Below are 55759 nucleotides of genomic sequence, written 5' to 3'. Positions count from 1 at the left end.
ATGCGCTCGCGGATGCGGGCATAGACCGCCTGGAAGTCGCGGTCCCAGGGGGCGATGTCCTGGGCCATTGCCGCCTTGACCTCCGGGCGCGTCTGCACGGGGCCGGGAATGAGGAGAAGCATGGCGGGCCGTTCACGCTGCAAGGCCCGCCTTCTGCCCGCCCGCCGGTGCCCGCGCAAGCCGCCCATGGCCGCAGGGCAACAGCCCGGCCCGTCGCCCGCCGGCCTGGCGCGAGGCAGCCGATGACAGGCTCCGGGCGGACAGGGCCATCTCTTGTCCGCCGGTCTCAGCCTCGCCCGCCGGCCGACGCGCGACCGCGCAGCCAGGCGGCGAGTTCGGCCCGGCGGTCGCCTTCCTCCGCGCGTTCGAGGAACACCGCGAGGTGCCCCGGCCGGCGATCAGGCACCACGCGATACGCATGCGACCACAGCCCGTGGCCGCGGTGCAGCACCACATAGAGCCAGGACCGCTCGGTCCGCCCGGCGCGGGCCGGCCAGTCGGCGAGGGCGACGAACTCGGCCTCGTCGCCGGGTCCGAGCAGCAGGGCGAGATCCGGGGCTGGCGCCACGTCACGCATCGGGTTCTCCGTTCGCTGGAGCCGAAGCGGCGCGAGGCGGCGCATCCCGTTTGGTTGCCGGAGCGGCCGCATCCCCCCTCGCGGGGGCCGCCACCTTGCCCGGGAAGGCAGGTTGGCGCCGGGCGCCGGCCCGACTCTTGATGCGCGCGCACCAAGGCCAGAAGCCCCGCGCGCCGTCAAGCCATGCCGGCGGGAGAGAGGCCCGATCTTTCGCCCGCTGGGATGGCGCGCGGTGCTGGTGGGCCGGCTGCGCGCGAGATCGGCTGGTGACACCCGGCGGGCAGAGTGTGATGATTCGTCCGCCGGGTCTCACGCGATGGCGGCGCCGCGCGCGATCTCGCGCAGCAGCTTCTCCCGGATCGCCACGGCGAAGGCGGCATAGTCGGGCGCCTCCATCGCGAAGGCGCCGGGGCCGCCGATCACCTCGGCGCGGTAGTGCTCGAGCAGGTCCGGCTCCTCGTCCAGCACCGCCAGCGCGTTGATCGTCACGCCCGCGGCCACGCCGATGTCGCGCACCGGCGCGGGCGGCCGGCCCTGGTTGTGCCGCCCGTCGCCCGAGACATCCATCACGAGCCGCGTGGCCTCGGCCGGGCAGGCCGCGAGCAGCGCAAGGCCCGCCGCCATCCCCTCCCCCAGCGCCGTGGCGCCGGCCGGCACCAGGCGGGGGGCGTTGTCCAGCGCCTCGGCGAAGGCCCGCGCGGTGGCCTCGCCCTCGAGCCGCGTCCAGGGCACCGCCACCGCCTGCGCGCCCGCCCCCGACCACAGCAGCATGGCCGCGGCGATCGCCCCGCGCGGGCCGGCCATCAGCGCCGCGATCACCGATTCGTCGCGGAAGGCCGCGGCATAGCCCCCGAGCATCAGACCGAACTCGTCGAAGTCCACCGAGGAGGACGCATCCACCGCGAGGCAGAGGGCGAGATCAACCTTCTCCATACCCCCTTCTCGCATGGCGGATGCTTGGAGGCACCGGCACGGGCGTGCATCCTGGCCGCCCTCGCAACGGAGACGGACCATGCTTCGCAGACACCTCCTCGGCGGCGCGGCCGGCACGCTGCTCGCGGCACCCGCCCTCGGCCAGGCGGGCTTCCCCAATCGCCCGGTCCGCATGATCGTCCCCTACCCGCCGGGCGGGGCGACGGATGCCATGTCCCGCCTCGCCGCGCAGAAGATCCAGGAGAGGCTCGGCGCGACGGTGGTGGTGGAGAACCGCTCCGGCGCCAATGGCCAGGTCGGCACCCAGGCGGTGCTGCAGGCGCCGGCGGACGGCTACACCATCCTCGGTTCCGCCTCGATCCACGTCATGGCGCGCCACGTCATGCGCAACGTGCCCTACGACCCGGTGGCCGATTTCGTGCCGCTCGCGCGCACCGCGCGCGGCCCGCTGGTGATGGTCATGAGCCCGCAGCGCCCGCAGCGCACCATCCCCGAGATCGTCGAGGCGGCGAAGCGCGAGCCCGCGCGCTGGACCTTCGCCACCTCCTCGCTCGGCGCGGCGGGACATCTCGGCACCATCGAGTTCAACCGCGTGACGGGGGCGAACATCGAGATCGTCGCCTATCGCGGCACCGCGCCCGCGCTGACGGATGTGGCGGCGGGCAATGCGCAGCTCATGTTCGACCCGGTGCTCGCGACGCTGCCCATGATCCGCGGCGGGCAGCTGCGCGGCCTCGGCATCGCCACGCGCGCGCGCACGTCGCTCGCCCCGGACCTGCCGACCATGGCCGAAGCCGGGCTGCCGGGCTTCGAGTTCTATTCCTGGTATGGCGTCTGGGCGCCGCGCGGCGTGCCGGCCGAGATCGTCGCCCGCTTCAACGCGGCGCTGGCCGAGGGCATGCGCGAGCCGGCGGTGGTCGAGCGGCTGACCGGTCTCGGCTTCGAACCGGTGGCCGAGAGCGTCGCCGAGGCCGAGGCCTTCATCCGCGCCGATGTCGCGCGCAACGCGGAGCTGCTCCGCATCGCCAACTTCCAGCCCGAATGAGCCTGACGGTCACGCCCGCCGCCCTGGCCGCCGAGCTCGGCGCGCCAGGGCTCGTGGTGCTGGACGGCAGCGTGTTCCAGCGCCCCTCCCCCGACCTCGCGACGATGCTGCAGGAAAGCGCGCGGCCCTCCTTCGAGAAGCACCGCATCCCCGGATCGGTGCATCTCGATGCGCTGGAATGGCTGTGGGACCGCGCGCGGCCCTTCCGCTTCGCGCTGCCCCCGCCCGAGGCGACGGCGGCGGCCTTCGCAGCGCACGGCGTCGGCGAAGGCAGCCGCGTGGTGATCTACGACCGCGTCGGCGGCAACTGGGCGGCGCGCACCTTCTGGACGCTGCGCTGGATCGGCTTCGACGACGCCCGTCTGCTGGAAGGCGGCTTCGCCGCCTGGCGGGAGGCGGGCCTGCCGGTGGAGAGCGGCCCGGCGCCGCCCCCTCCGCCCGCCGCGCGGCCCATCCGGCCGCGCCCCCGGCCCGGCAGCATCGCCGATGCGGCGGAGGTGCGCGCGGCCATCGGCGCGCCCGGCATCGCCATCGTCAATGCGCTCTCGGCCGAGCAGCATGCCGGCACGGGCGGGCTGCGCTACCACCGCCCCGGCCGCATCGCGGGCAGCACCAACCTGCCCGCCGCCCGCCTCAAGGACGCGACGCTCGCCCCGGCCGCGATCGCCGCGCTCGCCGCCGAGGCCGGGATCGCGCCGGGCCAGCGTGTCATCGCCTATTGCGGCGGCGGCATCGCGGCCTCGAACCTCGCCTTCAACCTGCTGCGCGCGGGCTGGACGGACCTTGCCGTCTATGACGGCAGCCTCGACGAATGGGGGCGCGACCCCTCGCTCCCGATGGAGACCGGCCCGGGCTGATTGCGCTGCGTCAAGACCCGCCCTCGCGCGGATGGTATGTGACGGATCAGCGACAGCGAGGAGCGTCGGCCATGCCCCAGCGCACCATGGGCGAGATCATCCGCGACCAGCGCCCCCTCGTGCTCGGCCCCGAGGCCACGGTGGCCGAGGCCTGCGCGGCGATGCACGCGCGCCGCGTCGGCGCGGTGCTCGTCGGCGATGCCGAGCGCAGGCTGCTCGGCATCTTCACCGGGCGGGACGCGGTGCGGCTGCTCGCCGAGGGGCTCGATGCGAAGGCCACGCGCCTTGATGCCGTGATGACGCGCAAGCCGACCACCCTCGGCCCGAAGGCGACGGCGATGGAGGCGCTGCAGCTGCTCAACGATTGCGGCTTCCGTCACCTGCCCATCGTGGACGGCGGGCGCATCGCGGGCATCGTCTCGCGCTACGACTTCCGGGCGCGGGAATACGGGCGCCTCGACGACGCCTCGGGCTTCATGGAGATCCTGCGCTGAGGCCACGCGGCCGGCGGCGGTGAAGTCCCGGCTAAGCGCCAGGCGCGGATCCGCCCCGGCAGCAAGGACATGCTCCGGAACCGTCCGGCCGGAGCACCGCCTGCCCGTGCCCGGCCGAAGCGCGCGGACGTTCTTCGCGATCCGGCGCTGCTCTAGGCACCCCCGCCCGCCCGCCCTAGTGTCGCGGGAAGACGGAGGACCAGATGCCGGAAAGCCCCCTCGACCCCAAGCTCGCCCAGGAAACCGCGCTGCCGCTCGCCGGCATCCGCGTGCTCGACCTGACGCTGGCGCGCGCCGGGCCGACCTGCGTGCGCCACCTCGCCGACTGGGGTGCCGAGGTCATCCGCATCGAGCCGCCGCGGTTCAACGACGGGCTGGGCGGCGCGCGGGAGGGCTACGACTACCAGAACCTTCACCGCAACAAGCGCAGCCTCGCCCTCGACCTCAAGACCGAGGAGGGCAAGGCGGCCTTCTTCCGCCTCGCGCAGACGGCCGATGTGCTGGTCGAGAACATGCGCGTGAAGGTCAAGCACCGCCTCGGCATCGGGCCGGAGGAGGTGCGCGCGGTCAACCCGCGCCTCGTCTATGCCTCGATCTCCGGCTTCGGCCAGACCGGCCCCTATTCCGAACGCGCCGGCGTGGACCAGATCGCCCAGGGCATGGGCGGGATGATGACCATCACCGGCGAGCCGGGGCGCGGGCCGATGCGCGCCGGCATCCCCTTCGTGGACCTCACCGCGGGCAACCTGCTCGCGCTCGCGGTGATGATGGCGCTGTGGGAGCGCCAGCGCACCGGCAAGGGGCGCTGGGTGCACACCTCGCTGCTCGAATCCATGGTCTTCATGCTCGACCTGCAGGCCGCGCGCTACCTGATGGACGGCGAGGTGCCCGGCCAGGCCGGCAACGACCACCCCGTGAACATCCCGATGGGCGCCTTCGAGACCGCCGACAAGCCGGTCAACATCGCGGCCAGCAGCCCCAAGATGTGGGCGCAGTTCGCCGAGGCGCTGGGCCATCCCGAATGGCTCGAGGTCGAGGAATGGAAGACCGCGCGCGGGCGCTCCGACAACCGCAAGGCGGTGAACGCGGCCATCGCCGCGGTGATGAAGCAGAAGCCCTCGGAATACTGGATCGAGCTGCTGGAGCGGATCGGCATCCCCTGCGGGCCGATCAACAAGGTGGACGAGGTCTTCGCCGACCCGCAGGTGCAGCACCTGCGCATGGCAATGCCGATGCGCTGCCCCATCCGCGGCGATACCCACCTCGTCTCTTCCGCCATCAACATCGAGGGGCACGAGAGCCATGTCTGGCGCAACCCGCCGCGCCTCGGCGAGCATTCGTCCGAGGTGCTGCGCGAGGCCGGCTACAGCGAGGACGACATCGCCCGCCTCAAGGGCCTCGGCGTGATCGTGGAGGAATAGGCGGCGATGGAATTCGCGGAAGGGAAGATCCTCGCCGAGGCGAAGGACGGCGTCGGCCGCATCACCTTCAACCAGCCCGAGAAGCGCAACGCCATGTCGGTCGCGATGTGGGCGGGCCTCGAACAGGCGCTCGACGCCTTCGAGAAGGATGCCGCCGTGCGCTGCGTCGTCCTCACCGGGGCGGGAGACAAGGCCTTCGTCTCCGGCGCGGACATCAGCCAGTTCGACCGGCTGCGCTCGGATGCCGATGCGCAGCGCGAATACAGCAAGCAGACCGCGGGCGGGCGGCAGCGCCTCGCCGCCTTCCCCAAGCCCGTGATCGCCGAGATCCGCGGCTTCTGCATGGGCGGGGGCTTGGGCATCGCGATGTCGTGCGACATCCGCCTCGCCGCCGAGGGCAGCCAGTTCGGCATCCCGGCCGCGCGGCTCGGCATCGCCTACGGATTCGACATGGTGCGCAACCTCGTCGCCCTGGTCGGCCCCGCCCATGCGCACATGATCCTGATGACCGGCGAGCGCTTCCCCGCCGCCGAGGCCGAACGCATGGGCCTCGTGAACCGCGTGGTGCCGGCCGATGCGCTCGCCGCCGAGGTCGCGGCGCTGACCCGGACCATCGCCGCCAACGCGCCGCTCTCGCTCTACGCGAACAAGCGCACGGTCCAGGCGGTGATGGCCGATCGCGCGGAACGCGACATCGCCGCGTTGAATGCAGCCATGGCGGCCTGCTTCGACAGCCAGGACTACCAGGAAGGGCGCCGCGCCTTCATGGAGAAGCGCCGGCCTGCTTTCCAGGGCCGCTGACCCGCGCCGATCGTCCCGCGATCCGGGCAAGGCGGGACTCCCGCCCCCACCCCGGGCCGTGGTATGGCCGCTCCCTCCGCAGGGGCCCGCAGACGGTCCCGCGGCACGGGGGTGCTCGGAGGCGGGGACTTCAAGGGAGCGTTGATGCACGGAACCATCGAGACGGTCGGTGAGGCGCGCGCGCACGCGCCGGCCTCGGAACTCATCCTGAGCGTCGCGCGGGCCTGGCCCGAACAGCGCATCACGATGGGGGAGCTGATCGAAGCCTTCGGCATGCGCTCCTACGGCCTGCTGATCGTGCTCTTCGCGCTGCCCAACCTGCTGCCGATCTACATCCCAGGCCTGAGCCCGATCTTCGGCATCCCTCTCGGCATCATCTGCCTCCAGCTCGCGCTCGGCTATCCCTCGCCGCGGCTGCCGGCCTTCCTGACCCGGCGCAGCATGCGCCGCAGCGACCTCGAGATGATCGCCGAGAAGGCGCAGCGCTGGCTCCGCCTGATCGAGCGCTACGTGAAGCCGCGCCCCTCCTTCCTCACCGGGCGCGCGGCCGAGCGCGCCATCGGCGCCTATGGCGCGATGCTCTCGCTCATCGTCATCGTGCCGCTGCCCTTCACCAATGGCCCGCCGTCCCTGGCCTGCGCCATCATGGCGATCGGCATGATGGAGGAGGACAGCCTGACCATCATCGCGGGCATCATCGTCGGCATCGGCGCGGCGATCCTCGGCCTCTCCATCTTCGGGGCGGTGTGGTGGATGCTGCTCCAGGCGCTGCAGTGGATGTTCGGAATCGGCGCCTGATGGCGGCCTCCGCGAATGACCCGCATGCCGGCGCGCCGATATCGCGGCTGGTCGCCGAAGTCGCGGCGCAATGCCCGGGCGAGCGCATCACCCTCGGGGAGATGGCGGAAGCCTTCGGCGACCGCGCCTTCGGGCTGCTGACGCTGCTGCTCTGCCTGCCCGGCCTGCTGCCCGGCATGTCGGCGGTGTTCGGGCTGCCGATGCTCATCCTCGGGGTGCAGATGGGCCTTGGCTACCGGCAGCCGAAACTGCCCGCCTTCATCGCGCGGCAATCCATCAGGCGGACCGACCTGCTGCGCCTGACGCCGGGCTCGAGCACGCGGGTCTCGCGCGCCATCGCGCGCATCGAGCGCTGGGTGCGCCCGCGTCCGGGCGTCTTCACCGGCGCCTTCGCGGACCGGGTGGTCGGCTGGCTCACCGCCTATTCGGCGCTGATGCTCATCCTGCCGGGGCCCGGCACGAACGGTCCGCCCGCCTTCGGCACCATCGTCATGGCGCTCGGCGTGGTCGAGAACGACAGCAAGGTGGTCGGGCTCGGCATGGCGCTGACCATCCTCGGCAACCTCTTCGCGACCGTGGTGCTGGTCGCGCTGGTGTGGTTCGGGCTCGAGGCCATCGGCTACCTGTTCTGACGCCCGGAGCAGCGCCGGGGGATGGACGCGGCGCGGCCTCGCGCCCTAGAGTTCATCCCATGCGCCGGTGGCCCGCAAAGGGCTGAAACGGGAACGCGCGACGCGGTGCCACGCACCGCCCATCCGCGGCTGCCCCCGCAACTGTAGGCGACGAGTCCGGTCCCCATCGCCATTGCGCCTCGGCGCGAGAAGGCGGGACCGGCGGAGGCGGCAGGCCCGCCTTCCCGTCGCGAGCCAGGAGACCGGCCGGCGCAGAGTTGTCTCGCGCGTGCCGGGCGGGGTGTACCGGCGCAACGGACCCAGGAGCGTGCCCTCCAAGGGCGCGCATCCCCCGTATGCGAGCACGACGCAAGCCCGTCGTGCGGCCCCGTGCCGCGCGGCGAAACGCGGACCGTGCCACGGAGGGAATCCCGGATGCGAAACCGGATCCTCGCACTACTCGTTCTTGCCCCCCTTGCGCCCGCCGGCGCGCAGGGCGTGCAGCCCATCCCCGACACCGTCGTGACGGCGACGCGCGTGCCGACCCCGGCCGAGCGCATCCCCGCCGCCACCACCGTGATAGACCGCCGCGACATCGAGGAACGCGGCTACGTCACGCTTGCCGATGCGCTCGCCGCCGTGCCCGGCTTCCGCATGGTTCAGCTCGGCGGCCAGGGCCAGCAGGCCTCGGGCTTCCTGCGCGGGACCAATTCGCGCCACGTGCTCGTGCTGCGCGACGGCGTGCCGGTGAACGACCCCGCCGAGCCCAACGGCGCCTTCAACTTCGGCAACGAGCTGCTCGGCGATGTCGAGCGCATCGAGGTGGTGCGCGGCCCCGTCTCGGCCATCTACGGCACGGCGGCGATCGGCGGCGTGGTCAACCTCATCACCCGCCGCGCGCCGCGCGACCGCGCCTTCGCGCCCTATGGCGAGATCGCCGGCGGCACGCAGCGCACGCTGCGCGGCTATGCGGGAGCCGCCGGCACGATCGGCGCCTTCGACTACGGCATCACCGGCCAGTCGCTCTCGACCGAGGGCTTCAACGCCACCGCCCCGCGCATCTGGTCCAACCGCGGCGAGCGCGACGGGCTGCGCGCCGCCGCCATCACCGCGCGCATCGGCCTCACGCTCGGCGAGACGACGCCCGATGCGGTGCTCGGCGCGACCCGCATCGAGGGCCTGCTGCGCTGGCGCGAGAACACCTTCGGGCTCGACAACATCCCGCGCGACGATCCGAACTACACCGGCCAGGACCGCAACTGGTTCGGCTATCTGCGCACGCGCAGCGAACTCGCCGGCGGCGCCTGGACCACCGGCCTCACGCTCTCGGCCGCCAACGACCGGCGCCGCTACGTCAACCTGCCCGACCGCGACAGCCTCGCCACCGCCGACGACCTCTATGTCGGCGAACGCCGCGCCATCGCCTGGGACAACATCCTGCGCGTGCCGGGCGGCGGCATCCTGACCGATGCCTCCATCACCTTCGGCGGCGGCTGGGAGCGCGAGCGGGCCGAGAGTGCCGCGGGCTCGCCCTTCTTTCGCACCACCACCGATGCGCGCCAGACCAGCGGCTACGGCTATCTCGGCGTGCAGGCGCGCTTCGCCGAGCGGCTCGACATCACCGCCGCCTTCCGCTTCGACAATGCCGGGGAGTACGGCACCGAGCCCACCTGGCGGCTCGGCGCGGTGCTGGCGCTGCCGGAGATCTCCTCGCGCATCCGCGCCGCCGGCGGCACGGCCTTCAAGGCGCCCTCGCTCTACCAGCGCTTCGGCCGCATCGGCACCTTCTTCCGCGGCAATCCCGACCTCGAGCCGGAGCGTTCGGAATCCTGGGAGGTGGGCTTCGAGACGGATCTCGGGCGCTATGCCACCGTCTCCGCCCTCTACTTCGACAGCCGCATCCGCGACCTGATCAACTTCGATCCGACCTTCTCCACCCTGGTCAATGTGGACCGCGCGCGCATCCGCGGCGGCGAGTTCGAACTGACGATCCGCCCGGCCGACTGGCTCTCCGTCACCGGCGCCTGGACGGTGACCGAGGCGCGCGACAGCACCACGGACACGCCGCTGCCGCGCCGTCCGCGCAACGTCGCGAGCCTCAATGCCCGCCTCGCGCCCGAGGTCGGCTGGTTCGGCCTGCCGCGCTCGCGCCTCGTCATCGCGCCGGAGCTCGTCTATGTCGGCGCCTCCCCCGAAGGCGCCTTTGCGCGCTACCGGGACAACGGCCAGTCCATCCCGGTCGCGGGCAAGAACCCCGATGGCTGGCTGTTCCACCTGACGGCCTCGCTGCCGGTCACCGCGAACCTCACCTCCTTCATCGAGGTGCGGAACATCGGCAACACGCGCTACGAGCCGGCGAATGCCTTCGTCGTGCCCGGGCGCAGCGCCATCCTGGGGCTGCGCGGCGTCTTCTGATGCGCAAGGCGGGGCGGCCGCGCGCCGCCCCGTCCCGATGCGGCGCGGCGGCTACCGCGTCGCCCCCGGCTGCCACAGCACGTCGCCGCCGGCGGCCGCGTTGAAGCGCCGCGACAGCACGAAGAGGTGGTCCGACAGCCGGTTGAGGTAGCGCACCACCGCCGGGTTCACCTCCTCCTCCGCCGCCAGCGCCACCACCAGGCGCTCCGCGCGCCGGACCACCGTGCGCGCGAGATGCGCATGCGCCGCCGCGGCGCAGCCCGCCGGCAGCACGAAGGAGCGCAGCGGCGCGAGCGCGGCGTTCATCTCCGCGATCTCCGCCTCGAGCCGCGCCGACTGCGTGTCGGCCACGCGCAGCCGCGCCCCCGCCTCCCCCGGCACGCAGAGATCCGCACCCACATCGAACAACTCGTTCTGGATGCGCGCGAGCATCGCATCGGCCTGCGGGTCGGCATGCAGGCGCACCAGGCCGATCGCCGCATTGGCCTCGTCCACCGTGCCATAGGCCTCGACGCGCAGCGCATCCTTGCGCACGCGCCGACCGTCGCCGAGCGACGTCTCGCCGCCGTCGCCGCCGCGCGTCGTGATGACGTCGAGCTTCACCATCGTCCTCAACCCCCTTGCATGGCGGCGTTATGGGGCGCCGCGGCGCGGCCGCAAGCCGCGCATCAGCGCCGCCGTTCCTCGGTGAGGCGGAAATGCACCGCCGTCTGCATCGTGGCCGCGACCGGCAGGCCCGCCTGGGTGGCGGGGCGGAAGCGCCAGCGCCGCACCGCCTCGACCGCTGCGCGGTCGAGCGCGGGATGGCCGGAGGATTCCAGCACCTCCACCGCCTGCACGCGGCCATCCGGCCCGACGCGCAGGGAGACGCGCACGCTGCCCTCCTCCCCGCGCCGGCGGCTCTCGGGCGGGTAGTCCGGCGGCTCGTTGCGGTGCCCGGCATCCGCGCCGGGCGGCACGACGGCGCCGATCGCCTCCGCGCCGATCCGTGCATCCGCCATGGCGCCGATGCCCGCGCCGAGATTGACGCCACCGCCGCGCGGCGCCGGCGGCGGCCGCGGCGGGACGGGCTGCGCGGCGAGGCGCCGGGCCGGTGGCTCGGCAGGTGGCGGGGCTTCGGGTACCGGGGGCGGCGGCGGCTCGGCCGCTTCGCGCTCCGGCGCGGCTTCGGCAGGCGGTTCGGGCTCCGGCACGGCAGGCAGCGCCTGCGCCGGGGCCTCGGGCGGCGCCGGCAGCGCGGCCGCGGGCGTGGGGGGCGGAGACGCTTGTGCCGGACGGTTGGGCGGTTCGGGTGGCGGCGGGGGAAGGGGCGGGGCGGGCGCCGCGACCTCAGGCGGCGGCGGGGGCTGCGGCGTCGCCTCAGGCATGGCGACCGGCGGCGGCACGGGCGGCGCCGGCACATCCGCGCCCGGCCCGCCCCCGGCCGGCGCGGAGGGGGCCATGCCCGCCACATCCGCGAAGACCAGCGCGAGCCCGTCCCCAGCCTGGGGCTCCTCCAGCCGCCGCCCCTCCGGCCAGTAGAGCACGGCCGCGACCGCCGCCGCGTGCAGCACCGCCGAGCCCGCGAGGAAGGCCGCGAAGCCGGAGGCGGGGCGCGTGCCGGCGCGGTGCGGCGCGCGCGGCGGCGGCGTCACAGGACCGGCACCCCGGTCTGCTTCGCCTTGCCCTCGGGCTCGACATGGATGGTGATGACCGCGCCGCTCAGTTCGGCCTTCAGCGCCGCCTCGATGCGGTCGCAGATGTCGTGGCTCTCGCGCACCGTCATCGCACCCGGCACGACGAGGTGGAATTCGAGGAAGGTGAAACGCCCGGCATGGCGCGAGCGCAGGTCGTGCGCCTCGATCGCGCCCGTCGCCTCGGCCGCGACGATGCGGCGGATGCGCTCCATGGTCGCGGGCGGCACCGCCTCGTCCATCAGCCCGCCCACGCTCTCGCGCAGCAGGCGGAAGCCGGACCACAGGATGTTCGCCGCCGTCAGCGCCGCGAGCAGCGGGTCGAACCACAGGATGCCGGTCGCGACCACCAGCCCCACGCCCGCGATAACGCCCACCGAGGTGACCACATCCGACCACAGGTGGCGCGCATCGGCGAGCAGCGCCGGCGAGCGCAGGGCCCGCCCGCGCCGCATCAGCAGCATCGCCCAGGCCGCGTTCACCGCCGAGGCGATGGCCGAGACGGCAAGGCCGAGCCCCGGCTGTTCCGGCATCCGCGGCGCGAGCAGCGCGCCCCACGCCTCGCGCAGGATGAGCAGCGCCGCGACGACGATGAGCACGCCTTCCAGCACGGCGGAGAAATACTCCGCCTTGGCGTGGCCATAGGGATGGTTCGCGTCGGCCGGCAGGGCGGAGTAGCGCACGGCCGCGAGCGCGGCGAGCGCCGCGGCGACGTTCACCACGCTCTCGAGCGCATCGGCGAACAGCGCCACGCTGCCGGTCAACCACCAGGCGACCGCCTTCATCCCGAGCACCGCGATGGCCACCGCCACGCTGGCCATGGCGAGCCGCGTGGCAGGGCCGGGCCTACCTTCCGTCATGGCCGGGGTTTAGCCTCGCGCGGCTAGACGGAGAAGTACTTCGCCTTCGGGTGGTGCAGCACGATCGCGCTGGTGGATTGCTCGGGGTGCAACTGCCACTCGTCGCTGATCGAAACCCCGATCCGCTCCGCCCCCAGCAGGCGCAGCAGCGGCTCCTGGTCCTCGAGCCGCGGGCAGGCGGGATAGCCGAAGGAATAGCGCCCGCCGCGATAGCCCTGCTGGAGCATCCGGTCGATGTCGCGGTCGTCCTCGGCCGCGAAGCCCCATTCGGCCCGGATGCGCTTGTGGACGTATTCCGCCATGGCCTCGGCCATCTCGACCGACAGGCCGTGCAGGTAGAGGTAGTCCTGGTAGCGGTTGTCCTCGAACCATTCCCGCGCCACGTCGGAGGCCTTCTGCCCCACCGTGACCACCTGCAGCCCGATCACGTCGCGCCGTTCCGGCCCATCCTCCACGTCGCGCACGAAATCGGCGATGCATTCGCCGTCCTCCTTGGGCTGGCGCGGCAGGGTGAAGCGGCAGGCCTCGGTGATGCCGTCCTGCTCGAAGAGGATCAGGTCGTTGCCCTGGCCCGCGCATTTCCAGTAGCCGTAGATCGCCTGCGGCTTGAGGATGTCCTGCTCCTCGGTCAGCGCCAGCATGCGCTTGAGAACCGGGCGCAGCTCCTGCTTCGCCCAGCCGAGGAAGTCCTCGAGGCTGCGGCCCTGCTTCCGGAAACCCCACTGGAACTGGTAGAGGCTGCGCTCGTTGATGAAGGGCACGATGGCCTTGGGCGCCGCCTCCATCACCCGCGCGCCCCAGAAGGGCGGGACCGGCACGGCCTGCCCGGCCGTGAGGCGGCGGCGGCGCGCCTGCGCATAGTTCACGTCCACCGGCGCGAAGCCGCGCGGGTCCGCCTGGCCCAGCACGCGCTTCTCGTTGCGGGCCTTGCCCGCGCGCTTGGCCTGCAGCGCCGCGAGGTAGTCGTCGAAGCCGTTGCCGACCACCTTGTCCATCAGGTGCAGCCCGTCGAAGGCGTCGCGCGCATAGGCGACGCGCCCGCAGGCATAGGCCTTCACGCAATCCTCCTCGACATAGTTGCGCGTCAGCGCCGCGCCGCCGAGCAGTACCGGCACGTCGAGGCCGATGCGCGACATCTCCTCGAGATTCTCGCGCATCACGACGGTGGACTTCACCAGCAGCCCGGACATGCCGATGGCATGCGCGCGGTGCTCCTTGGCGGCGGCCACCATGTCCGCGAGCGGCACCTTGATGCCGAGATTGACCACCTTGTAGCCGTTGTTGGTGAGGATGATGTCCACGAGGTTCTTGCCGATGTCGTGCACGTCCCCCTTCACGGTGGCGAGCACGATGGTGCCCTTCTCCTGCCCCTCCACGCGCTCCATGTGGGGTTCGAGATAGGCGACGGCCGCCTTCATCGTCTCGGCCGACTGCAGCACGAAGGGAAGCTGCATCTTGCCCGCGCCGAACAGCTCGCCCACCACCTTCATCCCGTCGAGCAGGATGTCGTTGATGATGGAGAGCGGCGCGATGCCCTTGGCCAGCGCCTCGGCCAGATCCTCGTCGAGGCCCTTGCGGTCGCCGTCCACGATGCGGTCCTTGAGCCGGCCTTCCACCGTCTCGGCCCGCTTCCTCGCCCCCGCATCCGCCGCCTTCCGGCCGGCGAAGATCTCCAGCATCTTCTGCAGCGGGTCGTAGCCCTCGGAGCGGCGGTCGAAGATCAGGTCCTCGGCGACCTTCACCTCCTCGGGCGGGATCTGGTGCAGCGGCTTGATCTTGGACACATGCACGATCGCGCCGGTCATGCCCGCCTTCACCGCATGGTCGAGGAAGACGCTGTTCAGCACGTGCCGCGCGGCCGGATTGAGGCCGAAGGAGATGTTCGACAGGCCGAGGATGATCTGGATGTCCGGGAATTCCTCCCGGATCATGCGGATGCCCTCCAGCGTCCACAGGCCGAGCTTGCGGTCGTCCTCGTTGCCGGTGGCGATGGTGAAGGTCAGCGGGTCGATCATCAGGTCGGATTGCGGCAGGCCGTGCCGGTTGCAGGCGAAATCCACGAGGCGGCGGGCGATGCGCAGCTTGTCCTCGGCCGTCTTGGCCATGCCCTGCTCGTCGATGGTCAGCGCGATGACCGCGGCGCCGAACTTCTTCGCGAGGAGCATGCGGTCATGCGCGTGCTTCTCCCCGTCCTCGAAGTTGATCGAGTTGATGATCGGCTTGCCGCCATGCAGCTTCAGCGCCGCCTCGATCACCGGGGTCTCGGTGGAATCGATGACCAGCGGCGCGTTCACCGAGGAGGTGAAGCGCCTGATCACCTCGTTCATCTCGGCCATCTCGTCGCGGCCGACGAAGGCGGTGCAGATGTCGAGGCTGTTCGAGCCCTCGGCCACCTGCTCGCGGCCCATCGCCACGCAGCCGTCCCAGTCCCCGGCCGCCTGGCGTTCGCGCCAGGCCTTCGATCCGTTGGCGTTGCAGCGCTCGCCGATGGAGAAATAGGCGTTCTCCTGGCGCAGCGGCACGGCGGAATAGAGCGAGGCGACGGAGGGCACCCACACCGCCTTGCGCGCCACCGGCACGGGCCGCGCCACCGCGCCGCCGAGGCGGCGCAGCATCGCATCCAGCGCCCGGATATGCGGCGTCGAGGTGCCACAGCAGCCGCCGATCAGGTTCAGCCCGTCCTCGGTGACGAAGCGCTCCATCCAGGTGGCGAGTTCCTCCGCGCCCAGCGGATAATGCGTGCGGCCGTCCACCAGTTCCGGCAGCCCGGCATTGGGCTGGCAGGAGAGCAGCCCCGGCCAGTTCTGCGACAGCCAGCGCACATGCTCGGCCATCTCCTGCGGCCCCGTCGCGCAGTTCAGCCCCATCAGCGGCACGTCGAGCGCGTGCACCACCGCCGCAGCCGCGCCGATATCGGGGCCGACCAGCAGCGTGCCCGTCGTCTCCACCGTCACCTGCACGAAGATCGGGATGTCGGACTTCGCCTCGGCGCGCGCGATCTTCGCCGCGTTGACGGCGGCCTTGATGAAGAGCGTGTCCTGGTTCGTCTCGGTCAGCAGCGCATCCGCGCCGCCCGCGATCAGGCCGCGGCACTGCACGGTGAGCGCGGCCTCCAGCTCGTCATAGGCGATGGTGCCGAGCGAGGGCAGCTTCGTCCCCGGCCCGATGTCGCCCACCACCCAGCGGTGGCGCCCGTCGGCGAAGCCTTCCGCCGCCTCGCGCGCCAACTCGACCGCCCGCCTGTTCAGCTCGAAGGCACGGTCCTCGAGCTCGAACTCGCCAAGCGTGACGGGCGAGCCGCCGAAGGTGTTGGTCAGCACCATGTCGGCGCCGGCCTCGTAGTAGCCGCGATGGATCTCGCGCACCACGTCGGGGCGGGAGAGCACGAGCACGTCGGTGCAGTTCTCCTTGCCCCAGAAGTCGCGCTCGACGTCGAGGTCCATCACCTGCACGCGGCTGCCCATGCCGCCGTCGCACAGCAGCACGCGGTCACGCAGGGCGTCGAGCAGATGCGGGCGGGACATGATCGGAACCTCAGAAGGTCAGGACGGAAACGGGCCGGGGCTTGCGCTCCGCGACCCACAGGCGGACATCGAGCGCCCCCGGCACGGTGGCCGAGCGCGACGGCACGCAGCCCGCAGCACCGAGCCAGCCGGCGATCGCGGCATCGTCGAAGCCCGGCCAGCGATGGGCATGCGCGCCGAGCAGCTCGGCGCGCTGGTGCGGCGCGAGATCCACGATCGCCAGCACGCCGCCGGGCCTGAGCACGCGGCACGCCTCGGCCAGCGCGGCGGCCGGATCCTCGGCGTAGTGCAGCACCATCTGCAGCGTGACCGCATCGAAGGCGGCATCGGGCAGGGCGAGGCGATACATGTCCGCCTGCCGCACCGAGACATGCGACAGGCCGCGCTCGGCCAGGCGCGTGCGCGCCAGCGCCAGCATCTCGCGCGAGGCATCCACGCCGAGCCCCTCCTCGAGCCGGGGCGCGAGGCGCTCGAGCAGCCCGCCCGTGCCGCAGCCGATATCCAGCAGCCGGCCGATGCGCTGGGGCAGGGCGGCGAGCAGCGCCGCCTCGATCCCCGCCCCGTCGAGGCCGAGGGCGCGCATCTCGTCCCAGTCGGCGCCGTGACGGCGGAAGGATTCGGAGGCCGCCCGCGCGCGCTCGGCGGCGAGCCGCGCGGCGGCGCGACGGTCGGCGGCGAGCAGAGGGTCGTCCTCGGGCAGGCGGGCGAGGATCTGCCGCGCGAGGTCGGCATCGCCCGGCACCTGGAACCAGGCATTGGCGCCCTCGGGCGTGCGGACGAGAAGCCCGGCCTCGACCAGCAGCCTGAGGTGGCGCGACAGGCGCGGCTGCGACTGGCCGAGGATGGCCACGAGGTCGCTCACGCACCATGCCCCGCGCGCGCAGAGCGCGAGCAGGCGCAGCCGGGTGGGCTCGGCGGCGGCGCGGAGCTGGGCCAGGAGGTGATCCATGGGTCTTTCCATCACATAAAGATATCATTATGTCCAGCATCCGATGGAAGGCGACCCGCGCATCCCCGTCTCGATCCTGCCCGGCCCGGAGGCCCTGGCGGGCTGGCTCGGCACCGGCGGGCCTGCGGCGCTGCTGACCGATGGGGCGCACCCGGGCACGGGCTTCGCCGCGGCCGAGCGCTTCGCCCCGCGCCCGCTCCATCGCTTCGGATGCGCCTGCTGTTCCGGCCGCCCCGCCGCGGCGCTTGCCCTCGGGCGGCTGTTCCAGGCCCGGGCGCGCGACCCGGGGCTGTGGTTCACGCGCGTCGCGGTGCTCGCGGCCTCCCCCGCCGCGCGTCAGGAGGTCGCGGCGGCGCTCGAGGCGGATGCCGTCACGCGCGCGCGCTTCCGGGCCGGCTGAGCCACGCGGGCTGCCGCGCATGCGCGCGCACCGGGGGCAGGCAGGCGCGGACCGGCGCCTCGGCGCCTCAGCCCGGCAGGGTCCGCTCCCCCTCCCCCAGCGCCTTCTGCATCTGCACCACGTCCACCCAGCGGCCGAATTTCAGCCCCACCGCCTTCAGCACCCCCACCTGCCGGAAGCCGAGCGAGGCATGCAGGCCGATCGAGCCGGCATTCTCGGAATCGCCGATCACCGCGACCATCTGGCGGATGCCCTTCGCCTCCGCCCGCGCGAGCAGTTCCGCGACCAGCGCCTTGCCCACGCCCTGGCCGCGGATGTCGTCGCGCACATAGACCGAGTTCTCGGCCGTGTAGCGATAGGCCGAGCGTGGCCGGAACGGCGCGTAGTAGCCGTAGCCGAGCACCGCGCCCGCCTCGTCGGTGGCCACCAGCCAGGCGAAGCCCGCCTGCTGCACCGCGGCCATGCGCCCGGCCATCTCGGCCTCGCTCGGCGGCACCTCCTCGAAGGTCCCGGCGCCGTGCAGGACGTGGTGGCCGTAGATCGCGGCGATGGCCGGCAGGTCGGCCGCCGTCGCGTCGCGCACCGTCACGCTCATGCCGGCAGCCCCGCCGCGGCGGCCACCTTCTCGGCCAGCGCGAGCAGCGCGCGGTCCCGCCCCGGCGCCGCCACCAGCGAGAGCCCGACCGGCGCGCCCTCCACCTTCCCGGCCGGGATGGTCACCTCCGGCAGGCCGGCGAGGCCGGCGATCGCGGTGACGCCCATGGTCCGCTCGCGCACCGCGTTCTGCTCGGCCTGGGTCGCGCCCAGCAGCGGCGCCGGCAAGGGCGAGGTGGGATAGACCAGCACCGCCCCGCCGCCCAGCAGCCGGTGCAGCCGCGCCTGCACCACGCGGCGGAAGGCCCGGCCCGCCGCCGCCTTGGCGGGATCCATCGCCTTGGCCGCGGCGAAGCGTTCCTTCACGCCGGGGCCGAAGGCCGGGTTCGTCGCCTCGATCCAGGGGCCGAGGCTCGCCCAGGCCTCCGCCGCCTGGGCGCAGCGGAAACGTTCGTAGAAGGTCTCGAGCCCCTCGGGCGCGACATGCACGCAGAGCACGGGGCCGAGCACCGCCTCCGCCGCCTCGAGCCCGCCGGCCAGCGCCGCCGCCGTCGCCGGCTCGGCATTCACCCAGGCCTCCTGCACCTTGAGCAGCGGGCCGAGCGGCCCCTCCCCACCCGGCGGCAGCAGCACCTCCCCGGCGCGGCGCAGCACCGCCGCGCGGGCGGCAAACCAGCCCGCGGTGTCGTAGGAGGGGCCGAGCGGCATCGCGCCGACCAGGCTCACCGCGCCCCAGGACGGGCGGATGCCGTAGATGCCGCAATAGGAGGCCGGGATCCGCACCGAGCCGCCGGTGTCCGAACCCATGGCGATGTCGGCGAGCCCCGCCGCCACCGCCGCCGCCGAGCCGCAGGAGGAGCCGCCCGGGAAGCGGTCCGGCGCGGCCGGGTTGAGCGGCGTGCCGTGCCAGACATTCTCCCCGGTCAGGCCATAGGCCAGTTCGACCGTCTTCGTCTTGCCGACCAGCCGCGCCCCGGCCTCGAGCAGCGCCGTCACCGCCGCCGCATCGGCGGTCGCCGGCGGATGAGTGCGCGCCCAGTCCGGGTTGCCGTAGCCCGTCACGTCGCCGGCGGTGTCGTAGAGATCCTTCACCGCGAAGGTGAGGCCGGCGAGCGGCCCCTCGCTCGCGCCCGCGCGCTCGGTCCTCGGCCCCGGCACGAAGGCGCCGACGCTGTCCTGCTGCATCCCTGCCTGCTCCGTCATGAGGTGGGCAGCGTGGAACAGGCCCGTGCGGGTGGCAACCGGGCCGGCGTGTCCGCGCCGGCCCGGCAGGGCTTGGCGATCAGCGCGCGCGCAGGAACTCCGGCACGTGCAGCAGGATCAGCTCGTTGTCGTCGGCGCGCGTCAGCCGGCGGTCGGCCGAGAAGGGCAGGTTGTTGTCGTTGCCGACGATGATGTGGTTCTCGTCCACCATCGCCACGTTCTCGATGGTGAAGAAGGGGAAGGTGAAGCGCTCGCGCGGGGCGTCGGCCGGCACGTCGCCGCGCTGGCGCGCCACGCCTTCGGGGTCGCGGATCGCCATCAGGTCGATATGGCCGATCTTGCGCACGAAGCCCTCGGCATCCACGGCGCCGAGGTCGATCAGATAGACGCGCTTGAAGCGCGCGGGGTTGGGGAAGCAGGGCCGCTCGGCGGTGCTCTGCTGGCCCTGCGCGCAGGCCAGGCCCGGATCGCCCGCCCCGTCGTCGCGCTCGATGACCAGGGCGCGGCGGTCGTCGATCATGTTGAAGTCGCCGATCGCCGTCGCGCCGGGCTCGAGGCGGTAGCGCAGCACGCGCCCCGTCCAGGCCGCGCGCTGGGCATCGAACTCGAGGATTCGCAGGAACCGCCCCTCGGCCTCGGCCGAGCCCTCGCGGAACAGCGGCTTCTCCAGCATGGCATAGAGGCGGCTGCCGTCGGGCGAGGCCGCCATGCCCTCGTAGCCGCCCGAGCGCGGGACGCGGAAGGCCACGGGCTGGGTCGGATTGGCCGGGACGAGGAGGGCCGGATGGTCGGGCGAGCGCAGCGGCTGGCCGTCGAGCATCGTCTCGACCACCCGCAGCACCCGGCCCGCGGCATCCACATGGATCAGGTAGGGACCGAACTCCTCGCCGATCCAGAAGGTCCCGTCGGGCATGGGCTGGATGCTCTCGAGGTCGAAATCCGCCCCCGTGAGGTAGCGCCGCTCCGTGCCCTCGGTGGCGATGCGGAATGGCACCACGCGGTCGGGATCGGAGAGGAAGATGGTCTGCTGCACCTCGACCTGCCCGGTGCGGAAGTCGGGGCGGATGCGGTGGAACATCAGTAGCGCGTCGGGGCTGTTCGCGCGGTTGCCGAAGCCGTTGTCGGTCAGCACCCACCAGGAGCCGGGCTGCCCGCGCACCGGCGCGATGCCGGAGAAGCCCTGCAGCGGCTGGCCGCGGAAGGGCAGGCTGAGGCCGGTCGCGCGGTTGCCGTAGGCGGGGCCGGTGCTGCCGGGCCGGCTTTCCGGCTGCTCGTTGCGCTGCACCGGCCCGCCCGTGAATCGGCCCGAGATCGCGAAGCCCGGCGGCGCATCGGCCGGCGGGGCGATGAAGGTCGCCGCGGGCAGGATGGCGTGGCCCGCGAGCCGCGCCTCGAAGCGCTGGTCGGCGAGCGCGGGCCCGGCGAGAAGGACGCAGGTGGCGAGAAGAAGTCGGCGCATGGGTCTCCCCCGTTCGAGGACGGGGCGCGCCTTTAGACCCGGCCCGTTGCCCGGGGGTGACGGCGGCGTTTCACCTCTGCGAAATCGCCGCGCGCTCAGGTCGCGTGGATCAGCGCCACCTTCGTCGCCGCGCCGACGAGCACGGCGGCGGCGATCGCCGGTCCCTCCCCGCGGCGATGGATGGCGCCATAGGCGATGGCGGCGAGGATCAGGGCCCAGCCCAGGATCCCGGTGACGGAGGGCTCAAGCATGGGGCATCTCCCGGCGTCTTGGCCGCCCGAGGGGCGGCGATGGGGGACATGGGAATCCCGCCCCGCGCGCCGCAAGCCCCGCCCGCTCGGGGGCTGTTTCGGAATGCCGGCACCGGCCCGCTTCCTCGCCCGCCTGCCCAAGGCTTGATGGGTGGCCAAGCCGGGCTAGGGAGCGGGCCGGTGCCGGACTGCGGGATGCGCCGGTCGGCGCATCATCAAGCCGTCTCTCAGCCCCGGAAGGCGGCGAGCCCCTGCCGCGGCGCCCCGTCGGGGGCCCAGTTCGAATCGTCCAGCCAGCGGGCGATCGCATCCCGCCGCGCCGGCCATTCATCGCCGAGGATCGAGAACCACGCCGTGTCGCGCCGCCGCCCCTTGACCACCAGCACGTTGCGCAGCGTGCCCTCGTAGGTGAAGCCGAGCCGCGCCGCCGCCCGGCGGGAGGGCATGTTCAGCGCGTTGCACTTCCAGGTCAGGCGCCGGTAGCCGAGGTCGTCCATGGCGTGGCGCATCAGCAGGAACATCGCCTCGGTCGCGGCGCGGCTGCGCTGCATCCGGGGCGAGAACCAGATGTTCCCGATCTCGATATGCGCATGAGCGGGCTGGATCTCCATCAGCGTCAGCCAGCCATCCGCCGTGCCCGTCACATGCGGCCGCACCGCCCAGGCCATCGGGTCGTGGGTGGTGGCGAAGCCGCCGAGGAATCGCGCCAGCGCCGCCTCGTCGGCGAAGGGCCCGTAGCCGAGATAGGCCCAGGAGGCCCCGGTCGGGTCGCTCTGCGCCGCGCGCCAGAGTTCGGGCGCATGGCGCAGGTGCAGCGGCTCGAGATCCACCGACCGACCGCGATGGGCCACGCGCGCAGGCAGCGGGCGCGGCGTCGGGTCCACCAGGGGGCCGAGGGGCGGGTCGGTGGCGGGGTCCCAGGGGACGCCTTCGGGCAGGTCGCTCATGCGCGCAACAGAGACCGGGGGCGGAGAGCGCGCAAGCCCGCCCCCGTCTTTCCCGTTGCACCCGCTGCCGCGCCGCAGCACAAGACGCCCGCCATGAACGACGCGCCCGCCCCCGCCGCCCCGGTCATCCCCGCCGCCTATTTCGGCGAGCGCGTGACCTGGGTCCATCACTGGACCGACCGCCTGTTCTCCTTCCGCTGCACGCGCGACCCCGCCTTCCGCTTCCGTGCGGGCGAGTTCGCCATGATCGGGCTGATGGTGAACGGCAAGCCGCTGGTCCGCGCCTATTCGATGGCCAGCCCGACCTGGGAGGAGGAGCTGGAGTTCCTCTCGATCAAGGTGCAGGACGGGCCGCTGACATCGCGCCTGCAGCACATCGCGGTGGGCGACACGGTGCTGATCGGCCGCAAGCCCACCGGCACGCTGGTGACGGACAACCTGCTGCCCGGGCGCACGCTGTGGCTGCTCGCCACCGGCACCGGCCTCGCGCCCTTCCTCAGCCTCGCGCGCGAGCCCGATGTCTATGAACGCTACGAGACGGTCGTGGTCGCCCATACCGTGCGGCAGGTGGCCGAACTCGCCCATCGCGCTCTGTTCGAGGAGGAACTGCCCGCGCACGAGTTCCTCGGCGAGATGGTCCGCGGCAAGCTGCGCTACTACCCCTCGGTCACGCGCGAGCCCTTCCGCACCCAGGGGCGCATCACAGAACTCGTGGAATCGGGGCGGATATTCGCCGATCTCGGCCTGCCGCCGCTCGACCCCGCGCATGACCGGGTGATGCTCTGCGGCTCCGAGGCGATGAACCGGGACTGCAAGGCCATGCTGGAAGCCCGCGGCTTCGAGGAAGGCGCCAACAGCGCGCCCGGCACCTATGTGGTCGAGAAGGCCTTCGTAACGAAATAGGCCCGCGGCGGCGCGGCGGGCGCGATCCCCATTGCGCGCCATCCGCCGCTCCCATATTGGCTGGTGCTGCATCATGCCGGGGATCCATGAACGAGCCCGGCCTCAAGGGAGGGTCACGATGACCGACGAGAAGGCGCCGGTGCCGGCGCGGCGTGGTTTCCTCAAGGCGGCGGCGGTGGCCGGCGCTGGCGCGGCGGTGCTCGCGACGCCGGGCGTCAGCCGGGCGCAGACCGTCACCTGGCGCTTCCAGTCCACCTGGCCCGCGCGGGACATCTTCCATGAATTCGCCCAGGACTACGTGAACCGCGTCAACGCCATGGCCGGCGGGCGGCTTCGCCTGGAGCTGCTTCCCGCGGGCGCGGTGGTCGGCGCCTTCCAGCTGATCGACGCGGTCTCGGCCGGCACGCTCGATGGCGGGCATGGCGTCTCGGCCTACTGGTTCGGCAAGAACAAGGCGTTCAGCCTGTTCGGCACGCCGCCGGCCTGGTTCTACGACGCGAACTCCTACCTCGCCTGGTTCTATTACGGCGGCGGCGAGGCGCTCTACAACGAGCTCATCGGCCAGATCCTGCGCGTGAACGTGGTCGGCTTCCAGACCGGGCCGATGCCGACCCAGCCGCTCGGCTGGTTCCGCAACCCGATCACCAATGTCGATCAGCTCCGCGGCCTGAAGTACCGCACCGTGGGCCTCGCGACCGACCTGTTCAACGCCCTCGGCTCGGCCGTCACGGCCCTGCCCGGCGGCGAGATCGTGCCCGCGCTGGAGCGCGGCGTGATCGACGGCGCGGAGTTCAACAACCCGTCCTCGGACCGCGTGCTCGGCTTCCCGGACGTGGCCAAGAACTACATGATCCAGTCCTACCACCAGAACACCGAGACCTTCGAGGTCCTGTTCAACAAGGCGAAGTACGACGCCCTGCCGGCGGAGCTGAAGGCGATCATCCGCCATTCGGCCGAGGCCGCCTCGGCCGACATGTCCTGGAAGCAGCAGCTGCGCTACCCGAACGACCTGCAGGCCATGGCCTCGACGCAGGGCGTGAACGTGCAGGTCACGCCGCGCCCGATCCTGGAAGCGCAGCTCCGCGCCTGGGACGGCGTGATCCGCAACCTGGAATCCGACGCCTTCTTCAAGAAGGTGACGGACAGCCAGCGCGAGTGGTGCCGCCGCGTCAGCGCCTTCTACCTGCGCTACCAGGCGAGCCCGGCGCTCGCCTACAACCACTTCTTCGCGCGCGGCTGACCCGGCGCGCAATGCCTCAAGCCCGCCCCGCGCGGAACGGGGCGGGCTTTCTTCTGGGGCGCCCGCAGCCCCTGACACAGCCGGGCGGATGACGGGCACGGGGAGGCCCACCGCATGCCAGCGCAGTCGCTGCTGCTCACGATCGACCGCATCAGCACCTTCATCGGCAAGGCCTTCGCCTGGCTGATCGTGGGGCTGACGGTGGCCATCTGCTACGAGGTCTTCGCGCGCTACTTCTTCCGCGCGCCGACCACCTGGGCCTTCGACGTCTCCTACATGCTCTACGGCACGCTGTTCATGTGCGCGGGCGCCTATACGATGAGCCGCGGCGGGCATGTGCGGGCTGACTTCCTCTATCGCCTCGCGCCCGATCGGGTGCAGGCGGTGCTCGATCTCGGCCTCTACCTGCTCTTCTTCTTCCCGGCCATGGCGGCGCTGGTCTGGTTCGGCTGGGACTTCTTCGCCCAGTCCTTCCACCAGAACGAGCGGTCCTCCTTCTCCCCCGTCGGCCCCTACATCTGGCCGTTCAAGTTCGTCATCCCCGCGGTTGGCCTGCTGATGATCCTGCAGGGCATCGCCGAGGCCATGCGCTGCGTGATGACACTGCGGAACGGACGCTGGCCGCCGCGGCTCGGCGACGTGCAGGAGATGGAGGAGGTCGCGCTCCAGCAGGCCGGGAAGATCCACGCCGCGGAGGCCGCGCGATGAGCGACCCCGTCCTCGGCATGGTGATGCTGGGCAGCTTCATCGTCGTGATCCTGCTCGGCTTCCCGGTCGCCTTCACGCTGATGGCGATGGGCATCGGCTTCGGCTACCTCTCGCTCGAGATGCGCGTCTTCGACCTGCTGGTGCAGCGCACCTATGCGGTCATGGCGAACGACGTGCTGATCTCGATCCCGCTCTTCATCTTCATGGGCTACGTGATCGAGCGGGCGAACATCCTCGACCGGCTGTTCCGCGCGCTGCAGCTGGCCTCGGGCGGGCTGCCGGGCGCGCTCGCGGTCGCCACGCTCGCCACCTGCGCGATGTTCGCCACCGCCACGGGCATCGTCGGCGCGGTGGTCACGCTGATGGGTCTGCTCGCCTTCCCGGCCATGCTGCGCGCGGGCTACGACGCGCGCCTTGCGGCTGGCGTGGTCTGCGCGGGCGGGTGCCTCGGCATCCTGATCCCGCCCTCGATCATGTTCATCCTCTACGGCGCGACGACCGGCACCTCGGTCGCACGCCTCTACGCGGCCGCCTTCCTGCCGGGGCTCGGCCTCGCCGCGCTCTACATGGCCTATGTGATGATCCTCGCGCTGCTGCGCCCGTCCATGGCCCCGAAGCTGCCGCCCGAGGAGCGCGACGTGCCTTTCGGCACCGTCCTTCTCGCCGTGCTCACCTCCTTCGTGCCGCTCGCGGTGCTCATCATGGCGGTGCTGGGGGCGATCCTGCTCGGCCTCGCGACCCCGTCGGAGGCGGCGGCCATGGGCTCGGCGGGCGCGGTGCTGCTCGCCATCGCCTACCGCGCCTTCACCTTCGAGAAGCTGAAGGAAAGCGTCTTCCTCACCGCGCGCACCACCGCGATGGTCTGCTGGCTGTTCGTCGGCGCCTACATCTTCACCTCGGTCTTCGGCTATCTCGGCGGCCACCATGTGGTCGAGAAGTGGTTCGTGGAGGATCTCAACCTCAGCCCCGTGACCTTCCTCATGGTCACGCAGCTCATCATCTTCGTCCTCGGCTGGCCGCTCGAATGGTCGGAGATCGTGCTGATCTTCGTGCCGATCTTCCTGCCGCTGCTCGACACCTTCGGCATCGACCCGATCTTCTTCGGCGTGCTGGTCGGGCTGAACCTGCAGACCTCCTTCATGACGCCGCCGGTCGCCATGGCGGCCTACTACCTCAAGGGCGTGGCGCCGCCGCAGGTGAAGCTCGGGCAGATCTTCGCGGGCTGCCTGCCCTTCGTCGGCATCGTCGTCCTCGCCATGACCATGCTCTACATCTTCCCCGAGATCGCGACCTGGCTGCCCTCCTACCTCTACGACACGCCGCAGACCGGCGGTTCGGGGGCGGATGTGCTGCAGGCGCCCTCCGGCGGCTTCCAGGTGGATGAAGAGCCGCAACTGCCCTCGCTGAACTGAATGCAGGAGGAAGCGCGACAGGTCCTCGCCGGCGCGATCGTCGAGGCGATCGAGACCGGCAACCCGATCGCCCCGCTCGAGCCTGCGCTGCGGCCTGCCGGCCTCGCGGAAGGGGAGGCGGTGGCCGAGGCGGTGCTCGATGCGCTCGGCCAGGCCCCCTGTGGGCTGCGGCTGCTGCGCGGCGCGGGCGGCGGCTGGCTGGCCGGCCCGCTGCTGCCGGGGCGCCTGCTCGCCGACGGCGCGGTGATCGCCTGGTCGGCCCTGCGCCGGCCGCGCGTCTCGGCCGGCATCCTCGGCGTGCTCGCCGAGGCGCTGGAGCCCGGGGCCGACACGCCGCCCCGCTTCGCCCGCCTGCATGCCGCGCTCGACCTCGCCTCCAGCCGCTTCCGCGACGGCGCGGCGGACGAGGCGCACTCGGTCGCGGACCTCGCCGATCTCGGCTACGTCGTCACCGGCCGGCCCGGCGCCCTGCCGGCCGGGCCGGTCGCGGTGTCCTGCGCGCCCGGCGCGAAGCGGCCGCGCGGTTCGGCGGAGGATCTGGCCGCCGGCTTCGCGGCGGCGGCCGCGGCGGCACGGCGGCTGGGCGGCCTGCCTGCCGGCGCGGTGCTCATGCTGGCCGGGCTCGGGGCCGCGTCGGTGCCGGCTGCGGGCGAGCGATGGACGGCGCGGGTCGCCGGCCTCGGGCGCGCGCAGGCGCTGATCGGCGAGGCGTCATCGGGCGAGGACGCGCCGGCAGCCTGACAAACCGGTGCACGGCGCCTCACGCCGGAAGGGGCAGGGTTCGTCCTTCCGCGTCCCGCCCTGGCGCGCGGCACAGGCGGAGCGGCCGCGCGCGAGGCACGAGGCCGAGCCGATCGAACGAGGATCGCCCCCCAGCCGTCCGTCAGGCCCCGAACAGATAGGCGAGCACCATCGCCAGCCCCGTGCAGACCCACAGCGCGAAGGCGGCGAGCGCCACGCGCTCGGCATGCCAGACGAGCCGCTCGCGCAGCACCTCCCCCGCGGCGGCGGCGATGCGGCGCGCCTCCGGCCCCCGGGTCAGGTGCTGCCGCTCATGGGCCAGCAGCATCCACATCTCGGTGTCGCGGATGTCCCGCCATGGCGAGAGGATCACGCGCAGCCAGATCACGCCGCAGACGAGCGAGGTGAGGATCGCGCCGGAGCGGAAGGCCAGCACGAGGTCGAAGGACAGGCCGATCATCACGGTCGCGATGCCGAGCGCCGCGAAGCCGCAGGCCCGGCGGATCGAGAGATCGGCGAGGGTCTGCAGGATCTCCATGGTCCCACCCCGCAAGCCCGCTGATGACACCCCGCATGTGTGCGCGCCGCGTCGTCCGACAAGGCCCGCCCTGCGCGGGCGACCCTGCCGGATTGTTCGGCGGCATCGGATGCGCAGGGGGCACGACGGGGGCCGGGGGCAACCGCCATCGGGCATGGCCGTGGCAGCCCGCGCCAAGGCCCGCGAAGCGGGAACCGAGACCGTCGCGCGAACGGTTTGGCATGTCGCATGCCTGCATCGCGCCCACGGCCGTTGGGGCGCCCGCACGCCACACCAGCCCCTGATGCCCGGCGGGCCGAGGTTGATCCCGCGTCCGCCGGGGATGTTGCCCCGCGGAGGGGAGTGGAACCCTTGTCCGCCCGCCGGCAGTCAGCCGCCCCTGGCGACCAGCGCCAGCGCGGTGATGATCGCCGCACCCGAAAGCCAGACACGCATCGCGACGTCGAGCCCGGCACCGAGCCGCTCCACGATCGCCGCCGGCACCGCCGAGAGCAGCAGCGTCGCGGTCGAGACGATGAGCGAGGCGCCGTAGAAGACGATCTCGGCGGTCGGCGGCAGCATCTCGGGCAGCCAGACGGGGTGGAAGAACACCACGTAGATCAGCGCCGGGCTGACCAGCCCATGCATGAGGCAGGTGCCGACGGTGAAGACGAAGAGGGTCTCGCGCGTCATGGCCTCAGCCTCCGGCCGGCGGCGCAAGGCGCGGGGCCATGCCGGCGCCGATCATGAACAGCCCGATGGTCCAGCGCAGCGCCATCAGCCAGCAGAAGGCGACGAGCGGCAGGAAGACGGGCGTGACGTAGCTCGGCACCAGCACGCGCGCCGTGCCCACCGCCCAGTCCGTGAGGAAGCGGAAGCCCCGCCAGATATAGTTGGGGCTGTCGGGGGGCAGGAAGGCGGACATCAGGAATCGCCCGATGCAGGACCAGGCCACCAGGGCGAGGATGTAGTTGACGATCCAGAAGGGCAGATGCCCCAGGACGAACTCGTTCATGGCACCCGCAAAGTGACGGGGCGGCCGCATCGCTGCAACCGCCCCGGATGGATGTGGCAGGCCCCCGCGCGCGGGGGCCGTGCCGGCCTACTCCTTCACCGCCGCGCGGGAGTCGGCCAGCCGCACGCCGCCCTTCGGGATGCGGATGGACTCGACGAAGTCCTGCATCGCCTGGGACGGCGCCTTGGTGAACTGCGACACCACGTAGATGGTGAGGAAGGCGAGCGGCACGCCGAAGATGCCGCCCGAGATGTTGTTGATGCCCCACAGGCGCGCCACGATGCGCCCGCGCAGCACCACATGGTCGGTGCTCATGCCGAGACCCGTCAGCGCCTTGCCGAACCAGGCCATCGCGCCGTCCTGCAGGGTCGCCGCATTGGCGACGATGCCCGCGGCATAGGCCTTGAGCTCGGCCGACGCCTGCGGCATGGCCGCGGCCGCCTGCGCCGCGCGCAGGATGGCCTCCTTCGTGCCGAAGACCTGCAGGAAGGACAGCCCGCCGAACTCCGACCACATCAGGTAGCCGAACGTCGCGACGTAGCCCACGAGCATGCCGAGGCAGGCCGCGGTGTTCGTCGTCCGCTTGTACCACACACCCATCACCAGCGCGGCGAAGAGCCCCGCGGCGGCGATGGAGAAGGCCCAGGCGACGAGGAACAGGATGTCCGCCCCCGCATTCCCCGCCGTCCAGGCCGCGAAGAGCGCGACGCAGATGAGCAGGACACGCGCGATGATGAGCCGCTGCTTGGTCGGCGCATTGGGGTTGATCATCTTGTAGTAGACGTCGTGGCTGAGCGCATTGGCCAGCGCCAGCAGCAGCCCGTCCGCGGTGGACAGCGCCGCGGCCAGGCCGCCCGCCGCCACCATGCCCGCGATCACATAGGGCATGCCCGCGATTTCGGGCGTGGCGAGCACGACCACGTCCGGGTGGATGCGGAACTCGTTCCACTGCAGGATGCCGTCGTTGTTGACATCCACGATGTTGATCCACGGCGTGCCGTAGGGCGAGATGATCTGCCATGCCCGCACCCATTCGGGCAGCGCCGCGATCGGCTGGTTGATGAAGTTCTGGTAGATCTCGAGCTTCGCGAAGGCGGCATAGGCCGGCGCCGTGAAGTAGAGCAGGAAGATGAAGAACAGCGACCACGCCACCGAGTTGCGCGCCTCGCGCACCGACGGCGTGGTGAAGTAGCGCATCAGGATGTGCGGCAGCGCCGCGGTGCCGACCATCAGGCAGAACACCAGGGCGAAGAAGTTCACCGCCGCGGGCATGGAGAACTGTCCGTTCGCCCCGACGAAGGGCGCCGAATGGAAGCCCGTCACCCCGGGCGGCGGCACCTGCCCCGCGGCGCGGAAGGCCTGCTCCAGCCCCTCGATGCGTTCCAGCGCGAAGCCGTACATGAGCTGCGGCACCGGCACGCCCGTGACCTTCACCGACATCAGGATGGCCGGGATCAGGTAGGCGATGATCAGGATGATGTACTGCGCCACCTGGGTCCAGGTGACCGCGCGCATGCCGCCCAGCATCGAGCAGACGAGAATGCCCGCGAGGCCGAGGAACACCGCCACCGCGAAGGAGACGTCGAGGAAGCGCTGGGTGATGATGCCCACGCCGACGATCTGCGCGACGACATAGACGAAGGAGGCGGTGACCAGCACAAGCACGCCGATCGAGCGCGCGAAGTTCCCGCCATAGCGGGCGCCGAGGAAGTCCGGCACCGTGTACTGGCCGAACTTGCGCAGGTAGGGCGCGAGCAGGATGGCCACCAGCATGTAGCCGCCCGTCCAGCCCAGGATGAAGGCGAGCCCGCCATAGCCCAGCGCATAGAGGCTGCCCGCCATGCCGATGAAGGAGGCCGCCGACATCCAGTCGGAGCCGGTCGCCATGCCGTTGTAGATGGCCGGCACCCTTCGCCCGGCGACGTAGTATTCCGCGACCTGCGCGGTGCGGCTGATGATGCCGATATAGGCGTAGACGCCGATCGTGAGGAACACGAACAGGTAGCCGATGATCCGGTTCGGCACGCCCATCTGCTCGAGGATGCCGAGGATGACGACGAAGCCGAGGAAGCCGCCCGTGTAGCCGGCGTAGATCTTGTTGAGGTTCGAGATGAAGGGGTCCTTGCCCCCGGAGGTGCTCGCGGACATGGCTCAGCGGTCCTCCTGCACGCCGAACTCCTCGTCGATCCGGTTCTGCTTCCGGGCGAACCAGTAGAGGCCGACGACGAAGATGATCAGGCTGCCCTGCGCGGCGAAGTAGAAGCCCAGCGGAAAGCCGAGCACGCGCACCTGGTTGAGCGAGGGCGCGAAGATGTGGATGACGAAGCCCGAGAGGAACCAGATCAGGAGCACCGTCCACATCAGGGACGAGGTCTTCTTCCAGTACGCCTTGGCTGTCGCCTCGTCGATGCTTGCCGGTGGCGCTCCGCCACCGTCCTTGGTTTCCTCGGCGAGCGGCATTCTCGCATTCTCCCCCTGTGTTATACCCGCCACGAGGCGGCTTTCTTCCCAGCTAATGAACGCGTAGCACCTTGTCGCGGGCCGCTCAATCACGGCGTTTCCGGCGGATGAAGGATTCGAAAAGCGTGCTCGCGAAATGGCTGCGCCGCCGTCAGGCCCCTTCCGACACCAGGGCCTTCCGCGATTTCCTGGGCCGCCAGGCCGCCTTCATCGCGCAGAAGACCGTCATCGACTATTGCCGCGTGAAGTCCGGGCGCAGCGAGCAGGTGCTCTTCGCCGACCCCGATTTCCGCGCCGCCCTCGACCATTGCCGCTGGGAGGTCTTCCTCGCCGCGCTCGCCGACACCGCCGCCCTTGCCGAGGGCTGGCTGCGGCCGCACGCGCCGGGGCGGGAGCCCGCGCTCGCCGCCGCCCTGGTCGGGCTGCATGCGGCGATCCTCGCCGAGTCGCTCGCCCTCGCCGGCCGGGATCAGCCGGCCGAGGCGGTCCCGGCGGCCATCGCGGCGCATCTCGCGCGGCTCCAGCTCGCCCCGCCCCACCCGGCCAACACCATGCCGCTCGCGGCCGAGGCGCCGCTGCTCGCGACCCTGCCCATCCACCCCGACCAGCGCCGCGGCGAGGAGCCCTCCATCCTCGGCGCGCTGCGCTTCCATGTCGTGACCACCCAGCAGGAGATGGAGCGCCGGTTCGACGCGCCCGCGACGGCGCGCCTGCTGCTCGCCTCATCGCCTGACGCCTGACGGCGCGGCGCAGGCTCGGGCATAGTCGCGCCCGAACCGCACGGACCCAGGCGCGATGCAGCAGCCCAAGGCTCCACCCTCCCCCGCCGCCGCGCTCACCGGCCCGGTGACCGCCGCGATGCATCCCGCGCCGCCCGGCTTCGACCCCGCGACGCCGCTCGCCGAGGTGCTGCCCGCCATGGCCGGGCCGCATGTCTCGGCCGTGCTCGCGCTCGATGCGCGCGGCGCGCCGGTCGGCATCCTGACCGAGCGGGACGTGGCGCGGCGCGTCGCCTTCCGCCTGCCGCCCGAGGCCCCGCTCTCGGCCGCCATGACCGCCCCCGTCACCACCTGCCCCGCGGATGCCGGGCTGTGGCGCGCCGTCGCGCTGCTCAGGCCGGGGCGGCTGCGGCACCTGCCGGTGGTCGGGGCGGATGGGCGCTGCGTCGGCATGCTGCACCGGGACGACACGCTTGCCGCCGCCTCCGGCCGCCTGCTGACCCATCTCGACGCGCTGGCCGGCGAGGATGCCGCGATCAAGGCCGCCCAGGCGGGGGTGGCGACCGCGCTGCTCGACGAAGGCGTCCCGGCGCAGGAGGTCGTCGGCCTCGTCAGCGGCATCAACCTCGACCTGCATCGCCGCGTGCTCGACCGCAGCCTTACCGCCCATGGCGAGCCGCCCGTCCCCTTCACCCTGCTCGTGATGGGCAGCGTCGGGCGCGGCGAGAGCCTGCTTCGCCCCGACCAGGACAACGGGCTGATCCTCGCCGACTACCCGGACGACCGGCACGCGGAGGTGGATGCCTGGTTCCGCGCCTTCGCCGAGGCGTTCAACGCCGGGCTCGACGCCGCGGGCTTCCCGCTCTGCCCGGGCGGGATCATGGCGCGCAACCCGCTGTGGCGGAAAACCCTGCCGCAATGGCGGCACCAGTTCGAATACTGGGCCGGCCGGCGCGCCGGCGCCGCGCTGCTCTTCTCCGACATCGCCTTCGACTTCCGCGCCGCGGCCGGCGACCCCGCCCCGGCCGAGGCGCTGCGCGCCCATCTCGGCCGCGTGCTCGCCGCGAGCCCGGCGCTGCTTGCCGCCATGGCGGCGCAGAACGCCTCGCTCACCGTCGGCCTCACGCTGTGGGGCGGCTTCACCGATGACGAGCCGGGCCCCGGGACCCGCACCGACCTCAAGCTGCACGGGCTGATGCCGCTGGTGGCCGCGACGCGGCTGCTCGCGCTGCGCGACGGCATCGCGCCGACCGGCACGGCGGCGCGCATCGCCGCGCTCGCCGCCCGCGGCAGCGTGCATGCGCGCGAGGCGGCGGACCTCGCCGAGGCCTTCGCGCTGCTGCTCGATGTCCTGCTGCGCCAGCAGCTCGCCGACCACGCGGCCGGGCGTGCGCCAGGCAACCTCGTGGACACGGCGGCGATGGAGAAGCCGCGGCGCTCGGCGCTGCGCGACGCGCTGAAGGCGGTGCGCTCCTTCAGCCGCGGCGCCTTCGGCAGTTTCACCGGCTCGGTCTGGTAGCGCGGGCGGCGCGGCCTGCCGCGCGCAGCAAGGCGGGGCGCGGCGCGTCAGAAATGCTCGGCCGTCGCCGAGATCGCGTGCTGCATCCGGCTGCGGCGCGAGAGTTCCTGCAGGTTATCCACCCCGCGCGCGGCGGCGCGCGCGAGGAACTGCACCCACAGCGCGGCCGTCGCCTCCGCATCGCCCAGCGCCTCGTGCCGCCCCTCGATCACGATGCCCGCGCGGCCGCACAGCCCGTCCAGCGAATGGTCGGGCTCCTCGGGGTCGAGCCAGCGGGAGAGCGCGAGGCTGCACAGGAAGGGGTTGGGGATGGCCGGGGCGCCGTGGAACTCCTCCATGAACAGCAGCGTGCGGTCGAAGGCGGCATTGTGCGCGACCAGCACGTCGCCGCCCGCGAAGTCGAGGAAGGCGGCGATCGCCTCGGGCGCGCGCGGCGCGGCGCGCACCGCCTCGTCCGTGATGCCGTGGTAGCGGATGCTCTCGGGCGGGATGGGCCGGCCCGGATCCACGAGCGTCGAGAAGCGCTCCGCCGGCATGGTGTCGCGCAGGCGGATGGCGCCGATGGACAGCAGCCGGTCGCCGCCGCTCGGGTTCAGCCCGGTGGATTCGAGGTCGAAGACCACGTAGCGCTGGGCGGCGATCGGCCCGTCGGGCAGCGGCGCGTGGAAATGCGCCCGCGCGCGCAGGAACTCGCGCGCCGAGGGCTTCATGCCGTTGGCGACGGCGGACAAGGCGCGTCGGAACAGGCCGCTCATGACCGGTGATCTTCACATGGCCGCGGCAGGATCCGCCAGGACGGGCGGCGCGGGGTTGATCCATCGCAAGGCCGCGGGCCGCGCCGCGCCGCACTTGCCCGACCGGCGCGGGCCGGTCCAGGCTCGCCGCGCGGGGAAGGCGAACGACAGGAACGACCAGCATGACCGGCACCACACGCTACGACGAGGTCTACGCCGCCTGGCGCCGCGACCCGGAGGCCTATTGGGCCGAGGCGGCCAAGGGCATCACCTGGGACGCGCCGCCGCGCGCGACCTTCGACGCGACGCTCGGCGTCTATGGCCGCTGGTTCCCCGGCGGGCGGCTCAACACCTGCTTCAACGCGGTGGACCGCCACGTCGCCGCGGGCCGCGGCGCGCAGCCCGCCATCATCTGGGACAGCCCGATGACCGGGCGGATCGAGACCATCACCTACGCCGCCCTGCAGGAGCGCGTGGCGCGCGTCGCCGGCGCGCTCGCCGCGCGCGGCGTGACCAAGGGCGAGCGCGTCATCATCTACATGCCGATGGTGCCCGAGGCGGCGATCGCCATGCTCGCCTGCGCGCGGCTCGGCGCGGTGCATTCGGTGGTGTTCGGCGGCTTCGCCGCGGCCGAACTCGCCGCGCGCATCGCCGATGCGAAGCCGAAGGCGATCGTCTCGGCCAGTTGCGGCCTCGAGCCCGGGCGGGTGGTGAAGTACAAGCCGCTGCTCGATGCGGCGATCGGCCTCTCGCCCCACAAGCCCGAGCGCGTGCTGATCCTGCAGCGCGAGCAGGCGCCCTGCGAGCTCACCCCCGGCCGCGACGAGGACCTGCTGGAGGCCGAGCGCGCCGCCGCCCCACACCCTTGCGTGCCGGTCGAGGCGACCGACCCGCTCTACATCCTCTACACCTCGGGCACGACGGGCGCGCCCAAGGGCATCGTGCGCGACAATGGCGGGCACGCGGTCGCGCTGCACCACTCCATGTCGCTCGTCTATGGCGTGGGCGCGGGCGACGTGTTCTGGGCGGCCTCGGATGTCGGCTGGGTGGTGGGGCATTCCTACATCGTCTACGCGCCGCTGCTGGCCGGCTGCACCACGGTGCTGTTCGAGGGCAAGCCCGTCGGCACGCCCGATGCCGGCACCTTCTGGCGCGTCTGCGCGCAGCACGGCGTGAAGGTGCTCTTCACCGCGCCCACCGCGATCCGCGCCATCAAGAAGGAGGACCCGGAGGGCGCGCTGATGCGGCGCCACGACCTCTCGCGGCTGGAGGCGCTCTACCTTGCGGGCGAGCGCTGCGACCCGGACACCATCACCTGGTCGCAGCGCCTGCTCGGCAAGCCGGTGGTGGACCACTGGTGGCAGACCGAGACGGGCTGGACCATCACCGGCAATTTCCGCGGCCTCGGCCTGTTCCCGACCAAGCCCGGCTCCGGCGGCAAGCCCGCGCCGGGCTACGACGTGGTGGTGCTGGACGAGGCGCACCGCGAAGTGCCGCGGGGGCAGATCGGCAGCCTCGCCATCCGCCTGCCGCTGCCGCCCTCCTGCCTGCCGACGCTGTGGAACGCCGAGGAGCGCTTCCGCGACGCCTACCTCTCCGCCTTCCCCGGCTACTACTCCACCGCCGATGCGGGGATGATCGACGAGGAGGGCTATGTCTCGGTGATGTCGCGCACCGACGACATCATCAACGTCGCCGGCCACCGGCTGTCCACCGGCGCGATGGAGGAGGTGCTCGCCTCCCACCCCGACATCGCCGAATGCGCCGTGGTCGGCGTGAAGGACACGCTGAAGGGCCAGGTGCCGCTCGGCCTTGTCGTGCTGAAATCGGGCGTCGCGAAGGAGGAGGCGGCGCTCGCCGCCGAGCTCGTGGCCATGGTGCGCGATCGCATCGGCCCCGTGGCCGCCTTCAAGGAGGCGCGCATCGTCGCCCGCCTGCCCAAGACGCGCAGCGGCAAGATCCTGCGCGCGACGCTGCGCAAGATCGCCGATGGCGAGGACTACGCCGTGCCGCCGACCATCGACGACCCGGCGATCCTCGACGAGGTGGGCGCGGTGCTGAAGGGCGCGATGCGCTGATCCCGGCGGCACCCGGCCCGCAGCCGCCGCTGGCGTTCGAGGGGCCGACGGGCGCAGGATGAAGGCGGGCCGGCGCATGGCCCGCGACGGCGCCCGGACGGGATGGATGCGACCTTGACGCGGCAGCGGCGAAGGTGCGGAGGACTGGCGCTCGCCGCCCTGCTCGGCACCGCCCCGGCCGCCGCCCAGCGCGCCCCCGACCCGGCCCGCCCGCACGCGGCCGAGCGCGCCTGGCTCGAGGCCTGCATCCTCTCCGTCCAGGCGCACCCGCCGCGCGCCGCCTTCGGCCGCTGCGGCTGGCGCATCGCCGCCGCCTGCCAGGGCGAGGCCGGCGAGGGGCTGCTCGTCGCCCGCCTGCCCGCCCTGCCCGGCCGCCCGGCCGGCGCCGCGGCCTGCGCCCGTGCCGAGACGGCGCTCTGGCAGCAGCAGATGGAGCGCTGGCAGCGCGACCTCGGGCTGCTCGCCCCGGCCTCGCAGCAGGAACCGCTGCGGCGCGCGCAGCGCGCCTTCATCGCCTATCGCGAGGCGGCCTGCGCGCTGGAGGGCGCGCTTGCGGCACCCGCCGAGGCGGAGCCGCACCTTCTCTCCTGCCGCCTGGAGCAGACGGCGATCCGCGCCCTCGAACTCAAGCGGCTGCGCGACGAGATGTGGCTCGCCATTGCCGTCGCCTCGGCCGAGGGCGGCTGAGGGCACTCCGCCGCGCGCGAGGCCCGCGGCCGCACAGGGCCACGGGCGGCCGGGATCAGCGGCGCCACCAGCCCTGGCGCTTCGGCCGCTCCGCCTCGGCACCGGAACCGAGCACCACGGGCAGCACCGGCTGGCCGACCACGGGTTCGGCGGGGGCGGCGGGCGCGGGGGGCGGCGCCTCGGCGGCGGGTGGCGGCTGGGCCGCGGCGGGCTCCTCCACCGGCGCGGCGGGCGCAGGTGCGGCAGCGGGCTCCTCCGCCGGAGCGGCATGCGCTGCCGCAGGGGCGGAGGGTTCCGGCGCCGCCGCGGGCTCCGGCCGGGCGGCGGGGGGCTCGGCCGGGGCGGCGGCGGGCTCGGGCGAGGCGGCGCGCGCCGGGCGGCTCGCCGCCGCCCGCTCGGCCGCGGCCTCGGCGGCTTCCAGGACCTCGAAGATGTCGTCGATCTGCCCCGCGAAGGGGTCCGCCGGCGTCGGCCCGGCATAGCGGGGCCGGCGGGCCGGAGCCGGGGCCTCCTCCGGCGCCTCGGCGGCGGCGGGCGTCTCGGGCGCCGGGCCGTCCTCGCGCCGGCGGCGGCCGCCGCGACGGCCGCGGCGGCGGCGCGGGGCCTCGGCCGAGTCCTCGCCCTCGGCCGGAGCCTCGGCCGGGCTTTCTTCGCCATCGGCTGCCACCGTCTCGGGCGCCTCGGCCTCGGCGGGCTCGCCGCCCTCGGCGGGCAGTTCCTCGCCCTCGGCATCCTCGGCCGCGGTGGCGGCCGGGGCGCCCGCGGCACCCTCCTCGCGGCGGCCGCGGCGGCGGCGGCGGCGGCGGCGGCGGCGCTCGCCCTCCTCCTCCGTCTCGGCGCGTTCGGCGGCGGGGCGCTCGGCCGACGCGGCCTCCTCGGCCTCCTCGGCTTCCTCCTCGGGTTCGGGGGCGTAGTCCATGCGCAGCGCGGGCGCGGCGGCCGGTGCGGCGGCGGGCTCGGCCGCGCGCAGGCGCTCGATGCGCAGAGCGGGCGGCATCAGCGTGTCGTCCGGCTCGAACATCACTGCCATGCCGAAGCGCGCCTCGATCTCCGCCAGGCGCTCGCGCTTGCGGTTGAGCAGCCAGAGCGCGACGGGGGCGGCGACGCGCACCATGATCTCGGCAGCGCGGCGCTTCGCCCCCTCCTCCTCGATGGCGCGCAGCACCTGCAGCGCGCTCGATTCCACGCTGCGCACCAGGCCGCGGCCCTGGCAGTGCGGGCACTGCACGAAGGTCTGCTCGGCGATGGAGGGGCGCAGCCGCTGGCGGCTCATCTCCAGCAGGCCGAAATGGCTGATGCGGCCGACCTGGATGCGCGCGCGGTCCTGCTTCAGCGCCTCCTTCAGCCGCTTCTCGACCATGGCGTCGTGCTTGGACGATTCCATGTCGATGAAGTCGATGACGATCAGGCCCGCGAGGTCGCGCAGGCGCAACTGCCGCGCGATCTCGTCCGCCGCCTCGAGGTTGGTGCGCAGGGCGGTGTCCTCGATGTGCCGGTCGCGCGTGGCGCGGCCCGAGTTCACGTCGATGGCGACCAGCGCCTCGGTCTGGTTGATGACGATGTAGCCGCCCGAGCGGAGCTGCACGACCGGCGAATGCATCGCGTCGAGCTGGGCGTCCACGTTGTGGCGGGCGAAAAGCGGCACGGAGTCGCGGTGCAGGCGGATCTTGCCGGCATTGGCCGGCATCAGCATCCGCATGAACTCGCGCGCCTGGCTGTAGGCGTCCTCGCCCTCGACGATCACCTCCTCGATGTCGCGGCCGAAGACGTCGCGGATCGAGCGCTTGATGAGGTCCGCCTCCTCGTAGATCAGCGCCGGCGCGGTGGAGGCGAGGGTCCGCTCGCGGATATTGTCCCACAGGCGGAGGAGGTATTCGCAGTCGCGCTTGATCTCGGGCTTGGGCCGCTGCGCGCCGGCGGTGCGGACGATCAGCGACATGCCCTCGGGGAGGTTCATCTCCTCCACCACCTCGCGCAGGCGCTTGCGGTCGGCGGCCGAGGTGATCTTGCGCGAGACGCCGCCGCCGCGCGGGGAGTTCGGCATCAGCACCGAGAAGCGGCCGGCGAGCGAGATGTAGGTGGTCAGCGCCGCGCCCTTGCCGCCGCGTTCCTCCTTGACGACCTGCACCAGCATGATCTGCCGGCGCCGGATCACCTCCTGGATCTTGTAGTGGCGGAGGAACTTCGGGGGGATGCGGCGCTCGCGGCGCTCCTCCTCGGCCTCGGCGGGCTGGTCCTCGCCGCCGATCGTCTCGGGCGGCGGCAGGTCTTCGGTGGCGATGGTCTCGACGCGGCCGGTCTCCTCGGCCTCGGGCGCCGCGCCTTCCCCGGCGGCCTGCTCCGCGGCCACTACGCGCTCGGGGGCGATGTCGAGGGCGCGGGCGGCCGGCGCGGCGGGCTCGTCCCCTGCGGCATGCTCCGCCGGGGCGGCGTCCTCCGCCATCGCGGGCGGCGGGGCGGAAGCCGCCTCCTCCGCCGGGGCCTCGCCCGGCGCGGCCGCGGCGGCCTCGGGCGCCGCATCGGCGGGCAGCGGCTCCGGTGCCCCGGCCTCGCCTTCCGGCGCGGCCGCGGCGGGTTGCTCCTCGCCGTTCGGGGCGGGCTCGCCGGCGGCCCAGCCCTCGGGGCCCTCGCCGTTCCAGGCGGCGGCGCGGTCCATGGCCGATTCGGGCGGCAGGTCCGCCTCCTCCTCGGCGCGCGCCTCCTCGGCCTGCATCTCGAGCAGGCGCTGCCGGTCGGCGACCGGGATCTGGTAGTAGTCCGGGTGGATCTCGCCGAAGGCCAGGAAGCCGTGGCGGTTGCCGCCGTATTCCACGAAGGCGGCCTGCAGGCTGGGTTCCACCCGCACCACCTTGGCCAGGTAGATGTTGCCCTTGAGCGGCTTGCGGTTGGCGGTCTCGAGGTCGAATTCCTCGACGCGGTTGCCGTCCAGCACCACCACCCGTGTCTCCTCGGGGTGGGATGCGTCGATCAGCATGCGCTTGGTCATGGGATGGCGTGCTCCGCGCCGCGGCGGGGCCGGCGGCGCCAGGGGATGGCGGGGCCCGGGCGGAGACGGAATCGCGGCGCTGCGTCCTCAGGCATGCGGCGGCGATCGTCCTCGCTCGGTGGGTCCGGCACGGCGCGCGCGCGCCATGCGGGCCCGGGGTGGGCGCGCCTGGTTTCTGCCCCGGAAGCCCTCGAACGGCCGCGGTGGCGGCGGTCCCAGGCACGGGCGGGCCGGCGACGGTCCGCGGGGATCGAGGCGCCGGCCAGGGGGCGCCGAGGATCCTGCACGCAGCCGTGTCCGCGCCGGCGGATCCGGCAGGAGGGCGCCCGGCTAAGCCACGGACGATGCGCGGACCGCGAAGGTCGCACCGGTCCAGGCCGGGCCCCCGCTCGCTCGCGCCGGTGTCGCGCCCTGCCGATGGCCCGGGGTCGCGCACCGGGCGATCCTGCCCGGGGAATCCGCCCGCAGCGGTTGCCGCCGGGGCAGGTCACCATAGTCGCGCCAGGGGGGCGCCACAAGCCGTGCCGGGACCGTTCCGCCGCGGCGCCGGCAGATCATGCGGAAGGTGAGGATGGCGGTGGCAGATCCTTGAATCGGATGCCATATGTATCGCGCCCGAGGGGGTCGGGCGACCCGATGGCATCGGGAGAGGGGATGCCGCATACCGTGACGCCGCCCATGGGCCGGCGGATCCTGCTCGGCCTCGGGCTGCTGGCCCTGGCTGGGCCGCGGCCCGCCACCGCCGGAACCGTCACCGAGGCCGCCCTCGCGCGCGCCGGGCCGGCGCTGCGCCTCGCCCTCGCGGTCCAGGGCGAGCAGTCCTGGGCCATCCACGCCGAATCCGGACCCGACCGGCTGCTCCTGCGCCTGCCCGGCGCGCATTGGCGCGGGCCGGCGAGCCTGCGCGGCGCGGGGCCGGTGCGCGCGGCGCGCTGGATCGCCGCGCAGGAGACGCTGCGGATCGACCTCGCCGCGCCCGCCCTGCCCGCCCCGGGCCCGGCGCGGGAGGGGCATCTGGTCCTCGACATCGCCCCCGCACCCGCCGCGCGCTTCGCCGCCGCGGCGCGCGGCGCGCGGCCGCTGCACGCCGGCACCGCGCAGGGCAGCGGGCCGCTGCCGCTCGTGGTGCTCGACCCCGGCCATGGCGGGCGCGACCCCGGGGCCATCGGGGCCAACGGCACCGAGGAGAAGCGCATCGTCCTCGCCACCGCGCTCGACCTGCGGCGGCGGCTCGAGGCCGGCCGCGCATGCCGCGTCCTGCTGACCCGCTCGCGCGACGTCTTCGTGCCGCTGGCCGAGCGGGTCGAGTTCGCCCGCCGCCGCGACGCCGCGCTGTTCCTCTCCCTGCACGCCGATTCCGCCCCCGGGGCGCGCGGCGCCTCGGTCTACACCCTGTCCGAGACCGCCTCGGATGCGATGTCCGAGGCCCTGGCGCGGCGCGAGAACCGCGCCGATCTCGCGGGCGGCTTGCGCCTGCCCTCCGTCTCGCCCGAGGTCCAGCGCATCCTGATCAGCCTGATGCGGCAGGAGACGCGCGCGGGCTCGGCCCGCCTCGCGCGGCTCGCCGTCCGGGAACTGGGCGAGGAGGTGCCGCTGCTGCCGAACACCCATCGCGAGGCCGGCTTCGTCGTGCTGAAGGCGCCCGAGATCCCCTCCGCGCTGATCGAGCTCGGCTTCCTCTCCGATGCGCGGGACGAGGCGGCGCTGCGCCGGCCCGAGCACCGCGCGAAACTCGCCGCCGCACTGGCACGGGCGGTGCGCGGCTGGCTCGCCTCCGCCCCGGCGGGGGTCGGGTGAGGGCGGCACTTCCCGGCGGCGTGAACGCCGCGCCTGTCGCGCCGGCGGCCCGCCGGGTGTATCAGGGTGGCGATGACGCCGCCTGAACTCCGCGCCGACGCCCCGCTTGCCCCCCGTCGAGACAAGCGGCGCGGTGCGGCCGCGCCCGCGCCCGCCGCCGCCCCCGCCGAGGCGGGACGCCCGGCCGAGGCCGCCGCGGACACCCCGCCCCCGCCGCGCCGGCGCGAGAGGCGCCGCCGCCGCCGCGGGCTCGGCCTGTTCCGCCTGCTCTTCGTGCTGCTGGTCGCGGGCGGGCTGGTCGGCTCGGTCGCCGCCTACGGCCTCTATCGCCAGATCGCCGAGGATCTGCCCGACTACCGCTGGCTCGCCGACTACGAGCCGCCGCAGATGAGCCGCATCTACGCCGCCGATTCCCGCCTGACCGCGGAACTGGCGACCGAGCGGCGCGTCTTCGTGCCGATCGAGGCCATTCCCCAGCGCGTGCAGCAGGCCTTCGTCTCGGCCGAGGACCAGCGCTTCTGGGACCATCACGGCATAGACCCGCTCGGCATCGGCCGCGCGGTGCTGACCGCGATCGAGCAATGGGGCAGCGGGCGGCGCATGGGCGGCGCCTCGACCATCACCCAGCAGGTCGCGAAGAACATGCTGGTCGGCGCGGACCGCACGCTGATGCGCAAGCTGCGCGAGGCGATCCTCGCCGTGCGCATCGAGCAGGCGCTGTCCAAGGAACGCATCCTCGAGATCTACCTCAACGAGATCTTCCTCGGGCAGCAGGCCTATGGCGTCGCCGCGGCCGCGCAGGCCTATTTCAACAAGGGCCTCGACGAGCTCAGCCTGGCCGAGGCCGCCTTCCTCGCCGCCCTGCCCAAGGCGCCGAACAACTACAACCCGCTGCGCTTCCCCGAGGCCGCGCGCGCCCGGCGCGACTGGGTGCTCGACCGCATGGCCGATGACGGCCACATCACCCGCGAGGAAGCCCGCTACGCCAAGGCCGAGCCGATCGTCCCGCGCCCCTCCCGCCGGCCGGACATCGTGCCCGTCGGCCAGCACTTCACCGAGGAGGTGCGGCGCGAGCTGATCGCGCGCTACGGCGCCGAGCAGACGACGATGGGCGGGCTCGTGGTGCGCACCACCCTCGAGCCCGAGCTGCAGGCCGCGACCGAGCGCGCGCTGCGCGACGGGCTGATGGCCTATGACCGCCGCCGCGGCGGCTGGCGCGGCCCGATCGCCGCCATCCCCGCCGGCGCCACCGAATGGGTGCCCGCGCTGGAGGCGACGCCGCGCCCGCCGGGAGGCCTGCCCGAATGGCGCATGGCGGTGGTGCTCGAGGTCCGCAACACCGAGGCGCGCCTCGGCTGGATCGAGCGCGGCGCCAATCCGCCCGCGCGCACGGGGCTGATGTACCTGCAGGACCTCGCCTGGGCGCGCCCGGTGCGCGACGGCCGCATCGGCGCCCAGCCCACGCGGATGCAGCAGGTTCTCAATGTCGGCGATGTCGTCTTCGTCGAGCGCATGCCGACGCAGCTCGCGGCGCAGGGTCGCCCCGCGCGGCCCGAAAGGCTCGAACTGCGCCAGATCCCGCTCGCCGAGGGCGCGGTGGTCGCGCTCGACCCGCAGACCGGGCGCGTGCTGGCGATGGCCGGCGGCTGGTCCTTCGAACGCTCCTGGTTCAACCGCGCGACCCAGGCGATGCGCCAGCCGGGCTCCTCCTTCAAGCCCTTCGTCTACATCACGGCGCTGGAACAGGGCATCCCGCCCAATGCCGAGCTGCTCGACGAGCCGGTCGAGATCGTGGCCGGGGGGCGGGTCTGGCGGCCGCAGAACTACTCCGCCGGGCGGACCTATGGCTGGGTGACGATGCGCACCGCGATGGAGCGCAGCCTCAACCTCGTCACCGTGCGGCTCGCGCAGCAGATCGGCATCGACGCGGTGGCCGATGCCGCGGCGCGCTTCGGCGTCATCCCGAACATGCCGCGCTTCCTCGCCATGTCGCTCGGCGCGGGCGAGACGACGGTGATGCGCATGGCCGCGGGCTATGCCGTGTTCGTCAATGGCGGGCAGGAGGTGACGCCGACGCTGATCGACAGCGTGCAGGACCGCCGCGGCCGCGTGATCTACCGCGCCGACCGCCGCGCCTGCGCCGGCTGCAACGCCGCGAGCCCCGAAGGCGGCCCGCCCGAACTCGTGGACCCGCAGCGGCGCCAGGTGACCGACCCGATCGCGGCCTACCAGATGGTCAGCCTTCTGCAGGGGGTGGTGCAGCGCGGCACGGCGGCGAACGCCATCGGGGACCGGCTCGGCCGCCCTGTCGCCGGCAAGACCGGCACCACGGACGACTACAAGGACAACTGGTTCGTCGGGTTCACACCCGACATCGTGGTCGCGGTCTGGATCGGCTTCGACGACCCGCGCAGCCTCGGCAACGGGGAGACGGGCGGGACGAACGCCGCGCCGATCTTCCGCGAGGTGGTCGCCGCCGCGCTGCGCGACAGCCCGCCCGTGCCCTTCCGCGCCCCGCCCGGCGTCGCGCTGGTGCGCGTGAATGTGGGCAACGGCTCCATCCTCGAGGCCTTCCGCCCCGGCACCGAACAGGCCGCACGCCGCTATGGCGAGAGCGAGGGCACGGGCGGCGGCACCGCGACCGGCCTCGACAGCAGCCTGGGCGGGCTCTATTGAGCGCGTCCCATGCGTGCCGATGCAGAAGCCCTGAACGAGCAGATCACCGCCTCGGTGTCCCTGCTGAGGAGGCATCTTTGACTGGGATGCCGCCGTCCGCCGCCTCGACGAGCTGAACGCCCGCGCCGAGGACCCTTCCCTGTGGAACGATGCCGCCGAGGCGGGTCGCGTGATGCGCGAACGCGGGCGGCTGGCCGAGCAGGTCGAGGGCGTGCAGCGCCTCGAGCGCGACGTCGCCGATGCGCTCGGCCTGATCGAACTGGCCGAGGCCGAGGGCGACACGGCGACCGCCGACGCGGCCGTGGCCGACCTGCGCGCGCTCGCCGAGGAAGCCAAGCGCCGCGAGATCGAGAGCCTGCTCTCGGGCGAGGCCGATGCCAACGACGCCTATCTCGAGGTCAATGCCGGCGCCGGCGGCACCGAGGCCCAGGACTGGGCCGAGATGCTGCTGCGCATGTACATGCGCTGGGCCGAGAAGCGCGGCTACAAGGTGACGCTGACCGAACGCTCGGACGGCGAGCAGGCGGGCGTGAAGTCCGCCACCATCCAGGTCAGCGGCCCCAACGCCTATGGCTGGCTCAAGACCGAGAGCGGCGTCCACCGCCTGGTCCGCATCAGCCCCTTCGACGCGGCGGCGCGGCGGCAGACCTCCTTCGCCTCGGTCTATGTCTATCCGGTGATCGACGACCGCATCGAGATCGAGATCAACCCCGCCGACCTGCGCACCGACACCTTCCGCGCCTCCGGCGCCGGCGGCCAGCACGTCAACAAGACGGAATCGGGCGTGCGCTTCACGCATATCCCGACCGGCATCGTGGTGGCCTCGACCCAGGACCGAAGCCAGCATCGCAACCGCGAGATCGCGATGAACATGCTCAAGGCGCGGCTCTACGAGCTGGAACTGCAGAAGCGCGAGGCGGTGGCCGCCGCCGCCGAGGCCGGCAAGACCGACATCGGCTGGGGCCATCAGATCCGCTCCTACGTCCTGCAGCCCTACCAGATGGTCAAGGACCTGCGGACCGGCGTGGAGAAGGGCAACCCCGACGCGGTGCTCGACGGCGAGCTCGACGAGTTCATGGCCGCCGCCCTCGCCCACCGCGTCGGCGCCACGCGCTCCGAGGCCAGCGCGGCGGCGCGCTAGCGCGGCGCCGCGATGCAGGGGGAGCTCCGCGACGGGGTGGCGCTGGTCCCGGCCGCGTCCCTGCTCTCCCTCGCCCTCGACCGGCGCGACGAGTTCCGCCGCGATATGCGGCGCACCATCGCCCGCTTCCACGATTGCGACACCCCGCGCGAGAGGGCGCGCGTCCTGCAGGCGCTCTTCGCGCCGCGCTGGATCGTGCTCTACGTCCCCGGCCAGCGCAGCGAGCCCATCCGCGCCGCGCTGCTGCACGCGGTCGAGCGCGTGGGCGGGTCCATCACCTTCATCCGCAAGGGTGCCGAGGTCCCGCGCGAGGACAACGCCATCCTGCTGAACCACCATTCGCGCGGGGAACGGCGCGGCCTCTGGCATTACAAGGCCGCCTATCTGCCCTTCATGGCCCATATCGACCGCAAGGGCTATTCGGGCTGGTCGGAGCTGCACGACGAGACGCCCGAGCGCCTCGCCGCGATCGGCGCGGAGGAGGCGCGGGCCTTCTTCGTCGCCCTCGCGCGCCATGTCATCGGCGGCCGCATCACCGGCTCGCGCCAGCCCGCCGCGGCGCCGCCACCTGAGCCGGGCTACGTCTTCGTGCCGCTGCAGGTGCCGGGCGATACCGTCCTCTCCCTGCTCTTCGCGAAGGAGGGCTACCTGCCCGCCATGGAGACGGCGATCCGCGCCATGCTCGCCCGCGGCGAGCGCGTCGTGGCCAAGCCGCATCCGAAGGGGCGCACCGCGGAGGTGATGGCGATGCTCGGCCGCCTCGCCTGCGGGAACCTTCTGGTCAGCGACGGGTCCATCCACGACCTGCTGCCGGGCTGCAAGGCGGTGCTGACCGCCAACTCCGCCGTCGGCTTCGAGGCCCTGCTCCACGAGAAGCCGGTGCTGTGCCTCGCGCGCGCCGACTACCGCCACGCCGCGCATGCGCTGCGCGAGCCGGCCGATGCGCCGCGGGCGTTCGATGCCGCGCTCGCCGCGCATGACCCGGTGCGCATCCACCGCCTCGTGCATCTCGCTCTGACCCGCCACCAGGCCGATCTCCGCTCGCCCGAGGCGATGGACCGGCAGGTGCTGCGGATGCTCTGCGTCCATGGGCTCGACACCCTGGCCGCGCGCGCGCAGCCCGGCGTCACCGAGGAGGGCTGAGCCCGCCCTCCTCCGCCTCGAGCCGCGCGGCGATGGCGCGGATCTCGTCGAGGTTCTCGACCAGCGCCGCCTTGTCGGGCGCGGTCACGCGCAGCGGCGAGGGCCCGAACAGCCCCTGCGGCGAGACCATGCCGGCGAGCCGCGCGATGCGCGCCGCCGCCTCCGGCGCCACCGTCTGGCCGGCGACGAAATCGGGATAGGCGATCTCCACGAAGCGCGCGTATCCCGAGAAGGCCGCGCGCACGAAGGCGCGCGCGCGCAGCACGCCGCGGATCCGCGCCGTCGCCGCCGCCGGGTCGAGGCGCAGGCGCATCCCGCGCGCCGCGTCGCCGTCGCTGCCGCTGTGATAGAGGCCGCGCGTCTCGGCGATGACATGGCTCGCATGGCATTCGGCGAGGTCGGGGCGCAGCAGGTGGATCACGCCCGCGCCGCGCGCCTTGAGCCAGTCGAGCAGGAAGTTCGCCGCCGGCCCGGCGTCGGGCAGCGTCCAGATCGGCGCGAGCGCGCCGAGCGTGTTGTACATCAGGTCGAAATGCAGCCGCGCCGGGGCCACCTGCGCCGCAAGCCGCGCGAGGAAGGCGTCGAGGCACGCGGTCATCTCCGCCGCCTCGAAGGCGAAGGCATCGCGCGGGCGCACGAAATCGGCGAAGAAGCGCCCGAAGGCCGCCGGCGCGCCGGGCTGGAGCACCTCGCCCAGCGAGCGCACCAGCCCGCCCGCCGAGAAGGCCGTGCCGAGGAACTTCGTGCCGCTGCGCTGCGTCGCGATGGTGACGAGGAAGGGCGGCGCGTCGGCCATGGGCGGTGCGTGTCTCCATCGCGGCGCGGGCTGCGCCCGGACGGCGCAACACGGGCCGGCGCGCGGCGGAAGTCAAGCGCGGGCGCGGCGCTTGACCCTGCGGCCGGGCGCGGTCTACCGCCGCTGCGGGCCGCGACGGCGGCGGAAGGGGGTGGCGCGCGTGGCACGGCGCATCGTGCATCTCTCGCATGGCGCGGGCGGCGGCGCGGGCCGCGCGGCACGTCGGGCGCACCGCGCGGCGCGCGAAGCGGGCGCGCTCTCCGCCTTCGCCTTCGCCGAGGGCACCCCCGCCGACGAGACCGAACTGCGCCTGCACGCCACCCCGGCCGAGGACGCGGCCGAGGCCGCGCTCGCCGGGGCGCTGCATGCCGGCCTGCAATGGGGCGCCATCCCTGCCGCGCGGCGCGGCGAGGCCGGCACGCTGCTCTCCATCGCCCATCCGGGCCTCGCGCTCGAACGCCACGGCCTGATCGCCGCGGCCGAGGTGCTGCACCTGCACTGGACGAGCTGGCTCGTCCCGCCCGCGACGCTGCGCGCCTGGCTCGGTGCCGGGCGCGCGGTGGTCTGGACGCTGCACGATCTCTGGCCGATGACCGGCGGCTGCCACTACCCCGGCGCCTGCGAACAGTGGCGGAGCGCCTGCCTCGCCTGCCCGCAGATCGCCGATTCCTGGTCCATCGTGCCCAACGCCTTCGCCGAGAAGCGCGCCGCCTGGTCCGCGCCCGGGCCCGTCATCGTCGCGCCCTCGGCCTGGATGGCGGGCTGCGCGTCAAAGAGCGCGGTCCTCGGCCGCTGCCGGATCGAGGCCATCCCGAATGCCATCGAGACGGAGGTCTTCGCCCCGCCGCCGGACCGCGCGGCGCTGCGGGCCGCGCTCGGCCTCGGCCCGGCCGACCTGCTGCTCGTCGCCGGCGCGCATGACAACCGCGAGGCGCGCAAGGGCGGCGCGCTGCTCGCCGAGGCGCTCGCGCGGCTGCATGCCGATGGGAGCCTCGCCGCCGCGCTGCCGCGAGGCGCGCGCGTGGTGCTCGCGGGCTTCGGCCGCGCCTGCCTGCCGGCGCCCGAGGGCATCCCGACGCTCGCCTTCGGGGAGGTGGAGGACGACACGGTGCTCGCCGGCATCCTCGGCGCCGCCGATCTCGCGGTGATTCCCTCGCGCGAGGACAACTACCCCAACATCGCGCTGGAGGCGCTCGCCTGCGGCACGCCCTGCCTCGCCACGCCGGTGGGCGGCCTGCCGGAACTGGTGCGCGAGGGCACGAGCGGCCTCGTCGCCGCCGCCGCCGAGGCCGGGGCCATCGCCGAGGCGCTGCTGCGCTTCGCCCGGCATCACCACGGCGACGCCGCCCTGCGCGCGGGCGCGCGCGAGCAGGTGGAGGCGGAGAACGCGCTGCCGGTGATCGGCGCGCGGCTCGCCGCGCTCTACGATTCGCTCGCGCCCGCGGCCGCGCCGCGCAGCGATGCCGCCGCCGCCGCCCGCGCGCTGCGCGCCTTCGCCCGCGCCCCGGTCCCCGCCGCGGCGCGGCCGGATGCCGCCTTCCTGCGCTTCCCGCTCAACCACCTGCTGCGGCAGGAGGCAGGCGCGGCGGCGGATGCGTTCGCCGCCGCCCCGCCCGCGCCGGCCGTGGTGCTCGCGCTGCATGTGCGCCACGCGCATCACGGCGCGCATGCGGGGCCGTGGCAGTTCCTGCGCCACCTGCCCGAGGGGCTGCGCGCGGAGATCCTCGCCACGCCGCTCGGCACGGCGCTCGCCGGCGACAGGGCCGGCGCGTATCGCGGCTGGTCGCGCCTGCTCGGCGCGCCGCAATTCGGCGAGCAGGCCAATGCCTGGCTCGCCGAGGCCGAGGCGCTGATCGCCTGCGCCGCCGCCCCGCCGGCCATCCTGCACGCGATCGACGGCGAGTTCGCCCTGCCGCTGCTCGCGCGCATTCCCGCGGCGCATCTCGGGGCCGGGCAGCGCCCGCGCCTGGTCGCGACCTTCCACCAGCCGCCGGCGCTGCTCGGCGGCATGCTCGACCGCGCGGCGCTGGCGCGGCTCGATGCCGTCATCGTGCTGTGCGAGGCGCAGCGCGCGGCGCTGGCGCGGCACGTCCATCCGGCACGGTTGCACCTCATCCCGCATGGCGTGGACACGCGCTTCTTCACCCCCGGCCCGCGCGCGCCCGGGCCGGGCTTCCGGCTGCTCTGCGTCGGCCATTGGCTGCGCGACCACGCGACCGCCTTCGCCGCCCTCGCCCTGCTGCGCGAGGCCGGGCTCGCGGCGAGCCTGCGGCTGGTCACGCCGCACCCGCCCGCCACCCTGCCCGAGGGCGTCACCGTCGCGACGGGCCTCGACGACGCCGCGCTGCGCGAGGCCTATCGCGACGCCGACGCGCTGCTTCTGCCGCTGACCGACGCCACGGCGAACAACGCCATCCTGGAGGCGATGGCCTGCGGCCGCCCGGTGGTGGCGACCGATGTCGGCGGCGTGGCCGAGGCGACGCAGGGTGCGGCCCGCCTCGTCCGGCCCGGCGATGGGCGCGCGCTCGCCGAGGCGGTGCTGGCGCTCGCCGCCGACCCGGCCGCCGTCGCGGCGCTCGGCCGCGCGGCGCGGGCGCGGGCCGAGGCGCTCGACTGGCGCTCCGTCGCCGAGGCCCATGCCGCGCTCTACCGCGCGCTGATCGAGGGCGCGGCATGAGCAACGCCCCGGCAGGGCGCCCCGCGGGCGGAGGCGAAGCCTTCGCGCGGCGCCGATGAGCCCCCGCCTCACCGACCTCCCGCCCGCCGCCTGGCAGCCCATCGCGGCGGGCGGCTACGCCGCCGGCTTCGTCGCCTCCTGCGCCGGGGGCATCGCCGTCGAGGCCACAGGCTGGCCGGTGCCCGATGCCGCGCGGCTCGTCCCGCCCGAGGGGCCGCCCGTGCATTTCCTGCCCGCCGGCGCGGGCGGCTTCGTCGCGCTGCCCTCGGTCGCCACGGGCGCGCGGCTGGTGCTGCAGGCGCCACAGCCCCCCGCGCGCTGCCGCGTCGCGGTGGTGCCGCATCCCGCGCCCTCGCCGAGCCTCGCCCTGCTCGCCCCGCGCGCCCTGCTCGTGCCGCCGCGCGCGCAGGGCTGCAACCTCCCCGCCCTCGCGGCGCGCATCACCGCGGCGCTGGCAGCGCACAACCTCGACGCCGCGCTCGCGACCGCCGCCGAAATGCTCGCCGCCGCGCGGGAGCGCCCCGAGACGCAGGCCGCCATCGCTGCCATCCTCGCCCATCTCGCGCGGCATCCGCTCTGCCGCAGCCCCGCCCTCGGCGCCTTCGTCGCCGCGCTCATGGAATAGCCGCATGGCGCTCGTGATCCTCGACCCCAATCTCGAAGGCGAAGCGGGGCATCACCTCGCCTACGACCTCGCCATCGCGCGCGAGGCGCTGGCGCGCGGCCAGCCCGCGACCATCATCGCCAACCGCGCCTTCCGCGCCGGCACCATCGAGGGCGTGCGCATCCTCCCGCACTTCTCCACCAGCACCTATGCGCGTGAGCACGACGACCCGGTAATCGGCGCCGCCGACGACTGGAAGGCGCTGAACGACCGACTGCTCGCCGAACTCTCCCTGCTGCCGCGCGCCGAGACGCCGCCCGAGGCCGCCGTGCTGGTGCCCACCACCACGGAGAACCATCTCGCGGGCTACCTCGCCTGGATGAAGGGCTTCGACCCGGCCGAGGCGCCGCTCTTCGCCGTGCATCTGATGTTTCCCGCCGGCGTCACGCTCGACGCCGCGGGCGCGATGGCGGTCGAGGAACCGCTGCGCGCCCTGTTCTACCGCATGGCCGAGCGCCTCGCGCAGGAGGACGGGCCGGAGGTCCATCTCTTCGCCAGCGGCGGCCAGCGCGCGGCGGAGTTCGGCGCGCTGTTCGGCCGCGCCATCCCGCCCCACCCGCTGCCGATCCGCCCCGAGCCCGGCCCGCCGCGCCCGCATGCCGCGCCGCGCGTGCTGCTCTTCGCCGGCGATGCGCGGCCGGACAAGGGCATCGCCCTGCTGCCCCGGCTGCTCCCGCGGCTCGCCGCCGCGCATCCGGGCGCGACCTTCGCCGCCCATGTCAACGCCGAGCGCGCCTGGGGCGAGGCGCGCGAGGCCGCCGCGGCCCTCGCCGCGCTCGCCGGCAGTGCGCCGAACATCGAGATCCTGACCGGACGCCTCGCGCCCGGGGCCTATCTCGACATGCTGCGCGAATCGGATCTCGTGGTGCTGCCCTACGACCCGCGCCTCGCGCGCCGCAAATCCTCGGGCGTGCTGTGGGAGGCGGTGAGCCTCGGCATTCCGCTGGTGGTGCCCGACGACACATGGCTCGCCGCCGAGGCCCGGCACTGGGGCGCGGGCCATCTCGCCTGCCCCGCCCATGACGAGGCGGCGCTCGCCGAGGCCGTGGGGCAGGCGCTCACCGGGCTCGGCAGCCTCGCCGCGCGATCGGCCGAGGCCGGGGCGCGCTACCGCGCGGCAAACGGGCCGGCGGCGCTGCTCGACCAGCTCGCGCCCCTCTGGGTCCGCCACGCCGCGACGGCGAGCCTGATCGCCCGCCCGGTCGAGGGGCTGCTCGACATCGCGCGCCTCGGCGAAGGCTGGCATCGCATGGAGAGCGTGCAGGGCCGGCCGGCGCGCTGGTCGGACCGGGAGGCGGCGATCGCCTTCGACTGGCCCTTCGAGACGCCGTGGGAACTGGACCTCGGCCTGCTCGCCTTCTTCGGGCCGGAGCAGCTGGACAAGGCGGTCGTCACCGGCGGCCCGGGGCCCGTCAGCCTGCTCTGGCGGCGCGAGGGCGGCGGGGCGCGCATGATCCTGTGCGGCCCCGGGCCGGGGCGGGCCAGCCCGCGCATCGCGTTGCGGCTGCGCCTGCCGCACACCCATCGTCCGGCCAATGAATCGCGCGACCTCGGCATCCTGCTCGCGAGCCTGCGCCTCGGCCCGGCCCCGCAGGCGGGCGCGCCCGCGCCGCGGGAGGGCGGGGACGCGCCGCGCCCCCTCGCCCGTGTCACGGCGCCGCCGCGCCCGGGCGGCGGCTGGGAGATCGCGCCCGCCGTGTCCGGGGAGGTGCTCGCCGAGCCCGGCCGGCCCTGCGTGCTCGCCTTCCGCATCGCCGCCGAGGCGCCGCCCGCGCTCGCGCTGCGGCTGGGCGGGGTGAGCGCGCGGCTGAGCGTGGCGCCGGACGAGGCGGGCGGCTTCCTCGCCACCGCGGCGCTGCCCGCCGCGCTGCTGCGCGCCGCGGGCGAGCCCGCGCCCTGGGACCTGCTGGCCGAGGGCGGGCCGCCGGCGGTGCTGCTCTCCGTCGCGGCGAACCCCCTTGCGGGCGTGTCGCGCCGGCCCCTGCCGCCGCCCGCCGAGGTGCCGGCGCCCGCCCGCGGCGAGGCCCGGCTGCGCTGGGATCTCGCCGAGGGGATCGGGGAGCCCGAGGGCCCCTACCCGGATCTCGGCCTGCCCGGCGGCGTGCGCTGGGTCACCGCGCGCCGGGCCTGCCTCGTGATCGAGGCGTCGGAGGCCGGCCCGGTGCGGCTGCATCTCGACTACCGCTGCCTCGTGCCGCGGCAGGGGATGCGGGCCGCGCTCAACGGCGCCGCGGCGGCGCGCCTCGACCTCGCGGGCGGTGGATTGCAGGAGGCGCGCGAGGTGGTGCTCGACCTCGTGCTGCAAGCCGGGCGGAACGAGTTGGCCCTGGCCTTCGAGGCCGGCGTCACCGAGCCGGACACCGGCCGCGACCTGGTGCTGCTGATCGCGGGGGCGAGGCTCGGCTGAAGGGGCGCGCGTCTCGCCGGGCGCGTGGGCGAAGGTGATGCCAGCGGGCGACAGGTTTGGACTTGCGCCCGCTGGTCTCGCGCGCGGGGCTGGTGGGGCGGCCGCGCGCGGAGCCGAATCCTGATGCCCTTTGGAGAAAGGCTGATCCTTCGTCCGCAGGGGATGATCGGGCCGGGATGCCACGCGCTGCTCTCGCCCGCGGCGTCGGGCGGCGAGCCGCCGCTCTGCCTGCGCGGGACTCTCGGGTCGGTCGCGCGCGCCGCACGCAGGATGCGCGGCGGAACCCGCGCGAGGCGGCTCCGCATACCAGAGGGCGAAAGATTTGACCTTTCGCGCTCTGGCATGGCGCGCGTGGCCGGTCGGGCGGCCGCGGGAGGAAGCAGATCCTGATAGCCTGCGGACAAAGGATCGACCTTTGTCCGCAGGGTATCACCCCTCCGCGTGCCGCCCGGCGCGCCGCAGCACGGCGCAGAGGCGGGAGAAGGCCAGCCAGAAGGCGCCATGCTCCGGCGCCTCGCCGGGCCTGGCGCCGAAGGCCGGCTCGCCGCGCCGCAACAGCGGCAGCCGCGCCTCGAAGCGGCCGCGCATGTTCTCGAGGAAGGCGGCGGAGGCGGCGAGATAGCCCTCGATCATCTCCGCCGCGATCTCGATCTCGGCGCGCGCCGCGCCTTCGGTCGTGAAGCGCTTGAGCGCGCGGCTCTCCTCGGCCAGGGCGAGGTGCAGGCGGTGCAGGTCCTGCAGGTGGCGGGCGACGCGCTGGCGCGCCTCGCGTTCGGCCTCGGCGGTCGGCTGGCTGGTCTGGCTCATGGTCGGCCTCCGCATCCAGCATGCGCGCGAGGCGTGAAGCGGCGGTGAACGCGGCGCCGGTCAGCCGCGCCCGATCACGGTGCGCCGCGCCGCGAGGCCGAACACCTCGACCTCCCGCTCGAAGGCGAGGCCGGTCTTCTCCAGCACGCGGCACGAGGCCGCATTGCCCGGCGCCGCATAGCCGACGAGGCGGCGCAGGCCGAAGCGCCCGAACCCGGCATCCCGCGCCGCCGCCGCCACCTCGCTCGCCAGCCCGCGCCCCCAGGCGGCGCGCGTGAGGAGGTAGAGGATCTCCGTCTCGCCGCCGAGGTCGGGCAGCAGGCGCAGCCCGCCATGGCCGAGCAGCGCGCCGCTCGCCCGCTCCTCCACCGCCCAGGGGGCGCAGCCGACCGTGCCCCATTGCGCGGCGAAATCCGCAACCAGGCGCGCGGCATCGGCGGCCGCGCTCGCGCAGCGCGCAACGCCGCCGGGCATGGGGCGCATCACCTCGGGATCGGCGCGGATCGCCGCATAGGCCGGCACGTCCGCCGCCACGAAGGGGCGCAGCCTCAGGCGCGCCGTCTCGAGGATCACGCGAGCCGCGCCGCGACCCGCGCCACCAGCGCCTCGCGCTCGGTCCGCATCCCCGCCCCGCGCGCCCGCGCCGCGGCGAGCACCGCCGGCGGCGCCGTCTCTGGCGAACCGGCCGCGAAGGGCGGCGCGGGGGCGTATTCGATCTGCAATTGGATGGCCTGCGCGGCCTCGGGCGAGAGCATCTCGGCCACCAGCGCGAGCGCGAAGTCGATCCCCGCCGTCACGCCGCCGCCCGTCACCACGCGGCCATCGCGCACCCAGCGCGCCTGCACCGGCTGCGCGCCGAGTGCGGCAAGGAAATCATGGCTCGCCCAATGCGTCGTCGCGCGCACGCCCTTGAGCAGCCCCGCCGCCCCCAGCACCAGCGCGCCGGTGCAGACCGAGGTGACGAAGCGCGCGCGCGCCGCCTGGGCGCGGAGGAAGGCGAGCACCGCCTCATCCTCCATCAGCGGCGCCACGCCCGGCCCGCCCGGCACGCAGAGGACATCGAGCGGCGGGCAGGAGTCGAAATCGGTGTCCGGCAGCATCGCAAGGCCGGTGTCGGACACCACCGGATCGCGCGTCTTCCAGACGAGATGCACGCGCGCGCCGGGGACGCGGGCGAAGACCTCGAAGGGCCCGGTCATGTCGAGCTGGGTCAGGCGCGGAAACAGCAGAAGGCCGAAACGCAGCGGCTCGGTCATGGCAGGACCCTCCCGCGAGGCAGGCTGGCACGCGGGAGGCGGGCGGGCCAGGGGCGGAGGGCGGGCGGAGAGGGGCGTTGCCCCTCTCCGGACCTCTCCCCACCGGAGGCCGAACGGCCTCTGGACACCAATCCCGGATCGGGGATTTCGGGGAGGGGCATGGTGCGCCAGCGATCATGGGCGCGCCGGTGACGCCCCTCCCCGGAATCCCCGACTGAAGTCGAGGTTTCCAAGGGCCCTCAGGCCTTTGGCGGGAGGGGGTCCCGGGGGAGGTCGGCGCCCTCCCCCGCGCCACCGCGCCAGGTCTTCCGCCGTATCCACGTCCTGAAGCCGCCGCAGGGTGGCGACGCGCCGCCCCCGGAAGTTCCGCAGCGTGTCGGAGAGCGCGTGCTCGCTCGACCAGCGCACGTCGTCGAAAGGCCTCGCCGGCCGGCGCGGGCCGAGGCCGACGAGCCAGAAGCCCCCGTCCTCGGCCGGCCCGAAAACGGCCTGCGCCCGGCCGAGGGCGCGGATGGCCGCGGCGATGTCGGCGGGGCGCAGGTCGGGGATGTCGCTGCCGGCCAGGATCGCGACCGGGAAGGGCCGCATGCAGAGCGCCATGCGCCGGCCGAGGTCGCCCCGGGGCTGCGGCATGCGCGGCGTGCCGCGCGGGACGAGGCGCGCCCAGTCCGCGCGGGCGCCCGCGGGCGTGACGGCGAGGATGGTGCGCCAGCGGCGGTCGCGCGCGATGGGCCGCGCGGTGGCGGCGAGGGTGGCGCGGTAGAAGCGCAGCGCGGCGCGCGCGCCGATGCCGCCCGCGAGGCGCCGCTTGACCGCGCCGAGGCGGGGCGCGCGGGCGAAGAGGATGACGACCGGCCGTGCCAC

Annotated in this window: 50 protein-coding genes and 2 riboswitches (1 of these 52 only partly in view); of the genes, 25 read left to right on the top strand and 25 right to left on the bottom strand. The window is 73.8% G+C overall.

What is annotated here, in order from left to right; translation table 11 throughout:
- The 3 genes from FHS88_RS13215 to FHS88_RS13205 form a co-directional block, all read right to left on the bottom strand.
- On the bottom strand, positions 1-122 hold the beginning of the coding sequence (locus FHS88_RS13215; RefSeq protein ID WP_184485408.1) for a 2-aminoethylphosphonate--pyruvate transaminase. 985 nt of this gene lie to the left of the window's left edge; 122 of the gene's 1107 nt are visible here — the first part of the coding sequence; the start codon lies at positions 120-122; its stop codon lies off the left edge, out of view.
- 164 nt (positions 123-286) lie between these two features.
- The gene (locus FHS88_RS13210) at positions 287-577 is read right to left on the bottom strand and encodes a hypothetical protein (RefSeq protein ID WP_184485406.1); all 291 of its coding nucleotides are present in this window, start codon (positions 575-577) and stop codon (positions 287-289) included.
- A 40-nt stretch (positions 578-617) separates the two neighbouring features.
- Positions 618-726, bottom strand: a riboswitch (SAM-I-IV-variant riboswitch).
- A 160-nt stretch (positions 727-886) separates the two neighbouring features.
- The gene (locus FHS88_RS13205; RefSeq protein WP_184485404.1) at positions 887-1510 is read right to left on the bottom strand and encodes a DUF1194 domain-containing protein; all 624 of its coding nucleotides are present in this window, start codon (positions 1508-1510) and stop codon (positions 887-889) included.
- A gap of 79 nt (positions 1511-1589) precedes the next feature.
- Here FHS88_RS13205 and FHS88_RS13200 point away from each other — a divergent pair, with 79 nt between their 5' ends.
- From FHS88_RS13200 to FHS88_RS13165, 8 genes are all read left to right on the top strand, one after another.
- Positions 1590-2555 (top strand): Bug family tripartite tricarboxylate transporter substrate binding protein, encoded by a 966-nt coding sequence (locus FHS88_RS13200; RefSeq protein ID WP_184485402.1) that lies wholly within the window; start codon positions 1590-1592, stop codon positions 2553-2555.
- Entirely contained in the window at positions 2552-3412 is an 861-nt protein-coding gene (locus tag FHS88_RS13195) for a sulfurtransferase (protein WP_184485400.1), read from the top strand. Before FHS88_RS13200 ends, FHS88_RS13195 begins: the two co-directional genes overlap by 4 nt.
- Positions 3413-3483: 71 nt before the next feature.
- Positions 3484-3906, top strand: coding sequence for a CBS domain-containing protein (locus FHS88_RS13190; RefSeq protein ID WP_184485398.1), 423 nt, complete (start codon positions 3484-3486; stop codon positions 3904-3906).
- 203 nt (positions 3907-4109) lie between these two features.
- Positions 4110-5327: a CaiB/BaiF CoA transferase family protein gene (locus FHS88_RS13185; protein ID WP_184485396.1), complete on the top strand. Its 1218-nt coding sequence runs from the start codon at positions 4110-4112 to the stop codon at positions 5325-5327.
- 6 nt (positions 5328-5333) lie between these two features.
- On the top strand, positions 5334-6128 hold the full coding sequence (locus FHS88_RS13180) for an enoyl-CoA hydratase (protein WP_184485394.1): 795 nt from the start codon (positions 5334-5336) through the stop codon (positions 6126-6128).
- Positions 6129-6272: 144 nt separating this feature from the next.
- Positions 6273-6926, top strand: a complete 654-nt coding sequence (locus FHS88_RS13175; protein ID WP_184485392.1) for an exopolysaccharide biosynthesis protein — start codon at positions 6273-6275, stop codon at positions 6924-6926.
- On the top strand, positions 6926-7558 hold the full coding sequence (locus FHS88_RS13170; RefSeq protein WP_184485390.1) for an exopolysaccharide biosynthesis protein: 633 nt from the start codon (positions 6926-6928) through the stop codon (positions 7556-7558). The genes FHS88_RS13175 and FHS88_RS13170 overlap by 1 nt, the downstream gene beginning before the upstream one ends.
- 48 nt (positions 7559-7606) lie before the next feature.
- Positions 7607-7823, top strand: a riboswitch (cobalamin riboswitch).
- A gap of 149 nt (positions 7824-7972) precedes the next feature.
- The gene (locus tag FHS88_RS13165) at positions 7973-9952 is read left to right on the top strand and encodes a TonB-dependent receptor domain-containing protein (RefSeq protein WP_184485388.1); all 1980 of its coding nucleotides are present in this window, start codon (positions 7973-7975) and stop codon (positions 9950-9952) included.
- A gap of 51 nt (positions 9953-10003) precedes the next feature.
- On the opposite strand, the gene FHS88_RS13160 is transcribed toward FHS88_RS13165, so the two are convergent.
- The 5 genes from FHS88_RS13160 to FHS88_RS13140 all read right to left on the bottom strand — a co-directional run bounded on the left by FHS88_RS13160 (position 10004) and on the right by FHS88_RS13140 (position 16958).
- Positions 10004-10558 (bottom strand): cob(I)yrinic acid a,c-diamide adenosyltransferase, encoded by a 555-nt coding sequence (locus tag FHS88_RS13160; RefSeq protein WP_184485386.1) that lies wholly within the window; start codon positions 10556-10558, stop codon positions 10004-10006.
- A gap of 62 nt (positions 10559-10620) precedes the next feature.
- The gene (locus FHS88_RS21225) at positions 10621-11586 is read right to left on the bottom strand and encodes a TonB family protein (RefSeq protein ID WP_184485384.1); all 966 of its coding nucleotides are present in this window, start codon (positions 11584-11586) and stop codon (positions 10621-10623) included.
- Positions 11583-12485, bottom strand: a complete 903-nt coding sequence (locus tag FHS88_RS13150) for a cation diffusion facilitator family transporter (RefSeq protein WP_184485382.1) — start codon at positions 12483-12485, stop codon at positions 11583-11585. The genes FHS88_RS21225 and FHS88_RS13150 overlap by 4 nt, the downstream gene beginning before the upstream one ends.
- A 23-nt stretch (positions 12486-12508) precedes the next feature.
- Positions 12509-16009: a methionine synthase gene (gene metH, locus FHS88_RS13145; RefSeq protein WP_184485380.1), complete on the bottom strand. Its 3501-nt coding sequence runs from the start codon at positions 16007-16009 to the stop codon at positions 12509-12511.
- Between the two features lie 10 nt (positions 16010-16019).
- Positions 16020-16958, bottom strand: coding sequence for an ArsR/SmtB family transcription factor (locus tag FHS88_RS13140; protein WP_184485378.1), 939 nt, complete (start codon positions 16956-16958; stop codon positions 16020-16022).
- Between the two features lie 43 nt (positions 16959-17001).
- Here FHS88_RS13140 and FHS88_RS13135 point away from each other — a divergent pair, with 43 nt between their 5' ends.
- Positions 17002-17358: a hypothetical protein gene (locus FHS88_RS13135; RefSeq protein ID WP_184485376.1), complete on the top strand. Its 357-nt coding sequence runs from the start codon at positions 17002-17004 to the stop codon at positions 17356-17358.
- A 67-nt stretch (positions 17359-17425) separates the two neighbouring features.
- Here FHS88_RS13135 and FHS88_RS13130 read toward each other — a convergent pair whose 3' ends face one another.
- From FHS88_RS13130 to FHS88_RS13110, 5 genes are all read right to left on the bottom strand, one after another.
- On the bottom strand, positions 17426-17953 hold the full coding sequence (locus FHS88_RS13130) for a GNAT family N-acetyltransferase (protein ID WP_184485374.1): 528 nt from the start codon (positions 17951-17953) through the stop codon (positions 17426-17428).
- A complete protein-coding gene (locus FHS88_RS13125) occupies positions 17950-19155 on the bottom strand; it encodes an amidase (RefSeq protein ID WP_211842640.1) in 1206 nt (401 codons plus the stop codon). The genes FHS88_RS13130 and FHS88_RS13125 overlap by 4 nt, the downstream gene beginning before the upstream one ends.
- Before the next feature lie 79 nt (positions 19156-19234).
- Positions 19235-20614, bottom strand: a complete 1380-nt coding sequence (locus FHS88_RS13120) for an esterase-like activity of phytase family protein (protein WP_184485372.1) — start codon at positions 20612-20614, stop codon at positions 19235-19237.
- A gap of 95 nt (positions 20615-20709) precedes the next feature.
- A complete protein-coding gene (locus FHS88_RS13115) occupies positions 20710-20865 on the bottom strand; it encodes a hypothetical protein (protein ID WP_184485370.1) in 156 nt (51 codons plus the stop codon).
- A gap of 227 nt (positions 20866-21092) precedes the next feature.
- Positions 21093-21812 carry a GNAT family N-acetyltransferase gene (locus tag FHS88_RS13110; protein ID WP_184485368.1) on the bottom strand — a complete coding sequence of 240 codons (720 nt, stop codon included), beginning with the start codon at positions 21810-21812 and terminating at the stop codon, positions 21093-21095.
- A 93-nt stretch (positions 21813-21905) separates the two neighbouring features.
- Here FHS88_RS13110 and FHS88_RS13105 point away from each other — a divergent pair, with 93 nt between their 5' ends.
- The 5 genes from FHS88_RS13105 (at position 21906) to FHS88_RS13085 (ending at position 26816) form a co-directional block, all read left to right on the top strand.
- Positions 21906-22715, top strand: a complete 810-nt coding sequence (locus FHS88_RS13105) for a ferredoxin--NADP reductase (RefSeq protein WP_184485366.1) — start codon at positions 21906-21908, stop codon at positions 22713-22715.
- Between the two features lie 118 nt (positions 22716-22833).
- Positions 22834-23955, top strand: a complete 1122-nt coding sequence (locus FHS88_RS13100; RefSeq protein WP_184485364.1) for a TRAP transporter substrate-binding protein — start codon at positions 22834-22836, stop codon at positions 23953-23955.
- A 114-nt stretch (positions 23956-24069) separates the two neighbouring features.
- Positions 24070-24663, top strand: a complete 594-nt coding sequence (locus FHS88_RS13095) for a TRAP transporter small permease subunit (protein WP_184485362.1) — start codon at positions 24070-24072, stop codon at positions 24661-24663.
- Positions 24660-26075 carry a TRAP transporter large permease gene (locus tag FHS88_RS13090; RefSeq protein ID WP_184485359.1) on the top strand — a complete coding sequence of 472 codons (1416 nt, stop codon included), beginning with the start codon at positions 24660-24662 and terminating at the stop codon, positions 26073-26075. The genes FHS88_RS13095 and FHS88_RS13090 overlap by 4 nt, the downstream gene beginning before the upstream one ends.
- Entirely contained in the window at positions 26076-26816 is a 741-nt protein-coding gene (locus FHS88_RS13085) for a hypothetical protein (RefSeq protein WP_184485357.1), read from the top strand.
- A gap of 142 nt (positions 26817-26958) precedes the next feature.
- Here FHS88_RS13085 and FHS88_RS13080 read toward each other — a convergent pair whose 3' ends face one another.
- From FHS88_RS13080 to FHS88_RS13060, 5 genes are all read right to left on the bottom strand, one after another.
- Positions 26959-27354, bottom strand: coding sequence for a hypothetical protein (locus FHS88_RS13080; RefSeq protein WP_184485355.1), 396 nt, complete (start codon positions 27352-27354; stop codon positions 26959-26961).
- Positions 27355-27723: 369 nt separating this feature from the next.
- On the bottom strand, positions 27724-28026 hold the full coding sequence (locus FHS88_RS13075; protein ID WP_184485353.1) for a hypothetical protein: 303 nt from the start codon (positions 28024-28026) through the stop codon (positions 27724-27726).
- Positions 28027-28030: 4 nt separating this feature from the next.
- Positions 28031-28348: a YggT family protein gene (locus tag FHS88_RS13070; protein WP_184485351.1), complete on the bottom strand. Its 318-nt coding sequence runs from the start codon at positions 28346-28348 to the stop codon at positions 28031-28033.
- An 87-nt stretch (positions 28349-28435) separates the two neighbouring features.
- Positions 28436-30496, bottom strand: coding sequence for a sodium:solute symporter family protein (locus FHS88_RS13065; RefSeq protein WP_184485349.1), 2061 nt, complete (start codon positions 30494-30496; stop codon positions 28436-28438).
- A 3-nt stretch (positions 30497-30499) separates the two neighbouring features.
- Positions 30500-30808, bottom strand: a complete 309-nt coding sequence (locus tag FHS88_RS13060) for a DUF4212 domain-containing protein (protein ID WP_184485347.1) — start codon at positions 30806-30808, stop codon at positions 30500-30502.
- Between the two features lie 107 nt (positions 30809-30915).
- On the opposite strand from FHS88_RS13060, the gene FHS88_RS13055 reads away from it, so the two are divergent.
- Both FHS88_RS13055 and FHS88_RS13050 read left to right on the top strand, forming a co-directional pair.
- Positions 30916-31548 (top strand): hypothetical protein, encoded by a 633-nt coding sequence (locus FHS88_RS13055; RefSeq protein WP_184485345.1) that lies wholly within the window; start codon positions 30916-30918, stop codon positions 31546-31548.
- 55 nt (positions 31549-31603) lie between these two features.
- On the top strand, positions 31604-33046 hold the full coding sequence (locus tag FHS88_RS13050) for a DUF294 nucleotidyltransferase-like domain-containing protein (protein WP_184485343.1): 1443 nt from the start codon (positions 31604-31606) through the stop codon (positions 33044-33046).
- A 47-nt stretch (positions 33047-33093) separates the two neighbouring features.
- On the opposite strand, the gene FHS88_RS13045 is transcribed toward FHS88_RS13050, so the two are convergent.
- Positions 33094-33801, bottom strand: a complete 708-nt coding sequence (locus FHS88_RS13045) for a 3'-5' exonuclease (protein WP_184485341.1) — start codon at positions 33799-33801, stop codon at positions 33094-33096.
- A 161-nt stretch (positions 33802-33962) separates the two neighbouring features.
- Here FHS88_RS13045 and FHS88_RS13040 point away from each other — a divergent pair, with 161 nt between their 5' ends.
- A complete protein-coding gene (locus FHS88_RS13040; protein WP_184485339.1) occupies positions 33963-35858 on the top strand; it encodes an AMP-binding protein in 1896 nt (631 codons plus the stop codon).
- Positions 35859-35960: 102 nt separating this feature from the next.
- The gene (locus tag FHS88_RS13035; RefSeq protein ID WP_184485337.1) at positions 35961-36545 is read left to right on the top strand and encodes a lysozyme inhibitor LprI family protein; all 585 of its coding nucleotides are present in this window, start codon (positions 35961-35963) and stop codon (positions 36543-36545) included.
- A 55-nt stretch (positions 36546-36600) separates the two neighbouring features.
- On the opposite strand, the gene FHS88_RS13030 is transcribed toward FHS88_RS13035, so the two are convergent.
- On the bottom strand, positions 36601-39531 hold the full coding sequence (locus tag FHS88_RS13030; protein WP_184485335.1) for an Rne/Rng family ribonuclease: 2931 nt from the start codon (positions 39529-39531) through the stop codon (positions 36601-36603).
- A gap of 654 nt (positions 39532-40185) precedes the next feature.
- Here FHS88_RS13030 and FHS88_RS13025 point away from each other — a divergent pair.
- The 4 genes from FHS88_RS13025 to FHS88_RS13010 all read left to right on the top strand — a co-directional run bounded on the left by FHS88_RS13025 (position 40186) and on the right by FHS88_RS13010 (position 46288).
- A complete protein-coding gene (locus tag FHS88_RS13025) occupies positions 40186-41328 on the top strand; it encodes an N-acetylmuramoyl-L-alanine amidase family protein (protein WP_184485333.1) in 1143 nt (380 codons plus the stop codon).
- Between the two features lie 72 nt (positions 41329-41400).
- The gene (locus FHS88_RS13020) at positions 41401-44004 is read left to right on the top strand and encodes a penicillin-binding protein 1A (protein ID WP_184485331.1); all 2604 of its coding nucleotides are present in this window, start codon (positions 41401-41403) and stop codon (positions 44002-44004) included.
- A 9-nt stretch (positions 44005-44013) separates the two neighbouring features.
- Positions 44014-45145, top strand: a protein-coding gene (prfB, locus tag FHS88_RS13015; protein WP_184485329.1) for a peptide chain release factor 2 whose coding sequence is annotated in 2 segments (ribosomal slippage) — positions 44014-44082 and positions 44084-45145 — 1131 coding nt in all. Because the reading frame shifts where the segments join, the coding sequence is not laid out codon by codon here.
- Between the two features lie 12 nt (positions 45146-45157).
- On the top strand, positions 45158-46288 hold the full coding sequence (locus FHS88_RS13010; RefSeq protein ID WP_184485327.1) for a capsular polysaccharide export protein, LipB/KpsS family: 1131 nt from the start codon (positions 45158-45160) through the stop codon (positions 46286-46288).
- Here the strand turns inward: FHS88_RS13010 and FHS88_RS13005 are convergent.
- Positions 46272-47084, bottom strand: coding sequence for a hypothetical protein (locus tag FHS88_RS13005; RefSeq protein WP_184485325.1), 813 nt, complete (start codon positions 47082-47084; stop codon positions 46272-46274). The genes FHS88_RS13010 and FHS88_RS13005 overlap by 17 nt on opposite strands.
- A 160-nt stretch (positions 47085-47244) precedes the next feature.
- Between FHS88_RS13005 and FHS88_RS13000 the strand changes: the two genes are divergently transcribed.
- The 3 genes from FHS88_RS13000 to FHS88_RS12990 are packed head-to-tail and all read left to right on the top strand — an operon-like array spanning position 47245 to position 52832.
- Positions 47245-49761 (top strand): glycosyltransferase, encoded by a 2517-nt coding sequence (locus tag FHS88_RS13000; protein ID WP_184485323.1) that lies wholly within the window; start codon positions 47245-47247, stop codon positions 49759-49761.
- 55 nt (positions 49762-49816) lie between these two features.
- Positions 49817-50386, top strand: a complete 570-nt coding sequence (locus FHS88_RS12995; RefSeq protein ID WP_184485321.1) for a hypothetical protein — start codon at positions 49817-49819, stop codon at positions 50384-50386.
- Between the two features lie 4 nt (positions 50387-50390).
- Positions 50391-52832, top strand: a complete 2442-nt coding sequence (locus FHS88_RS12990) for a glycosyltransferase (RefSeq protein WP_184485319.1) — start codon at positions 50391-50393, stop codon at positions 52830-52832.
- A 429-nt stretch (positions 52833-53261) separates the two neighbouring features.
- Here the strand turns inward: FHS88_RS12990 and FHS88_RS12985 are convergent, their stop codons facing one another.
- The 4 genes from FHS88_RS12985 to FHS88_RS12970 form a co-directional block, all read right to left on the bottom strand.
- Positions 53262-53639: a hypothetical protein gene (locus tag FHS88_RS12985; protein WP_184485317.1), complete on the bottom strand. Its 378-nt coding sequence runs from the start codon at positions 53637-53639 to the stop codon at positions 53262-53264.
- Positions 53640-53699: 60 nt separating this feature from the next.
- Positions 53700-54212: a GNAT family N-acetyltransferase gene (locus FHS88_RS12980; RefSeq protein ID WP_184485315.1), complete on the bottom strand. Its 513-nt coding sequence runs from the start codon at positions 54210-54212 to the stop codon at positions 53700-53702.
- The gene (locus tag FHS88_RS12975; protein WP_184485313.1) at positions 54209-54895 is read right to left on the bottom strand and encodes a DJ-1/PfpI family protein; all 687 of its coding nucleotides are present in this window, start codon (positions 54893-54895) and stop codon (positions 54209-54211) included. The genes FHS88_RS12980 and FHS88_RS12975 overlap by 4 nt, the downstream gene beginning before the upstream one ends.
- A gap of 174 nt (positions 54896-55069) precedes the next feature.
- Positions 55070-55759, bottom strand: a complete 690-nt coding sequence (locus tag FHS88_RS12970; protein ID WP_221244419.1) for a TIGR04282 family arsenosugar biosynthesis glycosyltransferase — start codon at positions 55757-55759, stop codon at positions 55070-55072.

The sequence above is a fragment of the Neoroseomonas alkaliterrae genome (assembly GCF_014199195.1).
Lineage (GTDB): Bacteria > Pseudomonadota > Alphaproteobacteria > Acetobacterales > Acetobacteraceae > Neoroseomonas > Neoroseomonas alkaliterrae.
Note: the sequence above shows the minus strand (reverse complement) of the source record. Positions and strands in the feature narration are given on the sequence as shown.

Bases quoted from the DNA above. Each gene is read 5' to 3' on its own strand.
- FHS88_RS13210 (WP_184485406.1), bottom strand. From the start codon at position 577: ATGCGTGACGTGGCGCCAGCCCCGGATCTCGCCCTGCTGCTCGGACCC.
- FHS88_RS13205 (WP_184485404.1), bottom strand. From the start codon at position 1,510: ATGGAGAAGGTTGATCTCGCCCTCTGCCTCGCGGTGGATGCGTCCTCC.
- FHS88_RS13200 (WP_184485402.1), top strand. From the start codon at position 1,590: ATGCTTCGCAGACACCTCCTCGGCGGCGCGGCCGGCACGCTGCTCGCG.
- FHS88_RS13195 (WP_184485400.1), top strand. From the start codon at position 2,552: ATGAGCCTGACGGTCACGCCCGCCGCCCTGGCCGCCGAGCTCGGCGCG.
- FHS88_RS13190 (WP_184485398.1), top strand. From the start codon at position 3,484: ATGCCCCAGCGCACCATGGGCGAGATCATCCGCGACCAGCGCCCCCTC.
- FHS88_RS13185 (WP_184485396.1), top strand. From the start codon at position 4,110: ATGCCGGAAAGCCCCCTCGACCCCAAGCTCGCCCAGGAAACCGCGCTG.
- FHS88_RS13180 (WP_184485394.1), top strand. From the start codon at position 5,334: ATGGAATTCGCGGAAGGGAAGATCCTCGCCGAGGCGAAGGACGGCGTC.
- FHS88_RS13175 (WP_184485392.1), top strand. From the start codon at position 6,273: ATGCACGGAACCATCGAGACGGTCGGTGAGGCGCGCGCGCACGCGCCG.
- FHS88_RS13170 (WP_184485390.1), top strand. From the start codon at position 6,926: ATGGCGGCCTCCGCGAATGACCCGCATGCCGGCGCGCCGATATCGCGG.
- FHS88_RS13165 (WP_184485388.1), top strand. From the start codon at position 7,973: ATGCGAAACCGGATCCTCGCACTACTCGTTCTTGCCCCCCTTGCGCCC.
- FHS88_RS13160 (WP_184485386.1), bottom strand. From the start codon at position 10,558: ATGGTGAAGCTCGACGTCATCACGACGCGCGGCGGCGACGGCGGCGAG.
- FHS88_RS13150 (WP_184485382.1), bottom strand. From the start codon at position 12,485: ATGACGGAAGGTAGGCCCGGCCCTGCCACGCGGCTCGCCATGGCCAGC.
- metH (WP_184485380.1), bottom strand. From the start codon at position 16,009: ATGTCCCGCCCGCATCTGCTCGACGCCCTGCGTGACCGCGTGCTGCTG.
- FHS88_RS13140 (WP_184485378.1), bottom strand. From the start codon at position 16,958: ATGGATCACCTCCTGGCCCAGCTCCGCGCCGCCGCCGAGCCCACCCGG.
- FHS88_RS13135 (WP_184485376.1), top strand. From the start codon at position 17,002: ATGGAAGGCGACCCGCGCATCCCCGTCTCGATCCTGCCCGGCCCGGAG.
- FHS88_RS13130 (WP_184485374.1), bottom strand. From the start codon at position 17,953: ATGAGCGTGACGGTGCGCGACGCGACGGCGGCCGACCTGCCGGCCATC.
- FHS88_RS13125 (WP_211842640.1), bottom strand. From the start codon at position 19,155: ATGACGGAGCAGGCAGGGATGCAGCAGGACAGCGTCGGCGCCTTCGTG.
- FHS88_RS13120 (WP_184485372.1), bottom strand. From the start codon at position 20,614: ATGCGCCGACTTCTTCTCGCCACCTGCGTCCTTCTCGCCGGGCCCGCG.
- FHS88_RS13115 (WP_184485370.1), bottom strand. From the start codon at position 20,865: ATGCTTGAGCCCTCCGTCACCGGGATCCTGGGCTGGGCCCTGATCCTC.
- FHS88_RS13110 (WP_184485368.1), bottom strand. From the start codon at position 21,812: ATGAGCGACCTGCCCGAAGGCGTCCCCTGGGACCCCGCCACCGACCCG.
- FHS88_RS13105 (WP_184485366.1), top strand. From the start codon at position 21,906: ATGAACGACGCGCCCGCCCCCGCCGCCCCGGTCATCCCCGCCGCCTAT.
- FHS88_RS13100 (WP_184485364.1), top strand. From the start codon at position 22,834: ATGACCGACGAGAAGGCGCCGGTGCCGGCGCGGCGTGGTTTCCTCAAG.
- FHS88_RS13095 (WP_184485362.1), top strand. From the start codon at position 24,070: ATGCCAGCGCAGTCGCTGCTGCTCACGATCGACCGCATCAGCACCTTC.
- FHS88_RS13090 (WP_184485359.1), top strand. From the start codon at position 24,660: ATGAGCGACCCCGTCCTCGGCATGGTGATGCTGGGCAGCTTCATCGTC.
- FHS88_RS13085 (WP_184485357.1), top strand. From the start codon at position 26,076: ATGCAGGAGGAAGCGCGACAGGTCCTCGCCGGCGCGATCGTCGAGGCG.
- FHS88_RS13080 (WP_184485355.1), bottom strand. From the start codon at position 27,354: ATGGAGATCCTGCAGACCCTCGCCGATCTCTCGATCCGCCGGGCCTGC.
- FHS88_RS13075 (WP_184485353.1), bottom strand. From the start codon at position 28,026: ATGACGCGCGAGACCCTCTTCGTCTTCACCGTCGGCACCTGCCTCATG.
- FHS88_RS13070 (WP_184485351.1), bottom strand. From the start codon at position 28,348: ATGAACGAGTTCGTCCTGGGGCATCTGCCCTTCTGGATCGTCAACTAC.
- FHS88_RS13065 (WP_184485349.1), bottom strand. From the start codon at position 30,496: ATGTCCGCGAGCACCTCCGGGGGCAAGGACCCCTTCATCTCGAACCTC.
- FHS88_RS13060 (WP_184485347.1), bottom strand. From the start codon at position 30,808: ATGCCGCTCGCCGAGGAAACCAAGGACGGTGGCGGAGCGCCACCGGCA.
- FHS88_RS13055 (WP_184485345.1), top strand. From the start codon at position 30,916: ATGAAGGATTCGAAAAGCGTGCTCGCGAAATGGCTGCGCCGCCGTCAG.
- FHS88_RS13050 (WP_184485343.1), top strand. From the start codon at position 31,604: ATGCAGCAGCCCAAGGCTCCACCCTCCCCCGCCGCCGCGCTCACCGGC.
- FHS88_RS13045 (WP_184485341.1), bottom strand. From the start codon at position 33,801: ATGAGCGGCCTGTTCCGACGCGCCTTGTCCGCCGTCGCCAACGGCATG.
- FHS88_RS13040 (WP_184485339.1), top strand. From the start codon at position 33,963: ATGACCGGCACCACACGCTACGACGAGGTCTACGCCGCCTGGCGCCGC.
- FHS88_RS13035 (WP_184485337.1), top strand. From the start codon at position 35,961: ATGGATGCGACCTTGACGCGGCAGCGGCGAAGGTGCGGAGGACTGGCG.
- FHS88_RS13030 (WP_184485335.1), bottom strand. From the start codon at position 39,531: ATGACCAAGCGCATGCTGATCGACGCATCCCACCCCGAGGAGACACGG.
- FHS88_RS13025 (WP_184485333.1), top strand. From the start codon at position 40,186: ATGCCGCATACCGTGACGCCGCCCATGGGCCGGCGGATCCTGCTCGGC.
- FHS88_RS13020 (WP_184485331.1), top strand. From the start codon at position 41,401: ATGACGCCGCCTGAACTCCGCGCCGACGCCCCGCTTGCCCCCCGTCGA.
- FHS88_RS13010 (WP_184485327.1), top strand. From the start codon at position 45,158: ATGCAGGGGGAGCTCCGCGACGGGGTGGCGCTGGTCCCGGCCGCGTCC.
- FHS88_RS13005 (WP_184485325.1), bottom strand. From the start codon at position 47,084: ATGGCCGACGCGCCGCCCTTCCTCGTCACCATCGCGACGCAGCGCAGC.
- FHS88_RS12995 (WP_184485321.1), top strand. From the start codon at position 49,817: ATGAGCCCCCGCCTCACCGACCTCCCGCCCGCCGCCTGGCAGCCCATC.
- FHS88_RS12990 (WP_184485319.1), top strand. From the start codon at position 50,391: ATGGCGCTCGTGATCCTCGACCCCAATCTCGAAGGCGAAGCGGGGCAT.
- FHS88_RS12985 (WP_184485317.1), bottom strand. From the start codon at position 53,639: ATGAGCCAGACCAGCCAGCCGACCGCCGAGGCCGAACGCGAGGCGCGC.
- FHS88_RS12975 (WP_184485313.1), bottom strand. From the start codon at position 54,895: ATGACCGAGCCGCTGCGTTTCGGCCTTCTGCTGTTTCCGCGCCTGACC.